Consider the following 57671-nt stretch of genomic DNA (forward strand, 5'->3'; position numbering starts at 1 on the left):
CACCGTCTGCGCGTGCACATCGAAACGACCCGCCATCGAACGCATCGCGTCCGGATCGGTCATAAAGCGTGTTGCCACCGTTGTGTCTCCTTGTCTGAAGTTCGTTGATTCTGGTTGTTGGCCGACTTGGTTGTCTAGGTTGCCGGAGGTAGCTGCCGATTACGTCGGTAGCCGACAGCCGGCCTTGAACATCTGAATGGTTCCCCCTTCCATCAGCTCGCAGCCCATTGCCGACATCTCCGTCACTCCTGCTCCGCGATCCGGTCAGCCGGCCGAGGCCGCGTTGGCGGCCTCGGTGGCGGCGTAGGAGGTGGCACTGCTGTTGAGCGTGGCCACGAACATCTCGTGGATTGCCGCGGCCTGAGCGCTCACCTGCTGGTACATCGTCGCGTGGGCGGCGAACTGCGCCGCGGTCAGCGCCGAGACCTCGTCGGCGGCGGCCGGAACCACGCCGGTGGTCGGGGCCGCAGCAGCGGCGTTCTGGGCGTTCAACGCCGACCCGATCCCGCTCAGATTTCCGGCAGCGGCGGACAGTGCCTCCGGCTGCGCGTTGACGAACGACATTCGAATCTCCTCCTCGGATCGCCTGCAGCAATCTTTCCGACACTGAGCCTAAGGGCTCAAAACCACCGAAACGACCGATGATACTTACTGTTCATCTGTCGGCAGCAACTGTTCACCTGGGGTAACAGAGGGGTAACCCGAGACCGGTCGTGCAGCCCACGAAACGGAGCCGACCTGCCGAAACACAGCCCTGTCATTCGCTGCCGCAGCCGGTGGCCGTCGGCCCCGCCGACGCCGGGGCAACGATGCCCGCCGATAAAATCTGGAAGCGGCGAAATGCCGCCCGCGGCACCGAAAGTGACGCCGTCAGCAACCGCCGTGGCCTGTTACGAGCGCCACAGCGGTGACCGGTGCGACAGCTCAGCGAACCGGAGTGGCTGCCCGTTCGTGCGCCGGCGCCCGCCGCAACTCCGTGGCGGCGACCTGCACGAACACCCCGGTGTCCTCGGCCATGAGCAGACCACGGCCTCGGGGCAGCGGGCCACCCTTCATCTTGCCGCGGATGAAGCCCTCGTCCGGGTCGGCGTCCATCACCAACAGCGGTGCGTTGGCCTGGTGCAGTGCCCGCAGCAGCGGGTCGCTGCCCGCCGACGACCAGCCACCGAAGGTCCGGGTGGCGATCACGTGCAGGCCCACATCAGCAGCGCGGGTGACCCACGGGGCGGCCTTCTGGAACGGCGAGTCGAAGCCGGGGGGGAACTGCTGGATGTCGTCGATGATCAAGAAGATCTCCGGTCCGCTCCACCAGGTGCGCGACAGCAGCTCCTCGGCGGACAGACCGGGCGGTGGCTCACGGTTGGCCAGCGTGGCGGCCAGCTCGTTGACCATGGCGACCGCCCCGTCCATGGTGTAGGCGAACTTCTCCACGTAGTCGGAGCCCAGCGTGGTCAGCAGTTGCCGGCGCGGGTCGATCAGCCACACCTGCGCGGACGGCTTCGTGGTGGGCGGGGCGGTGCTGGCGCCCGGCGCGTACAGTCGCTCGATCTCACTCATGATGGTGGCCAGGGTGGTGGTGCGGCCGCATTCGCGGCGCCCGGTCACCATCAGGTGCCCGTTCTCGGCGAAGTTCAGGTAGACCGGCTGCAGATCGAGTTCGGAGATGGCCCAGGCGATGCCGCCGGCGCCCACTCCTTCGCGCTGGTCGTTGGCCGCGACCGCCCGCACCTCGTCCAGCCCGAACCGCGCCGGCAGGCGCCGCACCGGACGCACCCGGCCCACCGCCACCTGACTGACCGCGGCGGCGACACTGTCGGACTCGAACACCCGCGAATCGGTGTCGCCCAGCGCGGGGCGTGCGATCAGGGTGTGCAGACCGGATTGGGGGTCGCTGTCCAGTCGGACGTAGTTGACCGCGAGCATGCCCCGGCCCGGCTTGACCGGGACGTCCTTGGCGAACCGGGAACGCACCAATTTGGCGTCCTCCACCGCGGCCAGGCGCAGCTCAACCCGGGATCCGAAGCCGCTGCGGACCGGTGGCCGCAGCTCCGATTCGCGGTCGGCGGTGACAACGACGTGCACACCGAATGAGGGCCCCTGGTTGATGATCTGGTTGACCTGCTCGACGAGCACCTCGTTTTCCTCGGACAGCGCGCGGTAGTTGTCGATCACCAGGTAGACGTCACCGAACCCGTCGTTGGGCACCTTCCCCGGGGCTCCTTCGAACTTGCGCCGCCGGAAGACGTCCATCGAAGCCACGTCGTTCTCGAGGAAGCTGCGCTTGCGGGTCCGCACCAGCGCCAGCAGTTCGGCGACCGTGCGGCGCACGCCGTCGGGGTCGGTGGGTCCGCAGACGCTGCCCACGTGCGGCAGTCCGGCCACCGTGGTCAGCGAGGTGCCGCTGTACGCCAGGCAGTAGAACTGGACCTGTTCGGGGGTGTGTGTCAGCGCCGCCGAGCAGATCAGCGTCTGCAGCGCCGTCGTCTTGCCGGCCCCGCCGGCGCCCAGGATCAGCACGTTGGCGCCCGGTCCGGACGTGTCCACCGTCCACGGCGGCTGGTCATGCTTGTAGGGCCGGTCGATCAGCCCGATCGGGAAGACCAGGTCACGCCGGGTGCCGTAGTTCTCCTGCCACGGGTGGCCCAGGTATCGGTTCACCAGCTCGTCGACGGCCGTCGGTACGTCCAGCGGTGGCTGCCACAGCCGGTAAGGCTCGAAATCGATCCGGCGCAGCTGATCGATGATCACCGTGCCGACCTTGGGAATCCGGATCGCGTCCTCTTCCTCGGCGGGTTCCTCGGCCGGGGTGGCGGTGATCGCCGGGGTCTCCTCGGCCGCCTCGAGCTCGGTGACGCTCACCTCCAGCGGGGTGAACGCGGTGGTGAACAGCTGCGGCCGGATGTAGTCGATGGAGTGCACCTGCGGCAACGCCTCGTCGTCGAGCAAGCCGCCTCGTTGATAGTCGCGCCACAGGAACTCGGCCTGGAAGCGGATGACCTCTTCACCGCTCTTGCGGAAGTAGCCCAAGCCCGCCTTGCCCGGTAGGTTCACCGCGTTCGGCACGCCGGCAGCCTGTGCCGCACCGGCCGTCTGCGCCTTGAGCACCAACCGGTAGCCCATGTTCTCCATCAACTTCTCGGCGCGGCTCTCGATGGTCTGCGACGCCATCATCAGGTGCACCCAATAGGCGCGGCCCTGCCTGCCGATCGAGTCCAGCACCTCGACCGCCGTCGGCATGATGCGGAACCACTCGTAGAACTCGTCGATCACCACGACCAGCATCGGCAGCGGCGGCAGGCTGTGGTCGCCGCGCGCCTGCATCCGGGACCGGATCTCGTTGTACTCCTTGGCACCGTCGACGCCCGCGCTGTCACACATCGACTTACGGCGGGCGATCTCGCCCCACATCGCCTCGAGGAATCGCTCCATCAGTGCCTGGTCGTCTTCCAGGTCGGTGATGATCCGCGAGACGTGCGGTACCCCGGCGAACGGCTTGACCGCCGATCCACCCTTGAGGTCGGCGAGCACGAACTGCAGCTCCTCGGGCGAATGCCCCAGCAGCAGCGATTCGATCACCGTGCGCACCAGCGTCGACTTACCCGAGCCGGTGGTTCCCGACATGACGCCGTGTGGGCCGTCGCCGCCCTCGTCGAGCGACTTCATGTCGAGGAACAGCAGCTCACCGTTGTCGGAGCGGTTGCCGAACGGGATTCGCAGCCGCGACCGGCTGCCCTCCTGCTGCCGGCTCGTCCACAGCTGGTTGAAGTCGATCCGCCCGGCATCCTCGATGCCGTAGTAGGAGAGGATGTCGCGGGCTCCGATGTGGTGCGTGACCCGCTGGCCGATCTCCTCGTAGGCCTCGGCCAGCCGCCAGTGCGCCATCCGCTGCGCGAACTGCTCGGCGTCGTTCTGGCTGACCTGGTCGGCCAGCGCGAAGAACCACTCGTTGTCGTCGATGACCATCCAGGTGTCGCGGTCGCGCGGCAGGGCGTTGATGGTGCCTCTGTCGTCGAAGCGCAGCACCCGTTGCGAAACACCGCGCCACTCCGGGGCCCCGGTCAGGTCGAAGAACGTCACGCCGTCGATGCCCTCGGTGGTGTTGACGTACTCCCACTGCGGATCGACACCGTCGACGACGATCAGGTGGTGCGGTGTCGGCGTCTCCGCCGACGAGCTGGCGTGGCGCGGCATGAACGACCCACGCCCCGAGAACAGTTCGGCGTGCTCGGTGGCGAAGTCCCGCACCGAGCTGTACACCATGCGAGCGTTACCCGCGGCGTCCTGACGGCGCGGGTCGCCGAAGTGCGGCAGCCACTTCACCCAATCCCATTGCGCCACATCGGAAGTGACCACGACCATACGCAGATGGTCGGGCCCGTGCGAGAACGCCAACTGGCAGATGATCGCGCGCATCAGCCCGAGTACCTGCTCGCGGTCGCCGACCACTGAATACCACGGCTCGACCAGCAGCGAGACCATCTTCGGCAGGTTGTAGACCACGCTCTGGTAACGCCCGAACTCCTGCAGCGCCTTGCCGGTCACCGGTTCGAGCTCGATGTCGGTCGGCATGTTCTGCGGCTCGCCCCAGGTGACCTCGGGCCGCGTCATCCCCACCCCGACCCGGGCCAGCCCGAAGTTGAGGTCCTTGCCGTTGGGCTGGCGCTCCCACATCCGCGAGGTTCCCACCGAGGCGGCCAGTGTGACCGGCGCCGGGTGGTACCACCGGTAGTTGGCGTCCATGCTGTCCGCGGACTCCGCCGCCGACTCCCGCAGCCGGTCCAGCATGAGCATGAACTGGGCGCGCATCGCGTCGAGCTTGGGCCGGCTCAGCTGCTGGGCTCCACCGCCGAAGCGGCCGCCGAACATCATCATCGCCACGCCGCCGATCATGAAGATCGGGAAGATGGAACCGGCGCCCAAAAACATCCGGGAACCGTTGGCCACCGTCATCGAGACCATGCCGACCAGCAGGCCGAGGACCAGCACCCCGACCACCACCAGCCACCAGGGCTTGCCTTCGGGCGGTGGGACGCTCAGCGGCGTCGGCAATACGATGTTCTCCGGCTTGACCACCGGCGCGCGTTCCGGCGTCGGCCGGGCGAATCCACGTTTCACTTGGGTACCGCCAATTCTGCAGGGCTCATGTCGGTTGGCAGGGTGTCGTGACGTACCAGCGCATCCTGGCGGGACAGCGTCGGCCCGTGCGCCAGCAGCCGCAATGCCACCGACGGTGCCAGCGCGGGCTCACTCACCAGACCCAGCGCCTTGCGCTCGTCGTCACCGGGTACTCCGAATCGCACGCCGGACGCGGACAACCACCACAACGATTCGCGCGTTGAGGCGTCCGGGTCGTTGCCGGTCACCGCGACGAAATTACCGTAGCCCGGGCCGAAGTAGACCCGGTCGGCCTGCGGCATGTTGTTGTTGTTGGTCTTCACCAGCGACACCACTCGGCTCATCTGCTTCTGCGACACCGGGATCGTGGGACCGGACACCACCTGCACCCGGGCCCGGCTGTCACCGTTGGAGCGCTCCCACCACCAGCAGGTGGACGGGTTCTCCTTCATGTCGACGACCTTGAGCGGTCCCTCCGGGTAGGCCGACAGGTCCAGCCCGGTGACCACCGGCATCTTCGCCAGCTCCGGCGGCGCCACCACCACCGGCGCACCGCCCGCGGTAGCCCCGGCGTTCTGCAGAATACGCGCCACCACCGGTGACACCGTCTGCACACCGTTCACCAGGACCACCGAATACTGTTGCGGCCCAGCCAATTGCGGTGTCGTGAAGACCGTTCCCACCGGCCCGGGGGCGTTCGGGAAGGCCGGCGGGCGGCCGGACTCCGGCACGAACGGCACTGCCAACTCCGGCCCGACCGGCAATGCGTCGAACAGCGCCTGGCTCATCGGCCGGGCGTGGTCGACCTGTTCGGGCGTGAGGCCCAGCGGCAACAGCACCGCCCGGTCGGCGGCGTCGATGCGCGAGCGGCGGCCCTGGCGTACGACCCATGATTCGTCGTCGTAGCGCAACACCACCGAATCCGGGCCGTCGAGCACCCGGCGGCGGGAGTTGAGGTCGGGGCTCCCGTCGATCACCGTCACCGTCACCGGCGTCACCGCTCCCACACCCTGGACGTTGGCGACGGTGTCGCAGATCAACCACGACGACGACGAGGGTGTCGTCGGCAGAATCTCCGACGGCGCGCCCGGAATGCCGACGAGCGGACCGTGCGGCTGCTCGGCGATCTGGGTGGCGCGCACTTTGTGCGGATTGTCGGGGCGACCGGCGATCAGTCGGGCCGAGGCCAGATTCAGCGCCGGATATAAGGTGTCGCCGACCCGCACATAGAGGGCACCCGAATCGCGGTCGGCGATGATGGGCGATTCGTTCATCTGGCCCGACGGGCTCAGAAACGACCACAGCAGCGCACCCAGGCAGACGACCGCCGCCGCCGACACCGAGGCGACCACCGCCAGCGACTGTCGCCGGCCCGGCTCCACCTCCATCCGAACCTGCCAGCGGGTCAACGCCATCGCGGTCCGTCGCGCCAGGAATTGGTAACCGGTCATCTGGGTGCGCGTCGACAACCCAAGGCCGTAACCGGGCCCCCGCTGTTCCTCAGCCACGGTGCGTCCCAACTCGCCCCCGTTGAACGGCCCGGCTACGGCGCCGTTCCGATGCCTTATTGGTCGTCATCTGCCCCTGCCTGATCACCAGTTTGTCCACTGCGCATGCTAGCCGTGTTGTGTAGCGACCGCCCGCCGCGCAGATTGCAATCCGGCAGCGATGACGAATTACGGGGTCGCCGTTTCTTCGTTGAATTATGGACGCGTCACGTGAACGGTCAGTTACGCGCGGGAGTCGCCCTAGTGCGATGGTGTGCCGTCCGGCCCTGACCCCTGCTGACGCCCCGAAAAAATCGTGTCGATCAAAAGAGCATCCGACCCGCGCCGGCCGGCAGGCCCGTACCGCAATCGAGGAGGCGAGCCTAGTTCAGATCCCGCATCTGCTAAATCGGAGCTTCCTGCCAGAACCCTGTGCATTTGGTGTCAGAGCAGCTGGGGGGCAGCCTCCCCACTGTACTGTCGCGGCGTGACGACCATCGACGGACAGGGTGCCGAAGGCCAGCTCGACCCTCGGGGTCCTGCCACCTCACCAGCCACGGAAGAGACAACCCACCACGTCAGCTACTCGACCGACGTCATCGACGTCGAGTTGGAGCTGGAACAGGGCTACCGCACCGAGATTCACAAGAATCACGACGACACCGTCGACGTCGAGACCTATGGCGGCGGCTTCGATCTGTCCCGCCGTGCGGTTGCCCCGCATCTGCGCGTCGGGAAAGACAAGTGGTTCAACCTGCTGTGGCTGATCCCGATCGGCTTCGTCGGGTTGATCGCGATGATCGCGATCGGCAAGGGCGTCCGCAACATCCCCGGCATCGAAGACTTCATCGCGCAATACCCGGGCAGCAGCCCGTCCACCGCGGTCGAGAGCGGCCTGCCCGCCTGGGCCGGCTGGACCCACTTCTTCAACCTGTTCATGATGATCTTCATCATCCGGGCCGGAATTCAGATCCTCTGCGACCACCCGCGGCTGTACTTCAGCCGCAACTCCACCCCCGGCAAAGACGAATGGCTGCGGGTCGGGCCGCCGGTTCCCGACGACCCGTACTGGACGGCCAACGCCGACACCGTCGCCCTGCCCCCACAATTCGGGCTGCCGGGCTTCCGTCATTCGATCGGCCTGGCCCGCTGGTGGCACATGGGCCTCGGCGTGCTCTGGCTGCTCAATGGCGCGGTGTTCTACGTGCTGCTGTTCACCACCGGCCAGTGGCGCCGCATCGTGCCGATGAGTTGGGACATCATCCCGCACGCCGCCTCGGTGATGATCCAGTACGCATCGCTGGACTGGCCCGATGACCACACCTGGACCAACTACAACGCGCTGCAGCTGATCTCGTACTTCGTCACGGTGTTCGTCGCCGCCCCGGCAGCGTTGATCACCGCACTCGGCATGTCGCCGGCGCTGTCGCAACGGCTCGGGCTGATCAGTAAGCACATGCGACTGAACCTGCAGATCGCGCGGTCCCTGCACTTCGTGGTGCTCTGCTACTTCCTGATGTTCATTCTGGTGCACGTCACCATGGTTTTCGCGACCGACGCCTTCGACAACCTCAACCACATGTTCGCCGCCCGCGGTTGCGCGGTAGGTGCCGGGCCGGAATGCCACAGCCCGGTCGGCTTCTACGTCTTCTGCGTCGCCGCGGTGGTGTGCATCGTCGGCTGGCTCGCCGCCACCCCGCTCACGCTCAAGTACCCGCGGGTGGTGCAGAAGGTCGGCTACGCCTTGATCGGGCCGTTCCAGCGGGCGCTGGAGAAGCTCAATCCGGAGCCCGGCACGTTCACCGAGGCCGACATCTCGCCGTTCCACTGGCGCAACGGCCGGCTGCCGGAGACCGTCGAGTACAAGGAGTTGGAGGCAAACGACTTCAAGGACTGGCGACTGAAGGTCTACGGCTTGGTCGAGAACCCGATGGAGTTCTCGCTGGAGGACCTCAAAACGCTGCCGTACCACGACCAGATCACCCAGCATATGTGCGTGCAAGCCTGGTCCGGTGTGGCCAAGTGGGGCGGCGTGCAGATGTCGACGATCATGGACATCGTCAAACCGCTTCCGGAGGCCAAGTGGGCCATCTTCTACTCGATGGGCCTGGGCGCCACCGGCGGCATCTTCTACAACGCGCACCCGGTGGACCAGATGTGGCACCACATGTCGATGCTCGCCTACAACATGAACGACCAGCCGCTGCCCTACATGCACGGTCGGCCACTGCGGCTCCGTAACGAACTGCAGCACGGCTACAAGCTGGTCAAGTGGATCAAGGGCATCGAGTTCGTCGCCAGCTACAAGGAGATCGGCAGCGGCCACGGCGGCTACAGCGAAGACCACAAGTTCTTCGGTCGCCACCAGACGATCTGACGCTCGACTCGCTCGTAAATCCCGAAAACGAGGGCCCGGCCGGGCCCTCGTTTTCGTTATCCGGCACGGGCCTGCGGCCGTAGACCGACTCCCGGCGATCCGAACCTCCCCCGCCCCAAAGAATTTGTATCGTGCTGCGATTAATGCGCTAATATAACGCACGTTGATCCGCAATATTCGCTGGTACGAGGAGGCACGCCGGGTTATGTCAGACGTCGCAGGTCAGCAGGCCAACCCGGCCGCCACCGGTCAAGCAGCACTGATAGCTCACCGTGATGAGTTGAAGCCCGCCGGTGACGTGGTGAATTTCGAGACGTGGGCCGGTGGCCTCGATCAGAATCGGCGGGCCATCGCGCCGCAGCTTCGCGTCGGACGGGACCGGTGGTTCAACCTGCTGTGGCTGCTCCCGATCGGCCTGGTGGCACTGGTCGCCGCCGTCGCCGTGACCAAGTACCTCGTCGGCTTTGCCGCGGTGCAGGACTTCATCGGCCGGCACCCGGGCACCGTGATGACCGCCGGCAGCAAGCCGGGTATCCCGGCCTGGGCCAACTGGACACACTTCTTCAACCTGTTCCTGATGACGTTCATCGTCCGGTCCGGAATCCAGATCCTGGCCGATCACCCCCGGCTGTATTTCACCCGCAACGCGACTCCGAACAAGCACGACTGGCTGCGGATCGCCGAGCCGGTTCCCAACGACCCGATGTGGACCGCCAAAGCCGACTCGGTCGGCCTGCCGGACCAGTTCGGGCTGCCCGGTATCCGGCACGCCATCGGCCTGGCCCGCTGGTGGCACCTGGGCACCGATGTGGTGTGGCTGGTCAACGGCGCCGTGTTCTACGTATTGCTGTTCACCAACGGGCACTGGCGCCATCTGGTTCCGACCAGCTGGGACGTCTTCCCCAACGCGGTGTCGGTGGGGCTGCAGTATCTGTCATTGGACTGGCCGACCGACAACGGCTGGGTGGCCTACAACAGCCTGCAATTGTTGGCCTACTTCACCACGGTGTTCATCGCCGCGCCGGCGGCCGTGCTGACCGGCCTGGGGATGGGGCCCGCGGTCTCGATGCGGCTGACGCACATCAGCAAGCGGCTGAACATCCAACTGGCCCGCTCGCTGCACTTCCTGGTGATGGTCTACTTCGTCTTCTTCATCGTGGTGCACGTCACCCTGGTCTTCGCCACCGACGCGGTGCGCAACCTGAACCACATGTTCGCCTCGCGTGACGACACCGGCCTGGTCGGGTTCTGGGTTTTCGCCGCGGCCATGACGCTCACCACCGTGGCCTGGGTGTGGGCCACCCCGTTCACCTACCGGCATCCGCGGGTGGTGCAACGGGTCGGCTATGCCCTGATCGGTCCGCTGCAACATGCGTTCGAGTTCGTCAATCCGGAGCCGGGCGCGTTCACCGAGAAGCACATCTCCCCTTACTTCTGGCAGAACGGCACCTACCCGCAAACCGTCGAATACAAGGAGTTAGAGGCTCACGACTTCGTCGACTGGCGGCTGCATGTCTATGGCCTCGTCGCGCACCCGACGAACTTCAGCCTCGCGGAGTTGAAGGCCCTGCCCTACCACGAGCAGATCACCCAACACTTCTGTATCCAGGGCTGGTCGGGGGTGGCCAAATGGGGCGGGGTGTCGATGAAGACGATCCTCGACATCGTCAAGCCGCTGCCTGAGGCCAAGTGGGTGGTGTTCTACTCGATGGCACCCGGCTCCGACGGCGGCCTCTACTACGATGCCCACGCCATCGGACAGATGGACCACCACCTCACCATGCTGGCCTACGACATGAACGGCGAACCACTGACCTACGGTCACGGTGCGCCGCTGCGGCTGCGCAACGAATTGCAGCACGGGTTCAAGATGGTGAAATGGCTCGCCGGCATCGAATTCGTAAGGCATTTCGACGAAGTCGGCAGCGGCTACGGCGGCTACAACGAGGACCACGAGTACTTCGGATACCGGCAGACGTTGTAACCGACGAGGCGCCCGCATCCGTCGGCCCGTAAGCTGTGCCAGGAGAAACCGACCAACGGGAGAATCCATATGCGGAATCGCGGTATCGGAAGATCAGTCCTGTCGATGATGGTGACTGGGCTGGCCGTCGGCGCGGTGGCGACCGCCTGTGGTGACTGCGAAGGCGATTCCGAGGGGAACGGCTACGGCGACACCACCAACGCCCCGGCCGCCCCTATGGCCCCGATACCGCTAGCCCCCAGCGAAGCAGAAACCGTGCCGGACCTGACCACGGCCCCGGAAGCCCCACTCACCAGCGCCGCCCCCGCCATCGAGCGCCCCGCCCAGGGCGAGGCGAAGCCCGCACCGGCGGCGCCCCGGGTTCCCTCGGCGCCTGCCATCCCCGCCATTCCGGCGATTCCGGCGATCCCGGCCATTCCGGCGATCCCCGCCATCCCCGCGATCCCCTACCCGTAGGCCCCTGGGCCGACCGCTCGGGGCAGACGCTCGACGCCGACCGGTCAGAGCCCCGTCCAGGCGGAGTCCAGGCGGTCGGCCACGTCGATGATCTGAGCCTGCTCGGACTGTGGGCTCTCGATCTCGTCTGCGACATAACTCGCGATGAACCGTCGGATCTCCCCGTCGACACCGGCGAAGATCCGCAGCAGCTCACCGCGGATGGAGGTCGACGACACCTCGACGGTGATGTCGGACGGCCGCGGTTTGGGCACGTCGATGATCAACAGCAACGGCTCGGCGGCCCGGGCGGTGGCCCGCAGCGCGATGTCGCCGGCGACGGTGAACCGCTGCTTGTCCAGGCGTAGGTCGATGAGCAGATCGATCACCAGCGGAATGTGGATCGCGAACGTCAGCAGATCACCCAGACCGCGGGTCACCCGAGGCTGCTCGATGCGCACCTTCGCGCTGACTCGGGCGATCCCGCCCGGCCCCTGACGCATCGAGGGCATTTCGAACTCGTCACCGGCGATCGCGGCGAACGCAGCTGCCACACGCTCTTCGGTGACCGCGATCTCGAAGAACTTCCGCCCGAACTCCTCGTAAGTCAGGTAGCTGTGGTTCTGCATAGCTGAATACCGTCTCATGTCCACATCTGCGACGGCCGCTGATCGGCATGCGCGTCGTCGTCATCTTCTCACTCGGACTCCTCACGACGGGCGAGGCGTCGCGTCACAGTCTCATCTCGTCTGGGCGGCGCCGGCGCAGTCGGCATTCGTCGATGGTCCGCGTGGACCGGTCCGACCTCCTGCCCGCCGGCCGGAATCATCCCTTCGGCCAAACGCAGCTGGCGCGCCGAGCGACCGCTGCCGCTCGACGCGGGCATCAGCGGGGTCGGTTGTTCTTCGTTTGCCATTCATCGAAAAAGATGGAACGCCAACGTGAATCGTTGACGCTGTATACGTGCCGAAACGGCACGCTATGCGCAGCAGTCGTTCTCGCCGACACCGTCGGTACCAGCCACGCAGTTAGCCTATTCATCAGGCGAATTCGGGTGCCAATTCGAATGAGTTTCGTGGCAACCACTCTCAACTGGCGTATGCGGAGTTTTCACCTGCAATTCATCATCGAAATCCGGTCTGCGCGGCAAATTTTCACCCTCCTACCTGCTGTTTTCCGTTGCGGCGTAATGTTTAACAACTTCAACTTCAAACGTGATGCCTGCCACAGATTTTGGCTGGTGCGGAAAGCCATTGTTAATGTGCCTGCTCATGTTTGGTATCGATGCATTGATGGTGCTCATCCAGCAGGTTTCCGGCACCCCGTACATCACCGGTGGGGACAGCCCCGCCGGAACGGACTGCTCGGGCCTGGCCTCGTGGGTGTCCAATGTGGCCAGTGGCCGGCCGGCGTTCGGCAACCGGTTCCACACCGCCAACGAGGAGTCGGCACTGCTGGCTCGCGGCTTCCAGTACGGCACCGCTCCCGGCGCCCTGGTGGTGGGCTGGAACAGCCGCCACACCGCGGTCACGCTGCCGGACGGCACTCCGGTGTCCAGTGGCGAGCCCGGCGGGGTGAGGATCGGCGGCGGCGGCGCCTACCAGCCGCAGTTCACCCACCACATGTTCCTGCCGATGTCGACCGAGGCGCCCGGCGACGAAGCTCCGCCGATGGAAGCCCCGGTGCAGTTCGCCGCCATGGTGGAGCCGGCTCCCGAGCCGCCCGCCGAGCCGATGGGCGTCGAGATGGCGCCACCGTTCGGGGCCCCGGCGCCGTTCGAGCCCCCACCGGCCGAGCTGCCGCCGTTCGAGGCCCCGATTGACGCACCGCCCGGTGAGGCGCCGCCGATGGACGGCCCGCCGCCGGCCGAGCCGGGCCCGGAGTCGCCCGAGCGCGACGCGCCCCCGCCGGCTTAACCCCCCGCCGGCGCGGGGTCGGTCCGGCGTCGCGCCAGCAGCCACGCCAAGCCCTGCCCTTCGCCGTCCGCGATCACCTCAAGACCGGCGAATGCCGTGCGGAGCTCACCGGGCGCGGCCCGGAACCGCCCCGCGGTCCCGCCGTCCTGGCTGAGCACGATGACGGCCAGCAGTCCGCCCGGGGCCAGGCGCTCGATCATCGGTGCATCCAGGCGGCGGTCGCGGAAGCGGGCACAGTAGACGACGTCGGCGAGCGGGCCGCTGGGTAGCCCGTCGTCGAGGTCGACGACGTCGAATCGGCACCGGTCGCCGACACCATTGCGCGCCGCGAGCGCGCGTGCCTGCTCGACCGCGACCGGTGATACGTCGAACCCCCAGGCATGCAGGCCCCGCCGCGCCAGCCAGACCGCACCGGTCCCCTGCCCGCAGGCGACGTCGATAGCGTGGCCCGCGACCGGAAACTCGTCCCGGTAGGCCGCAAAAACCGCCACGGGGCCGACTGCGTCCGGCGACGGCACGCCTCGGTCGGTGTATTTGGCGTCCCAGCGGGCCCGGTCGGCGTCACTCATCCGATGCACGATACTGCGGTGGTGAAACTACGACCCTCGATCGCGCTACTGCTGTTCGTCGTGGGCGCGGCCGCGGGCCTGGTCGGCGACCACTCCCATGTGGTCACCGGAACCACCGAGTACCTGCCGCCGTCGCACGCGGTGCCCTTCGTGTGGAGCAGTCCGATCTGGTTTCCGATCATGGTCGGTGCCGGCACCGCGATCCTGGCCGAGCTGCGACTGCATCTGCCCGAGGTCCGGACCCCGGTGACGGTGCGCCAAGGGGTAGCCGGTATCGCCGCCGTGCTGGGCAGCTACGTCGTGACCGCGATGCTGCACACCGCACCGGAAGTCCCGATCACGACGTTGATCTGCGCGTTCGCCGCGATCACCTACTGTGCACTGGGGGATCGTCCGGCGATTGTCTGCGGGGTTCTGGCGGCGATCTGCGGGCCGGCTATCGAGATCGCGATCGCCGCGGCAGGCCATTTCCGCTACGCACCCGATTCCGACGCACTGTTCGGGGTGGCTCCGTGGCTGGTCCCGCTCTACTTCGCGTTCGGGGTCGTCGCGGCACTGATCGGCGAAATCGCAGCTGCCCTAAGGCGATCGACGTCCTAGGATCTAGAGACTATGGAACCGGTCACGCTCGGCGGATATCACGCCAAGCAGTGCGCCCGCGTCACCCATAACCTGTTCTCGCCCGGCACTGTGGAGCCGGCGACTCCCTCACCGGAGGTGCTGGCACTGCGCGAGGCCGGCGTCGCCTTCGAAGCAGAAGTCTCCGACGAACTCCGGGGCCGATACGGCGATTCGGGCCGGCTTGTGGTGGTCGATCCCGACACCGACCGCAGCGAGCAGCGGCGGCAAACCGTCGAGGCGATGGAAGCCGGTGTCGAAGTTATCGCCGGCGCATTCCTGCCGCAGGTCAACGGCCGCGCCGGGCGACCGGATGTGTTGATCCGGTACGAGAACGGCTATCTGCCCGTCGACATCAAGAACCACCGCACCCTGAGCGGCTCCAAGCGCTCCGAGGTGGCGGTGTCGACGTTGTCGGCGCCCGATCAGCTGCTGACCTGCCCCGGCTACAACGATCACGGGACGCGCTGGCGTGAGGATGCCATGCAGCTGGCGCACTACACCCGGATGCTGCAAGAGCTCGGTTATCACCCCGGCGTGAACCGTGGCGGCATCATCGGCACTTCTGACCTCACCGAACTCGTCGGCGAATCCCACGGCATCACCTGGTATGACCTCGACGCCGAGACCATCACCACTTATTCGGCCAGCGACCCGGAACACCGTAGGAAGCGCTCCGTCCTGCAGCGCTACGACCATGAGTTCGCCTTTCGCGTCGAAGTCGCACATGCCGCGGCGTCCGGACGGGAACTGGTGCGGCCCTATCGAATCAGTGACTGCGACTCCTGTGAGTGGTTCGACTACTGCGCCACGGTGGCCGGCGACGACGACGCATCCTTCGCGGTCCAGACCGGCCATCTCAATGTCCGGGAGTGGCAGTATCTGTACCGGCACTGCGGTGACGGCACCACGTTGAGCGCCGCACAGTTGGCGGAGGTCGACCCGGACGCCCACCTCGAGGCATTCCGCGTCCAATCGGTGCGCACCCAGAAGCCGGCAGACCGGCTGGCGAAAGTCGTCCGGCGTGCCCGAATGAGCTGCGCCGAAGTCGATTACGAGCAACGCGGACCAGACCGCCCCACCGTCCCGGCCGCCGACATCGAGGTCGACTTCGACATCGAGTGGGATACCGAGAACCGGATCTACCAGTGGGGCCTTCGCATCCGCGACGGCCAGGACGACACCACCGCGTACTACGACCCGGTGGTCTCCTTCGAACCGCTCGACGAGGACGGCGAAGCCCAGCTCGCCGATGAATTCGCCTCCCGTATACAACAATTGCGGGGCCAGGCTGCGCGGGAGGGCAAATCCCTACGCGTCTTCCACTGGCACCACCCCGAGACGTCGAGCACCCGCAGGTTCGCCGCCGTCGCTGACGCCCTCGACGGGCTCACCTACGACCTGCGCAAGTGGTTCGACGCGGAGTATTTCGCCCGCACCTCGTCGTCGATCAAATGCGTCGCCGGATACTTCGGCTTCCAGTGGGCGGTCGACGATGCCGGCGGCCTGGTGTCTCAGCTGGCCATCGACGTCGCCCGCGGTCACGGGCCGGAGGCCGACACCGCCAGGCAGTGGTGCCTGCGATACAACGAATGCGATGTCGCGGCGCAGGCCGCGATCCGCGACGGGTTGCGCTGCGGCGGGTGAGCCGGTTCAGCCCTGCGGCTGCACCGGCGGACAGATGTTCGTGCGAGCCGCGTCGACCACCTGACCGGCGGTCGACTTGGGGATCTGAAGGTAGACCGAGACCTGCTCGACGATCAGGCTGGTCGGATGCTTCGGGAACTCCAAACAGGCGGTCCGGCCGGCGGCGAGCCGGCGGGCTTCGCTGCCGGGCGGAAACTGCCCCCGGATGGCGTTGAGGTAAGCCATCTCCCTCGCACTCGGATAGGTCGACTTCTGGCCCGCGCACAGCAGGATATCGGGACTGTTACCGCAGTAATCGGGATCCCGGGGATTGAGCGGGTCGGCGTGAGCCGATGACGCGGCACCGATCAGCCCGGCCAGCGCAGTCGCGGCCAAGGTTGTCGCCAGGACGATCGCTTTCACATCCAGCGCCTTTCTGTTCTCGCCGCTGACGCTAGCAGCTGTCAGGCCACCCACGGGAGATCTTGCCGGCCCGCCATCGCCGGCCGATCATCCGGCACCGCGCGTACCCGCCGTAGCATCGCCACCATGAGTTGGGTCGCCCGGTTCGCCGCACCGCTGGCCGCCGCTTGTGTCTCGGCGGTGGCCCTGGCCGGGGCCTGGGTAATCCCTGCCGCGGCCCACGCCGACGACAGCGGCTTCATGAAATATCTCAATAGTCACGGCTACACCGCCCGCTACGCCGGGGACGAACCGATATCCGAGCCCAGTGTGCGCGCGCTCGGACACATGATCTGCGAGAACCTGCGAGTGGGTAGGAGCGTGGAACTCCAGCAGCCGCACTATCCGGAGTGGCCGCAGTTCGCGTTGATCGCCGAGGCCGCACAGCACGAGTTGTGCCCGGGCGTTTAGACACCCGCCGCCGCTAGGATCGGTTGATGCGCCACGCGATCCACGTGCCCCTGTTCGGCGCGCTGGCCGACCCGCGTGCCATCACCGATATCGCCTGCGCCGCTGAGCAGACCGGCTGGGACGGATTGTTCGTCTGGGATCATGTCCTGAGTCCCGTTGCGGGTGAATGGGATATCGCCGACCCATGGATCACTCTCGCTGCAGCGGCGACGTCGACCGAGCGGATCAAGCTGGGTCCGATGGTGACCCCGCTGCCGCGGCGCCGGGTGATCAACCTGGCCCGCGAGACCGTCACCCTGGACCGGCTCAGCGGTGGCCGGCTGATTCTGGGCCTGGGTACCGGCCGCGATGTCTGGCGGGAGTATTCGGCGTTCGGTGACGACGGCGATCCGCGCCGGCTGGCTCGGGCGCTCGACGAAGGCACCGCGGCCCTGACCGCGTTGTGGGCCGGCGATACGGTCACCCACCGCGGCGAAGTCGTCGTCGATGGTGTCCGCGTCGCCCCCGGCCCGGTCCAACAGCCGCGGATACCCGTCTGGTTCGGCACCAACCGCACCGGCGGCGCCCCGATCGAGCGCGCCGCCCGCTACGACGGCATCTTTCCGCTGGGAATGGATCACGACGGCATCGCCCGCATCGCCGATGCGGTCGCGGCCGCCCGGGGCGGCCTGGCGGGTTTCGACATCGCGGTGGCCGCGCCCGACGACGCCGACCTCGATCGTTTGCGCGCGGCAGGGGCCACCTGGGCGGTGCGGGAGTTCTGGCCGGGCGACTCCCCCGCGAAAGTCCTGCGGGTCGTTGAGCGGGGCGCACCACACCACACAAACAGCTGAGGAGACCGGCGTGCACATCCATCGCGGCAACATCGTTTTCACCCCGACGCCGCAGGACTTCGTCACGCTGCCCAACGGCTACGTCGTCGTCTACGACGACGGCATCATCGCCGAATGCGTCGCGGAGCTACCGGACCGATACGCCGGCGCACCGGTCACCGACCACGGCGACCGTCTGGTGCTGCCCGGTTTCACCGACGCCCACGTGCACGCCTCCCAGCTGCCGATCACCGGATTGCAGGGCAGCACCGAGCTGATCGACTGGCTGCACACGCTGACCTTCCCCCAGGAAGCCGCTCTGCGCGACGCGGCGTACGCCGACGCGGTCTACGGCCAGTTCACCGAATCCCTGCTGCGCAATGGCATCACCGGTTCGATCGTCATGGGCACCATCCACGCCGAGGGCACCGGGATTCTCGTCGACAAGCTGATCGCGGCCGGTCTGAGATCCTGTGTGGCCAAGGTGTCCCGGGATCAGAACGCACCGGCTGACTCCCGGGAGGACACCGCACAGGAGATCACCGACTCCCGGCGCTTCATCGAGCAGACGTTGCCCAAGTCGCCGCTGGTGACTCCGGCCATCGGCCCGAGCGTCAGCATGGTGTGCTCCCGTGAGTTGATGGCCGGGCTGGCGCAGCAGGCCGCTGAGTTCGGCATCCCCTGTCACATGCATCTGGCGGAGAACCGCACCGAGGTCGAGGTGACCCTGCAGCGGTATCCGGACTGCGCCGACTTCGTCGAGACCTACCAGCGTGCGGGGCTGATGCAGACAGCCAACACCGTTGTGGCCCATGCGATCCATCTCAACGACCGTGAGAAACGGGTGATCCGCGACACCGGCATCCTCGTCGCGCACTGCCCCCACTCGAATCTGAACCTACTCAGCGGAGTGATGCCGCTCGCGGAATACCACGACATGGGCATCCGCATCGGTCTCGGCAGTGACATCTCGGCCGGGCACGCGCTCAACATGTTCCAAAACATTGTCGGCGCAATCCAATCCGGTGCAATGAACTACCTGACCGAGCGGGCTTCGCGGCCGGTGCTGGCCGCCGAGGCGTTCTATTGTGCGACCAAGGGCGGTGGCAGCTTCTTCGGCAAGACCGGCAGTTTCGAGCCGGGCTATGCGTTCGATGCGCTCGTCGTCGACGACTCGATGTGGACGCGCTACAAGCAGATGACGTTGCCGCAGCGCGTCGAGAAACTCATCTACTGTGGCGACGACCGCAACATCGAACACGTCTACGTCAACGGCCGGCGGTTGAGATGACAGAGGTGACACGGTGACGCATCAGCAGCGGCGGGGGCAGGATCTGCTCTTTGATCCCCTGACCACCAAGGGCACCGCCTTCAGTGACGACGAGCGCCGGGAGTTCGGCCTGCTCGGCCTGCTGCCGGTGGCGGTCAAGACCATCGCCGAACAGGGCGCGCACACCTACGTCGAGTTCTCTACCCGTCGTGACGAACTGGACAAGCACATCTACCTGCGGGCGCTGCAGGACCGCAACGAGACGTTGTTCTACCGGCTGTTGAGTGCACACATCGAAGAGATGTTGCCGATCGTCTACACGCCGACGGTCGGTGAGGCCTGCCGGCAGTTCAGCGAAATCTACCGGCGGCCGCGCGGGCTGTTCGTGGCCTACCCGGATCGGGAACGGATGTCGGAGGTGTTGGGCAACCGGCGCGAGCAGCAGGTGGACGTCATCGTCGTCACCGACGGTCAGCGCATTCTCGGCTTGGGCGATCAGGGCATCGGCGGCATGGGCATTCCGATCGGGAAACTCTCGCTGTACACCCTGATCGGCGGCATCGACCCGGCCCGCACGCTGCCGATCATCCTCGACGTCGGCACCGACAACGTCGAGCTGCTCGACGATCCGCAGTACCTCGGTTGGCGCCATCGGCGGATCAGCGACGAGGAGTACTACGCCTTCGTCGACGAGTTCGTCGCCGTGGTGCACGGACAACTGCCCGATGTGCTGCTGCAGTGGGAGGATTTCGCCACCGTGCACGCACTGCCGCTGCTGGAGCGATACCGCAACCGGTTATTGACGTTCAACGACGACATCCAGGGCACCGCTGCCGTCGCCCTCGGTGCGTTGCACGGCGCGGTTCGAGCCGCCGGGCGCCCGCTGGCGCAGCAGCAGGTGGTGATGTTCGGCGCCGGTTCGGCGGGCATCGGCGTGCTGGAGATGATCCGACAGGAGATGGTGACGGAAGGACTGACCGATGCGCAAGCCGCCGACCGGATCTGGGCGATCGATGTCGACGGGCTGTTGATCGATGACCGCACCGATCTGTCGGACAGCCAGCGCCGCTTCGCTCAACCCGCTTCCCGCGTGGCCGGCTGGGGCGGACGGGGGCTGGCTGATGTGGTGCACCACGTCGATGTGGGCATCCTGCTGGGGCTGTCGACGGCGGCGGGGGCCTTCACCGAGGAGATCGTTCGCCAATTGGCGGCCAAGACCGAGCACCCGATCATCTTCCCGCTGTCGAACCCGACCAGCCGCGCCGAGGCGCACCCCGCTGAACTCGACGAATGGACCGACGGGCGCGCGCTGATCGCCACCGGTTCACCGTTCGCCCCGGTGCGGCGCGGAGAGCGGACCCGCCACATCGCGCAGTGCAACAACGTCTACATCTTCCCGGCCGTCGGGCTGGCGGTGACCGCCGCACGCGCGACCCGCGTCACCGACACCATGATGCGGGTGGCGGCCACCACCCTGGGCGATGCCTCCCCCGCCCTGGCCGATCCCGACCTGCCGCTGTTGCCCGCCTTCGAGGATCTGCCGGAGATCACCACCCGCATCGCGACCGCGGTGGCCATCCAGGCCGTCCGCGACGGGGTCGCGCCGGAAGCCTCCGAAGACCAGCTGGCGGCCGCGGTCCGGCGATCACGCTGGACCCCGGAGTATGCGACTCGGTAGCCGACCTGGCCACCGTCCTGCGATATCCGAGTTCACTTCACTAAAGTGCTCTGAGTGGACAGAGGGAAGCTCGTCGGACGCTGCGGTCGCGGCCTCGCCATCGTGGCGTCGCTGACGGTCTCCGCCGCCCTCATCCACGCCCAGAGCACCGACGATCCGGCGCCGAAACCCAGGGAAAGCGCCGAGACCGCGCAAGCAGCGCCCCCACCGACTGCACAGCCGCCGCCCACCGGCGGGATCCGCGTCGCCGACCCGGCCGAGGCCGCCGCACTGGCCGCCAACGTGCCGATGCCGACCGGCGGCCAGCAGTTCGTCTTCCCGCTGCCCGCCGGGGTGGCACCGGAGAACGGACTGCAGGTCAGGACCGTCTGGGCGGCCCGCACCATCGGCGTGCTGTTTCAGGAGATCAAGACGATTTACGGATACCGCCAGGATCCGTTGAGATGGCATCCCGACGGGCTGGCCATCGACGTGATGATCCCGGATTATCACAGCGACGCCGGCATCCTGCTCGGCGATCAGATCGCCGGCTACGCCCTGGCGAACGCCAAGCGTTGGGGTGTCAACCATGTGATCTGGCGGCAGAAGATCTACCCCGGAGTCGGCGGCGGGAACTGGACGTCCGATTACGGCAATGAAACCGCCAACCACTACGACCACGTCCACATCGCCACCAACGGCGGCGGCTATCCGACCGGGCACGAGACGTACTTCATCACGTCGATGACGCCGGCGCCGCCGGACTGAGTGCGGGGCGTCCATGACCGAGCCTCAGAGGGGCGTTCCGCTGGGTCGTGCCGGCGTGGCCGGTGCCGTCATCGCCGCGGGTATCGGATTCGGAGCGTTCAACCCCTGGTGGGTCTCGGCGTTCATCGGGGTGCCACTCGTCATCACCGGATTGATGATCGCGCCCCGACCGTCCCGGGTCTCCGAACTCACGGTGTTCGGTTCCGGGGCGACCGACCGTTCCGCGCGGGCCCGCATCGATGCGCTTACCCGCAGCAGTCTGGCCGACGAAGACCGGCAGCCGACGCTGGTGACCGCGACCATCTCTCCGGCCGACGACACCGCCTACCAGGCGCGCTGGATGACGTCGATGTCGCGCAAGGATTTTCAGTCACTGACCACTCATCCTCACACCTCGCTACCAGCCGACCGGCTGCCGCCGCGTGAGGCCGGCCGTATGCCGGAATTCGGCGATCAGCCGGGCAAGTGGGCGGTGATCTATCCCGCGGTCACCATCGCAACGGCACTGGCCGTGCTCTTCGGTGTCGGTGAGGCCTGGCACGTCTCGATCAGCATGCCGTCGTTGCCTGCGGCGCACCGCGCCCTCGACTTCGCGACGCAGAACGCCGACCTCGACGCCCGCCGCGACACCATGATCCGCGCAGTCACCGACAAACTCGGAGCAGGCGCTTCCGACAATCTGCTCGACCTCCGTTTCACCGGCAGCGGATCCGACTACGGCACGGTGCTCAATCCGACCAACGGTGAGTCGACGACGGTCTACATCAGCACCAGCCGCGACGTCTACACCACGCCTACGCCGAGCACGCTGCGCAAAACCAGCACCTTCACCGCGCGTGATGTGGCGTCGATCAAACTGACCGAGATCGCCGGGCGGATGGGGCAGCAATTCCGTTCAGCCGGCAACGACTACAGCCTGGAGACTTTGCAGATCAAACGTTCCGGTCCGGGAAAGCCGATCGTTCTCGCCGGCACCTTCAACGGCCCGAGCACCTTCCCGTTCGGCAAGACCATTTCCGCGCTGCCCGATGGGACCATTGCCGAACTGTTCGACCCGGCCGATTTCGCGGTGTCCCTTCAACGGGCGCGAGAAGCCCTGCAACTGGCCGGTATCGGGCCGTCTGACCGCGTGCTGACGGCTGTTCAGATTCGTGGAACCGCCCGCAACACGCCGAATCTGCACGCCAGCAGTATCCAGAACAGCGGCGGGGTGTTGATCGAGTTCCAGACCGGTGACCGGCGCGGTGACGCCGTGGTCGTGCCGGGCCAGCTCCCCGAAATCACCGAACGTTCATACAGTTCCGGTGTGTCGGGTTTCAGCTTCGACGACATATCCCTACCCGCCTTGGAATCCGTTCGCGCACAAGCGATGCAACGTGGCTCGCTCGAGCCTTACGAAAGCCAGGCCGTGGATATCGAAATAAGCGATGCGCACACCGACAACTTCGGATTGACGATCCGCATTCAGCTCGCCCGCGTTGACGCCGCGGCGGGTACCTACTCACTCACCGGCGAATTCCTCAAACAGGGCACCTACTGAGGGCTACCGGGCTGATTCGATGGCCCGCCGGGTGACGCCTTCCAGTTGTGAGAGCTGAACTTTCGGCGGGTGAATCGCGCCGCGCTCAGCGAGCCTGCCGACGATCTCGCGGGCGCGGCCGTAGTAAGTGGCCTGCTCGGCGGGCGTGGTACTGGCCGAGGCATGGTTGTAGAGCTTGAGGGCGGTGTCGAGTTCATCCTGGTCGGCTTGATCGAGGTAGGTGGTGCCGATCTTCTTCCCGTGCGATTCGCAACCGATCCAGGCGCGACGCAGGGCCACAACCGCCTGTTGGTAGGCGTCGGCCAGCCCCCGGTTGGCCGGGTAACCCTCGGTGCGCAGCGCCTGCGCCTCGTCGAGTGCCACCTGGAACGTCTGGGTCTGTTCGACGGTCACGTCGGTGATCGCCGGGTAGCGCAGCAGCATCGCCGGGTCGAGTTCATATCCGCCATAGGCGCCGAGGATGTCGTTGTGGTGCCGGATTGCGTCCTCCCACAAGCGTTTAGCTGCCTCTTCGGTTCCGGCGTCGACGATCCGCGGGCCCGGTTGCGGGGACTCGACAGGGAATTCGACGGACGGCGGTGCTGAGGTGGTGGCCGACGCGGGCAGCATGGCCTGCAGCCTGCCGAGAAGCTCCGCCGCCGCGGGGTCGGATTCGACGATGGCCACCCACCATTCATCGCTCAGGCCGGTGCCGGTGTCGAATGTCAGCTTCAGGTACTTCTGGCCCCGCACGGTCAGGTGCCGACCGTGGGTCGAGGTGGCGTCGGCCGGACCGCCCCGGCGTGCCGCGGTCAGCGACGCCAGCGGGTAGCTCACGATCTCGCGGTCCTCGGCCCCGAAATAGACGGTCTCGGCATCGGCGGTGACCAGGATCGCGCCGCGGGTGCCCAGCCTCCCGTAGGCCACCACGCCCAGCGACGCGGTGACCAGCGCCGCCACAGTCGTCGCGGTGACCAATCCGGACACCTCGGCGAGGTTGAGTGCCACCAGCGCGATCAGGCCCGCCGCCAGCAGCAGAGCGCCGGCACCTGCAGCCGCGCGGTGCCGGCCGGTCAGGTATTCCGTCCGCGCGGACACCGCGACCGTCGGGGTATGGGCCCTGGAGTTCATCGGCAGGTCGGCTTCCTCGGCGTTGGTGGACGTCGTCCCAGCATAAGGGCGCCTCGCCGCGCGCCCGGCTTGGCCGGGCCGATCATCATGTCGAACGTGTGTTCTACTGTGTGTCCAGGCCGGCCCGCTCGCCGCGGGCGACGATGAGAAGGAGTTCGCCGCAACCATGACTGCATCGACTTTCGCCGTAGCAGCACCGCCCGCCGCCAACCATTCCCCCGGCGTGGGCCCCTTCGCCGAGAGCGCGCCGCCGGTGAGCACGCCGGCCCCCGGCGCTCAAGCCGCTACTCCGGAAGCGAAAGCTCCGGCCAAGAAGACCGCCGGCAAGAAGGCCAAGACTTTCGAGTTGACCCTCACCGTGACGGGTACCGCCGACGGCGAGTGGCACGCCGAGATCAAGCAGGGCAGCAGCTATTTGGTCCGTAACCTTGCGGTCGCGGCCGCCGCGGTCTCCCGCGCCGCCAAGGAACTGCACGAGGAGTTGTTCACACCGATCGAGGCGTTGATGGACGAGGCGCGCTCCCAGCAGGCCGCTCGGGTGGCCACCCTGGAGGCTGAGCTCGAAGCGGCGCGCAAGGCGCTGGCCGATTTGGACTGAGTCAGTTCACCCGGAGCGCGAGCCAACCCAGGAACTCCTCCACGGTGAACACCGACTTCCCGTATTCCTGGGCCTTGCGGGCCTTTCCGGACTGGGTTCCCGCTTCGGCGATGACCAGCACCTCGCACCGTGTCTTGGTCACCGAACGCACCGGCGCCAGCCCGGCCGCGGCGGCCATCTGCTCCATCTCGTCGCGATCCACCATGCGGCCCTGACGGTCGACCGCGGTTCCGGTGAAGCAGATGCGGACGCCGGGAACGAGGACTGCCTCGATGGTGTCGGTCATCGACGGCGTCCGGGCCAGTCCGGCCCCCAGTTCGCCGGCGCCCAGCGCCCCCAACGCGTCGCGCAGCCGCGCCAGCACCTGATCGGGCAGCCGGGTGCGGGCTGCCGCGAGCAGTAGCTGGTCGGCTGCCGACCGGCGGGCCGCATGTTCCCAACTCGTCTCACCCGCCAGCGACACCTCATCGGCCCGGGTCGTGCCCAGCAGGATCGATCCGAGGTGGCGGCTGATCCGCAGCAGCGCGGACAGGGCCGGAAGGTGCTCTGCCGTCGGGGTTGCGACGTCGGGATCGCGGCTGACCAGGATCGCCGAGAGTGCGTCGGTCTCGCCGGGTTCTTCGAACGGCGATGAGCCAGTGGCAAAGTCGACGGCATCGAGGCGCTCGAGTGCGGACCTGGCGCGCTGCAGCGCCGTGTGACCGGCGACTCCTTCGCCCCGCAGTTCAATACCCAGCGGCATGGGAACGACCTGACCCAGTCGTTTGAGTTCGAAGTCGATCAGTCCCAGCGTCTCGTCGACTTTCACACCCACCGGTGTGCACCCGGCCAGCATCGGCGCGATCACCGCCCACGCTTCCCGCAGCGTGGGTGCCAGCAGCACATCCGCCACCCCGATCCGGTAGGCCTGCCGCGCGTCGGCCAGATCCCGCTGCGGATTGATCAGGGTCGACACGGCGGTGCCGTCGTCGAACGCCACCGCCAACTCCACCGGGCGCGGCCGAGACATCCGGCCCTCATCGCCCACGGTGAGCAGACCGATCGCGCAGAAGCGGCGAGACCGGTCGCTGGTGGCCGAGGAGCGCAGAAACCGCGCGATCCGGCGGTCGACCTTCAGATCCTTCGGCAGCACAGGGCGTTTCAGCACCAGACCGGCTAGCGACGTGCACCGGCTCAATGCCACGTACAGCTGGCCGGTAGAGAACATGCCGCCGGACAGATCCACCACCAGCCGCTCCAGGGTCTGGCCTTGGCTCTTGTGAATCGTGATGGCCCAGGCCAGCTTGAACGGCAACTGGGTGAAGGTGCCGACGACGTCCCGGCGCAAGGTGCCGCCCTCGACCACCGGGCGGGTGGCCTCCCAGGTGAACGGGGACACTTCGGCGGTGTCCCCGTCGGGGAACTCGACCTCGACAACCGCGCCGTGCCGGTCGTAGCCCAACCCGACCACGCGTCCGATGGAGCCGTTCACCCAGCGCTCCGCCTGGTCGTTGTTGAGCATCATCACCTGGGCGCCGACCTTGAACCGCAACTGATCGTCGAGCGGTTTGTCGAACAGCGACAGGTCACCGGATTCGGTGGCCCGGTGCACCATTTCCTCGCCGGGTAACCGTTCGAGGTGCTGGCGGTTGCGGGCGGTCACCAGTCTGTTGGTGGGCGCCAACGTCAACCAGAATTCGTCATCCGGGGGCACGAAGTCGGCGTCGACCCGGGCATCCAGGTGCTGCCGGGCATGACCGAGCAGCACGCCTTCACGAATCTCGTTGAGGATCGCAGTCATCCGGTCGTCACCGAGCTGACGGAACACCGTCGTCAGCGAGACGCTCGGGAAGTCCTCACGGCGGAAAGCGTTCGCCGAGAAGAAGTACGGAGTGTCATAGGTGGTTGAAAAATAGCGCTGCTCGCCGTCGGTGACCACGGGCGGTAACTGATAGAGATCGCCCACCAACACGACCTGAACGCCACCGAACGCAAGTCCGGGCTCCGGACCGAACCGCTGCAACGCCCCCGCGATCATGTCGAATACGTCCGCACGCACCATCGACGCCTCGTCGATGATCAGCGTCTGCAGCTTGGCGAGTGTCTTGGTGAAGCGTCCGGGCCGATACTCCCCACCGGCGACATCGGACAGCGTCGTGGTGGGGCGGAAGCCGAACAGGCGGTGGATGGTGTGGCCGTCGACGTTGAGGGCAGCGATCCCGGTCGGGGCAACCACCACGACGTTGCGGTCGGTGTGGGCCATGAAGTGGCGGATGAGCGTCGACTTACCGGTACCGGCCTTACCGGTCAGAAATAGGTTTCGCCCTGCCGCCAGCAGCCCCAGTGCTTCCCGGAACTCCTCGGTCAGCAGCACCGTATTGCTCGTAGCCACCACGGTGGCACACTACTGGCATACGGGGCGCGGCTCCTGCGCATTCGGCTCACACCACGGCGCTGCGGCTTTAGTGTGGTCCCATGGGATCGATCTCGCCGAGAGCGCATCAGCCCGATTCGCTGCACCTCGCCGCGCTGCTCATCTCGCTCGTCGCCGTCGTCATCGTCGCGGCGTTCGGAGGGCTCGCGTCCGCCGACGCCGCAGCGGATTACGGCAAGCTCACCCAGCCCGGCTGGGCGCCACCGAGCTACCTGTTCGGCCCGGTATGGAGTGCGCTGTACCTGCTCATGGCGGTCGCGGCCTGGTTGGTCTGGCGTGCGGATCCGCGGTGGAGAAATCCCGCCATCATCGCCTACGGCGTACAGCTGACGCTGAATCTGATCTGGTCACCGTTGTTCTTCGGAATCGGCTGGCGCGGGCTGGCTCTCGTCGACATCGTGTTGCTGGACGTCGTCGTGGTAGCGACCATCGCCGCGTTCTGGAGGGTTCAGCGCACCGCGGCTTTGATGATGCTGCCGTATCTCGGGTGGATACTGTTCGCGACCGCACTCAACTACTCGGTGTGGTCGCTGAACAGCTGAGCGAGCACTGCCGGTTCAGTCGACTTTCGGGCAGTAGAAGTTCGGGCTGTTGCGGTACTCGACCGGCGGCAGGTTACGCGCCGGAGTCTGCACCAAGGGGGCGTCCACCGGAAGGCGACCCGAGGCCCGGTCCAACGCCGAACGCTTACGCGGATGCATCAGGGCCCGCTTGGGGCCGTACTTGGAGACGAATGTGATGGCCTTGCAGACATAGTCGTGTAGACGTTGCTGGCGCTCCGACCAGGTGTAGCCCATGAGTTCGCGCACCGGCGGGTCATAGAGGGCCACCGTCATGAACGTCAGGAAGCGCTGCATCACCTTCAGGTTCAGCGCCCACATCCAGTCCGGGATCCACTGCATTGACGGGTGTTTGGGCATGGTCGACAGGTCCATCACCTCGCGGGCCGCCCAGTTGTTCTCCAGCACGTTGTCGCACATGTGATCCCAGTACTCCTGGAATGCCTCCCAGGTCTTGGGCACCGGGCGCATGCTAATGCCGTACATGCGGTACCAGGTGATGTGCTCGTCGAACAGTTGTCGCTTGTCGGCCTCGCTGAGTCCGCCACTGAATTTCTCGGCGGCCAGCAGGGTCGACTTGAAGAACGTCGCGTGCGCCCAGTAGAAGACATCCGGGTTCAGCGCGCTGTAGCGGCGCCCCTGGTCATCGACACCGTTGAGGCCGATGTGATAGTCGCGGACCTCCGCGCCGGTCTGCGGGGCACGGTAGCCGTCGAACACCACCCCACCGATCGGGTAGATCGACCGCATCAGCCGCGGGATGCGTTCCATGAAGAAGATCGAGTGATCTTTCACCGCGGCGCCCAGTTGCGGGTGCATGTTCTGCATCGAGCCCGCCCAAGTCCCCTGGAACAGGCCCGTCCACTGACCGAAGTACTTCCAGGTCAGCGAGTCGGGGCCGAGCGGAGCCGGTGCCGCGTCATAGCCACCGGTGCTCACCGGACAGCCCGAGGCCATCACCGCATCGCCGGCCTCCGGGCAGGTCTCCGACATTTCTTGAGTCACGAACGCGCCCTCCCAGTCACTGCTAACCGTTTTGGACAACATGCGTTGTCAGTATGGGACAGCTTAGGAGCACTCGGGGTTCCGGTCAACGACGGGGAGAAGGGAAGCAGCCCTCTCCGGCGCACCACCCGGCTCGGGATCGACGGATGCAGAAAGTCAGCACCAATCGGATACAGTTGACCTGCCGGTAATCTTGCCGGCCCTCAGGGCAGATCACTTGCTGAACGTTGGGCTCACCGCCCCGCCATGATCCCGTCACTTCCTCTGAGACTTCTCAGAGGATTTTATGCCTTCGCTTACGAGCAGTACCCCTTCTCGCGACGCATCCGAACTCAGCGAGTGGATCCTTCCGGCAGATCCGTTCGTGCTGCCTACCGGTTCCACCGCGATCGTCTACTGCGAGGGCCAGTTCGGCGAGCAGGACGGTAAGACTGCCAACGGCCTGGTCCGGCACTCGGAGAAGTACGAGATCCTCAGTGTCATCGACAGCCTCCGGGCCGGAGCCGATGCCGGAAAGTTGCTGGACGGCACCGCGAACGGCATCCCGGTGCTGGCGTCGCTCGCGGAGTCCATCTCTCACGCCGGTCATGTACCTGACTACCTGATCTGCGGGCTGGCACCTGCCGACGGCCTGCTGTCGGACGAGCAGCGGGTCGTGCTGCTCGACGGCATCGCCCGCGGGATGCACATCATCAACGGCCTACACGAGTTCCTCAACGACGACGCCGAGTTCGTGGCGGCAGCCGTGACCGCCGGCGTCACCATCACCGATGTACGACGCCCGAAGGCCAAGCGCGATCTGCACCTGTTCTCCGGCCGGATCTTCGACGTCACATGTCCCAGGATCGCCATCCTGGGCACGGACGGGGCGATCGGGAAGCGCACCACCGCCACCTTGCTGGTCCAGGCCCTGAACGCGCGCGGTATCAAGGCGGTCCTGGTCGGCACCGGTCAGACCACCTTGATCCAGGGCGGGAAGTACGGCGTTGCGCTGGATGCGCTGGTCCCCCAGTTCTGCTCGGGCGAGGTCGAGCATCAGGTCGTCGCCGCGTTCGAAGGTGAAGACCCTGACGTGATCGTGGTCGAGGGCCAGGGCGCACTCAGCCACCCCGCGTACCTGACCTCGGCTCACATCCTGCGTGGCAGCCGCCCGGCCGGCGTGATCGTGCAGCACGCGCCGAAGCGCAGAATGCTCGGCGACTTCCCGATGATGCCGATGCCGACCGCCGCCAGCGAGATCGCCTTGATCGAGGCGTTCGCCGACACCCGCGTCATCGGGGTCACGATCAACCACGAGGAGATGACCGACGCTGAGCTGAGCGAGGCCATCTCCGAGCATCATCGGCGGCTCGGCCTCCCGGTCACCGACCCGCTGACGCGCCCCGCGTCGGATCTGGTCGACATGGTGCTGACGGCCCTCCCCGCGCTCGCGGTGGTGGCCGACACGACCACTTCCGTGTGACGCTTCGGATCGAGACCGATCTCGACAAGGTCGAGCAGAACACCCGGATTCTGGTTGACCGGCTTGCCTTGACGGGCATCCAGGTTACCGGGATCACCAAGGCCGTGTTGGGCTCGCCGGGAGTTGGCGCGGCGATGCTGCGCGGCGGCGCCCGCGGCCTCGGTGATTCCCGAGTGTCGAATCTCGCTCGGCTGACCGGGCTCGACCGATCACGGTTACGCACGCTGATCCGCTCACCGATGCTCAGCGAAGTGGCACGCGTCGTTGACGTCGCCGACGTCAGTCTCAACACCGAGGCCGTCGTGCTGACGGCGCTCGATCAGGCCGCGTCCCAACAGAAGCGGATGCACGCCGTCGTGCTCATGGTCGAGTTGGGTGACCTACGCGAGGGCATCGCGCTCGACGACGCCCCCGAAGCCGTGCGGGCCGTCCTTGGTCACTCATCGCTTCGGCTCGTCGGGCTCGGCGCCAACCTGGCTTGCCAGAACGGTGTCGTGCCCGACGACCGGAACATGGGCATCCTCACCGGGCTCGTGAACGAGATCGAGGCACTGCACGGGATCTCGTTCGACGTCGTCTCGGGCGGTAACTCGGCGAACCTGAACTGGGCTCTGCATACCCACGAGGCCGGCCGGATCGACGAGCTCCGACTCGGCGAAGCCATCCTCATCGGCGTCGATCCGCTGTACCGGACACCGATCCCCGGCCTGCACACCGACATCTTCACCTTGACCGCCGAGGTCATCGAAGTCGCCATGAAACCGGCTCAGCCCTGGGGAGATCGTGCTCAGGCGGCCTTCGGCGAGGCGCCGGTCCGCACCGGCAGCGGGACCGTGCACCAAGCAATCCTGGCCCTCGGTCGCCAGGACGTGGACCCGGACGGTCTGCAGCCACCCGCGGGCATCACGATCCTTGGTATGAGCAGCGACCACCTGGTGGTCGACCTCGGTGATCACCTCGTCGCGGTCGGCGACGAGATCGAGTTCGGTGTCGGCTACGGCGCACTCGTGCGGGCGATGACATCGCCCTACGTCACCAAGATCGAGCACCTCGGCCGTCCCGTCGCAGCCGAGGCGACCCAGCTGCCAACACCGATCCACACCGCTTGGCCCACAGAGCGATGACGGTTTCTTACCGGTGTCATCGCCCGCGGATCTAGCTCGCGACGTAGACCGTATTGGTCGAGTACCCGCCGGTCAGCGGGTTGGGGAACCGGACGATGGATGCCTCGGACCGGTCGAAGACGTCGGCGAGGACGGCCTCGAAGTCGGGATCGGGCGGATCATCGGACCACAGCGCGAAGACCCCGCCCGGGTGCAGGTGCCCGGCGAGCTTTGCCAGTCCCGCCGGCGTGTAGAACGCGGCGTGGCTCGGATGCAAGAGGTGTCGCGGCGTGTGATCGATATCGAGCAGGACGGCGTGGAAGCGCCGGCCCGGGGACTCCGGATCAAAGCCGACGGCGGTGTCCGCCATGGCGAAGAAGTCGCCCTGCTGCAGACGCACCCGCGGATCCGATGCCAGCTCGGCGGTGTCGGGAAGCAACGCACGTTGATGCCAGCCGATGACCTCACCGAGCGCTTCGACCACGACGAGCGAACGAATGCGGGGATCGACGAGCACCGTCTGCGCGGTGTAACCGAGCCCCAATCCCCCGACGATGACATCGAGGTCGGCATCGACCGCCTGAGCCAGGCCGAGGCGCGCCAGTTCCACCTCGGCCGCAGTGAACAGGCTCGACATCAGGAACTCGTCGCCGAGCTTGACCTCATACACATCGACGTTCAGCGACGGCTCGATTCGGCGCCGCAGGCTGATGATCCCCATGGGGGTCTCGGACCAGTCGAGTACCTCGAAACGTGCCCCCACGACGCACCACCGACCCGTCTGCAATCTCGCTCGCCGAGAGCAGCTCGGCGGGTGAATCCTATAGGCAGTGATGCCGGCAAGTGACGGTTGCACCCAGAGGTAGCGACACTTATCTGCTAAGTGGCGCTATCATTTATTCATGGCGACACTTGCCCCGTTGACGTATGAGACTCTGCGTTGGCAGCCAAGTCTTGATCTCGGGCACTCCCGAAGCTCTCGCCGCGCAGGTCCGTACTCCGCCGCGGTCCCTGCTGCCATCGCCGACCTGGATATTTCGCTGCCCCCGTCCGTTCACTCGGAGATGGAGGACGCCAGCCACGAGATCGCCCGTTTCGACGCCGAGATCGGCAGTGACGTCGCACCGTTCGCCTCGGTGCTGTTGCGCTCGGAGTCGGCGGCCAGTTCCCGCATCGAAAACCTCACCGCCTCGGCCCGATCCATCGCCGAAGCCGAGTTGCCGAACGGAAAGGGCAAGCCCAACGCTGAGCTCATCGTGGCCAACACCGCCGCGATGCAGGCCGCTATCGCCCTGTCGGACACCATCACAGCCGAGGCGATCCTGGCCATGCACGCAGCGTTGCTGGAGGGTCAGACGCGGCACACGCCCGGACGGTGGCGCACCGAGCCGGTGTGGATCGGGAGCGGGAACAGTCCGCTCGCAGCCGAGTTCGTCCCTCCTGACCATGCCCGTGTTCCGGCAGCGATCGATGATCTGATCGCTTACGCGCAGCGCGACGACGCTCCGCTGCTGGCGCACATTGCCGTGACTCATGCCCAGTTCGAGACCATCCACCCGTTCACCGACGGCAACGGACGCACCGGCCGCGCCCTGGTCCAGGCCATGTTGCGCAACAGCGGCTTGACCCGGCAGGTCACCACTCCGGTTTCGGCCGGGTTGTTAGCTGACACCGCGGGGTACATCGACGCGCTCACCGTTTACCGCCAGGGCGACGCGGTACCGATTGTCGAGAAGTTTGCCCAGGCCAGCATCCGGGCCATCGTCAACGGACGACAACTGGTCACCGAACTGCGCGAGATACGCTCCGGTTGGAATGAGCGACTCACCGCAAGATCGGACTCGGCGGCGTGGAAGGTCGCTGATCTTCTGATTCGCCGCCCGGTCGTCAACAGTGTGCTGCTGCGAGATGAACTCGGTTTGCGCACCGACCATTCACGGCGATACCTCGATCCGCTGACCGACGCTGGGATTGTCGTGGAATCTACGGGGCGCACACGCGACCGGATCTGGCGTGCACCGGAAATCCTCAACGCACTCGACGCATTCGCTGAGCGGGCAGGACGACGCGGCTGACCCGCATCGGGTTCCTCAGCCATCAGATGCGACGCATGAAGGATTCGTTCCTCGTTCTCCCGGTCATCGCAGCGACCCTTGTCCGGCGACCCGTGCTTGTAAGTGCCGGCGGGACATGCCAGACCAGCAACGATGGCGCTGGCCGCGTCGGTGAGGTTGATCGAAGACATGTAAGTGTTCCTGCGACCGGCCTGGAATGCGATGTGGTGACGCGCCATGTTCATGATCTACTCGCTGTGGGCCGCCCCCACACCGTAGAACAGCCCGAATCGCAGAATCACTGCATCGCCGCCGGTGGCCAGCCGCGATCAAGGCGGGCACCGTGTAGCTACCGATCGCACCGGTGCCACCCGTGATAAAGACGCGCATCGCTCGCTACCTCCGTTGGTATCGCGCGGATTCGGCCGCTCCAGAGTGACCCGACCCGTGGTGGTCTTGACTGTGGTCTTCTTCAGACTTCCTGGACTACGCACCGCGGCCCAAGCCGGCCACCAGAACCAGCGACCCAGCAGCATGATCAGTGGAGGTATCACGAAGGTCCGCACGATCAGGGTGTCCAGCAGCAACCCGACGCAGACCGTCACACCGATCTGGGCGATGCTGTCCACCGTGCTCCCGGCCAGCGCGAACATCGTCGTCCCGAACACGATGCCGGCGGTAGTCACCACGCCGCCGGTTCCGGCGAAAGCACGGATCAACCCGGTGCCGATTCCGGCGACTGCTTCCTCCCGGATCCGCAGCGCCAGCAGCAGGTTGTAGTCGGTGCCAACGGCCACCAACGCGATGAACGCGATGGGCGCCACCGCCCAATGCAGCGGCCGGCCCAGCAGATGTTGCCAGAACAGCACGCTGACCCCCAGCGCCGAGGCGTAGGAGACGATGACGGTGCCGACCACCGCCAGCGCCGCCACCGGACTGCGCAGCATCACCGCGACGATCGCGAAGATCAACGCCAGCGTCGCCACTACCAGTAGTACCGTGTCGCCACGTACCAGCACCTGCAGGTCCCGAGTGGCCGGTCCGACCCCGGCCAGATGTACCGACACCCCGGTCACAGTGCCCTCTTTGGTCGCCTCCCGTACTGCAACCGCGATCTGTTCGGCCCTCCGGGCGCCGTCGGTCCCCCATTCCTGGCCCTCGCCGTACACCAGTAGTAGGGTCGCGCTACCGTCCGGCGACACCAGGGTGCGCAGGACTTCGCCGTAACGCGGGTCCGACAGTGCGCGGGCCGGCAGGTAGAAGCCGCCCGCCGCACTGCCGCGGAAATCGCCGGCGATCTCCCGCAGGTAGCCGGTGAGTTCGTCCAGCTGCGGTGCGAAGGTGTCCGCCGCGCCGCGCAACTCGTCGGTGGCGCTGCGGGCGCGGCTCACCACCTCGCGCATCGACTGCACCGCGGCCGGCAGCCCGGCCAGCGCTGCCGTCGCGGCACCCGATCCGGTCGTCAACCTGGTTGCGCCATCGGACAGTTGCGACGAGCTGCGGACGACGTCGTCGACCGGCTCGACGATCCGGGTCAGTACCGAACAGATCGGGTTGGCCGGGCAGTCCGGGGTGTTGTCGACCAAGCCGCGTAACGGGTCGAGATATCCCGATACCGCATCGAGGTTGTGCCGCAAGCCATCCATGCCACTGCGCATATCAGCTGCGGCCGCGTCGATTTGGCGCAGACCGGAGGTACCACCGGCCAGTCCGCTCTCCAGTGAATCCAGCGTTGCCGATACCTGCGACAGCACGGCGTCGATGTCGATCACCCGGGACAGCCGCTCGGTCAGCGAGCCGATCCCGTCGCCGAGTTGTTCGCCTACCAACCCCGACTGATGGGTCAGCGTGGCCTCGTCGGGCGCCTTCCCGGCCGGACGGCTCGCCGATTGCACACTTCGTACCCCCGGAATTGCCATGAGCCCTTTGCTGATCCGTTCGATGGCGATCAACCCGGCCGGATTGCGCAGATCATGATCCGCTTCGACGGTGACCATGTCGGGCAGCAACCGGTTGACGTCGAAGTGCCGGTCCATCGCGGCGTAGCCACGGTTGGATCCGGTGTCGGCCGGGGTCGCCGACGGCTCGTTCCACCCGGTATGCATCCCGACCAACGGCAGCATCAAGACGAGGATCAGCCCCGCGCTCACGGCCATGATCGGTCCAGGCCAGCGAGCGACCATCACCCCGAGCCGCCGCCACCGACGGGCGATGACCGACCGGCGTGGCTCCAGCAGGCCGCGACTGCCGGCCAGCGCGATCAAAGCGGGAGTCAGCGTCAATGCCGCCACCATTCCGACCAGAACGCCTATCGCACAGGGTATTCCGGCGCTACGGAACATGCTGATACTGGCAAGGTTCAAACACGCCAGCGCGACCGCGATGGTCAGCCCCGAGCCGACGATGACGGGGGCGACACCGCGGTAGGCGGCGGCCAGCGCGTCGCCTGGGCCGGCCCCCCGGCGACGGCCCTCGTGGTAACGGCCGATCAGAAAGATCGCGTAGTCGGTACCCGCGCCCAAGATCATCGCCGAGATCAGCGCCACGGTGAACAGCGACACCTCGACGAGTCCGCGGTCACCGAGTGCCGCGACCACCGGCCGGGCCACCGCCAAGGCCAGGCCCACCGAGATCAGCGGGATCGCCGCGGCCACCGGCGACCGGTAGACGGCCAGCAGCAACAGCAGTATCACCACGACGGTGGCGACGGTGATGGCCAGCATCTGATGGTCGATCGCGGCGAACTCGTCGACCAGGGTGGCGCCCGGCCCAGTGACCAGGACATGCAGGCCGGTGGGCGGTCCGAGCCGATCGACCGCATGACGGACCGCGGCGACGGACTCGGCGGCGGCCGAGGTGCCCAACGCCCCGGACAGCCGCACCATCAAGTCGACCGCCCGACCGTCATGGCTCTGGGCGGCCGCCGCCGTCAGCGGCGACGTCCACAGATCGGTGACCGCGTCGACATGGCGGGTGTCGGAACGTAACGCGGACACTAGCGCCTCGTAGTAGCTCCGGTCCGCGGGTTGCAGGGGATCATCTCGCTCCAGCACGATGTAATTGAGGTTGTTGCTGGGTGCGTCGCCGAAGAGCTCCGCGGAGCGGACGGCGGCGAGGTTGTTGGCCGTGTCGGCGGGCATGAACGAGCCGGAGTGCGACACGACGACCCGTTCGAGCTGCGGCACGAACGCATTGGCGAGTCCGGCCACCGCGATCCACGCCACGATCACCACGAGGGCCCGGCGCTGCAGCTGCCGTGCGAAACGGGTCAGCGGGTCAGGCAATGTACTGCTGCCCGAAGGGCGAGCCGTCGAACAGCACGGCGACCTGCGGTTCCCGGTGCTGCAGTCCCCGTACCTGCGTCGACCGCGCCGCGGCGGCGTCCAGTAGGGCACGCAGACCGGGCTGTTGGGCGGCCAGTTCGGCAATGGCCACCTCGGCGGGCACACCCTCGTAGTGGGCCTGGTCGAGCCTTGCCGTCAAGGCGGTCATCCAGCGCTGCTGCAACGCCAGCAGCAGTCCTTCCTCGCTGCCGAACATCCGCTCGACTTCGGACAAATTTCCGTTGAAATGCAGTGCTGAATCCGGGGATTCGGCGGCGCGGTCGATCAGGTCGGCCATGAAGGCCATCCGCTCGTGCAGTTGGTTCCAGGTCATGTCAGCAACGCTAGGAATCAATCGCCGGTTCGACATCGTGCCGCGGTTCGGTTTTCGATCTCCTACCGGGGTCTCAGTGAAATCCACCCACAGCAGGATGTGCACGGCTGGCGGCCCTTCTACGATGAGCCGATGCTGCGTGTGGCAACCGCGTTCGTGCGCGATCGGCTCCGGCAGCGCAGCGCGCTCATCCCGCCCGGCTACTCCTGGTCGTTCATCTTGCTGGTCGACTCGGCCATGGCGGCCGGTTTGGCGGCGTCGATACTGCAGCGTCCCCGCGCCGATCTGCCCGCCAGCATCGGGGCGGCTGCGCTGACGCTGGCACCGTTGGCGTTGTTCTTCCTGGCCGGGGTCAAGTTCCTGCCCGCCCTGGTGCTGGCCACCTCCGGCGCGGCCACCGCCATTCTGCTCTTCGCCACTTCGACACCGATCGCGGGCGATTTCGCCCCGGTGCTGCTGGTCGTGGCGCTTGGGTCGTTCGGGGCGTTGGCCCGGTTGCTGTCCGGGGCGGTGGCGCTCGGGCTGGTCTCCGCGCTATTGGCAGCCGCAGCCGGCGCACACCGCCTGGATTCGCCGGCGCTGTATCTGGGCATGGCTGCGATGGGCTGGCTGGTCGGGATTCTGACCCGGATCCAAGCGGGTCTGCTGGTGCAACAGCAGGAGCTGCAGGCAGGTCTGGCCCGACACGCCGCCGCCGACGAACGCCGCCGGATCGCCCGCGAGGTGCACGACGTGATCGCGCATTCCCTGAGCATCACACTGCTGCACGTCACCGGGGCGCGCCGCGCCTTGCAACAGGACCGCGACGTCGACGACGCGGTGGAGGCACTGACCGATGCCGAGCGACTGGGTCGCCAGGCGATGGCCGATATCCGACGCACGGTCGGGCTGCTGGACGACGGCCTGACCGTCACCGCACCCGAGCCCGGAATCACCGACATCCCAGCGCTGATCACCGATTACGGACAGGCCGGAGTCGATGTCACACTGCGCACCGACGGTCCCCTGGAGACTGTGTCGGCCGCGGTGGGTCTGGCGCTCTACCGTATCGCCCAGGAGTCGCTGGCCAATGTCGCCAAACACGCTCCCGACTCGAAAGCCGTGGTAGGGCTCATGGTTTCGCCGTCAACAGCGTTACTGTCGATTCTCAACCAGCAGCCCGTCACGGTGACCTCGGCGTCGGCGGATGGCCGAGGCGTAGCCGGGATGCGCCAACGGGTCGAGTTGCTCGGCGGCGTCATCGACGTCGGGCCGTGCGCGCAGGGCTGGTCGGTGCGCGCCGAGATTCCGTTGACCGAGCCGGCCCCGCGGTCATGGAGATGTCATGGCTGACATGACCGGCCCCGAGATCTCCGTGCTGCTGGTCGACGATCAGGATCTGGTGCGCTCCGGGCTGCGCCGGATCCTGCGTCGCAAGGACGGGTTCGTCGTCGTCGCTGAATGTGCCGACGGCGACGAGGTTCCCGGTGCGGTCACCGAACACCGGCCGGATGTGGTGGTGATGGACCTGCGAATGAAGAGGGTCGACGGGATCGAAGCCACCCGCGGACTTGCCGCTGTGCCCGGCTCGCCACCGGTGCTGGCATTGACCACGTTCAACGAGGAAGAGCTGCTGTCCGGGGCGTTGCGGGCCGGGGCGTCGGGATTCGTGCTCAAGGACTCCTCGGCCGAAGAGCTGATCCGCGCGGTGCGAGCAGTCGCCGGTGGCGACGGCTACCTCGACCAGGTCGTCACCGCCCGCGTGCTCGACACCTACCGGGCCGTGGCCGTCGAACGCCGCGCCGACGTCGTGGCGGAACTGACCGCGCGCGAGCGCGATGTCCTCGGGTTGATCGGGCAAGGGCGGTCCAACGGCGAAATCGCCGACGAGCTCTACATCTCGGAGGTGACGGTGAAAAGTCACGTCGGCCGCATCTTCGCCAAACTCGACCTGCGCGACCGTGCCGCGGCCATCGTCTACGCCTACGACCACGGCATCGTCACACCGCGACACGGCGGCTGATGCAGCCAGGCAGAGCCTAACTCCGCTCGTCTCGAAGCGGTGGTTGCGATAGTTGGTGTCGCTGTTAACCACCTGGAACGACGGGGCTGATCATGGCCGAGGAGCCACAGCCCCGGCCGTAAACGATCTGTGGGCCGGCAAGGGGTTATGCCCTTGCCGGCCCACAGATTACGTAAAGATCAGACCGCGGTCACTCCGGTGGCCTGGGGGCCCTTGGCACCCTGTCCTACCTCGAACTGAACCCGCTGGTTCTCCTCCAGTGAGCGGTAGCCACCGCCCTGGATCTCGGAGTAGTGGACGAAGACGTCCGCACTGCCGTCATCGGGAGCGATGAAGCCGAAGCCCTTTTCGCCGTTGAACCACTTCACGGTTCCTTGCGTCATATTTCCTGTACTTCTTCCGTTTATCTTCACGAATGCAGAACACATTCGCCTGACATCGTAATCCACAATCGGGAATCTTGGAATCCGTCTTCGACGGTAGGTCGAGCAGACGATCTCAATTACCCTCTGACCTGCCACTACTCTGTCGGGCTGACAGGATTTGAACCTGCGACCACTTGACCCCCAGTCAAGTGCGCTACCAAACTGCGCCACAGCCCGCCACCACCGCAACAACCCCGGCAGCAGGTCGAAAGCCTACCGCAAGCGAACGGGCTCCCCGAACCCACGTGAGGGCACCGGCGGGCCGGATCCAGACGCGTTAGGCTCGCCCACGCGAGACTGCCCCCTCGGCATGCGCCACTACCCCAGGAACGCGACTGATGCAGATCCCCTTCGTCGAAGCAATGCTCGGCATGGTCGATCGTCGCCCGGAGCCGATGCACATCCCCGGGACCACCGAAGACGCCGTCACCGACGACGTCGTCGATACCGTCGACACCGGCGACACCGTGCTGCTGCTGCAGAAGATGGAGAACCGGCTGGTCCGCCACTCCCTGCGCCACCCCGATGTGCTGTCCGCCGAGCAGCTGCGCCGGCTGCGGTATCTGCTCAATTTCGCCCGGCTGGGTGACTTCGAGCCCGGCGCCGCCGGCCCGGGCGGCACCCGGGGACGCGGCGACGTCTCCGTCGGCCCGGAGCTGGCCCCGTGGCGGGCCAGGGTGTCCGACGCTCTGTACGCTCCGCTGCGCGACGAGCGCGACCCGGTGATCGCGCTGACCGCCGCCCGCGACGCACTGGGTGGCCTGGCCGCCGATCAGGACGAGCAGCGCCAAGTGCTGCTCGATCGCCACGGCGACGACTTCTCCCGCTGCGAACTCGACGCCGAGGTGGGCCACAAGAAGCTGGTCACCGTCCTGGGCGGCGGGGGCGGCGCGGGCTTCGTCTACATCGGCGGCATGAATGCGTTGTTGGAGGCCGGATCCGTCCCCGACTACCTGATCGGCTCGTCGTTCGGTTCGATCCTGGGAGCGGTGGTCAGCCGGGCGCTGCCGGTTCCCATCGAGGAGTACGTCGCGTGGGCGAAGACGGTGTCGTTCCGCGCCATCCTGGGGCCGGAGCGGCTACGCCGCCGCCACGGTCTGACCGGCGTGTTCTCGTTGAACTTCAATCAGTTCGCCGACGCCATGTTCCGCCGTGAGGACGGCGAGCCGATGCGGATGTCGGATCTGGCCATTCCGTTCGACGCAGTGGTGGCCGGGGTGCGCCGGCAGCCGTTCGCCGCCCTCCCCTCGCGGTACCGCAATCAGAGCCTCGCGGCCCTGCAGCTCCGGTCTTTCCCCTATCTTCCGATCGGGCTCGGCCCGCAGGTGGCGGCGCGGCTCTGGCAGACCGCCGCCTTCATCGACCCGCGGGTGGTCACCCCGCTCGTCATCGGGGGCGACGATCCGGCCCGCGATGTCAATGTCGTCGACGCCGCGTCGTTCTCCTCGGCGATCCCCGGGGTGCTGCACCACGAGACCAACGATCCGGCGATGACGCCGCTGTTCGACGCGCTGCTGGCCGACAACGACGTCGGGGCCCTGGTGGACGGTGGCGCGGCCAGCAATGTTCCCGTCGAGCTGGCCTGGAAGCGGGTCCGCGACGGCCGGCTGGGAACCCGCAACGCCTGCTACCTCGCATTCGACTGCTTCCATCCGCAGTGGGATCCGCGGCACCTGTGGCTGGTGCCGATCACCCAGGCGATCCAGCTGCAGATGGTGCGCAACGCCCCCTACGCCGACCACCTGGTCCGGTTCTCCCCGACGCTGTCGCCGGTGAACCTGGCGCCGTCGGCGGCCACCATCGAGCGGGCCTGCCAATGGGGACGCAGCAGTGTCGAGCGCGCGATTCCGGTGGTCTCGGCGCTGCTGGAACCCATTTGGTGGGAAGGCGAGAAGCCGGCGGTGGTGGACTCCGAGGCAGCGCGACCGGTGCACCAGCAGGCCGCTCCGATGAGCACGGTGATGTCGGCGCTGCGTGCGCCGCGGAGCCGCTGGGAGCGGTGGCGCAACCGCGACGCGATCTGACGCGCTCAGACCGCCATCAGCCGGTACAGCCCGATCAGGCCGACCACGAGGATCACCGCGCGTAGCGCGTTCGGTGAGAGCCGGCGCCCGTAGTGACCGCCCAGGTATCCGCCGATCAGTGAGCCGACCGCGATCAATCCCGCTGCGGTCCAACTGATCCGGTCGAACGCCGTGAGGATGTACGCCAGCGCGGCGACCACGTTGACCAACAGCGTCAACAGCACCTTCGCCGCGTTCATCCGCTGCATCGACTCCGGCAGCAGCACACCCATCACGCCGATCAGCAAAATGCCCTGCGCCGCAGAGAAATAGCCCCCGTAGACGGCGACCCCGAACGTCCCGAGCGTCAGCGCCACCATCCGGCCACGGCTGAGGTGGTCAACGGATCGGCCGGACTCCTCGGCCCGCCGCTGGGCGATCGCCTGGATCTTCGGGCCGACCACCACCAGCGCCAGGGCGCCGACCAACAGCGCCGGAACTACCCGGTTGAACACGCTTTCCGGCAGGTGCAGCAACAGATAGGCGCCGCACATCGCACCGATCACCGACCCCGGGATCTGCCAGCGCAGCCGGTCCCACTGCCCGCGCAGTTCGCGGCGGTACGCCCAGGTGCCCGAAACCCCGCCGGCCACCAGGCCGATCGAGTTGGAGATGGTCGCGGTCAGCGGCGGGAATCCCAGCGTCACCAGTGTCGGGAAGGTGATCAGCGTCCCGGAGCCGACCAGGGAGTTGACCGCCCCGGCGCCCACTCCGGCCAGGATGATCAACACCATCTGCGAAACGGGCACCGACTCCCCCTTCTCCGAGGCCTCAGCGCGTGCGCTTGGCGCCCCGCTTCTCTCGCACCCGTACGTTGACCCGGATCGGACTGCCCTCGAATCCGAACGTCTCGCGCAGCCGTCGCTCCAGGAACCGGCGGTAGCCGGCCTCCAAGAATCCGGAACTGAACAACACGAACGTCGGCGGACGGGCTGTGGCCTGGGTGGCGAACAGGATGCGCGGCGCCCGCCCGCCCCGCGCCGGGGGCGGTGTCGCAGCGACGACTTCTTTGAGCCAGGAGTTGAGCTGCCCGGTCGGTATCCGCCTGTCCCACGATGCCAGCGCGCTCTCCAGCGCGGGCACCAACTTCTGCACGGCGCGACCGGTTTTCGCGGAGATGTTGACCCGCTGCGCCCAAGCCACCCGGGCCAGGTCACGGTCGATCTCCTTATCGAGCAGGTAGCGCCGGTCTTCGTCGACCAGATCCCACTTGTTGAATGCCAGCACCATCGCCCGGCCCGCCTCGATCACCATGGCCAACACCCGCTGATCCTGTTCGGTCAGCGGCTGGGACGCATCCACCAACACGATCACCACTTCGGCGGTATCGATGGCGCCGTGAGTGCGTACCGAGGCGTAGAACTCATGTCCGCTGGCCTGCGCCACCTTGCGGCGCAGGCCGGCGGTGTCGACGAAACGCCAGATCTTGCCGTCCATCTCGATCAGCGAGTCGACGGGGTCGACCGTCGTTCCGGCGACGTCGTGCACCACCGACCGTTCGTCGCCGGCCAGGCGATTCAGCAGTGAACTCTTGCCGACGTTGGGCTTGCCGACCAACGCCACTCGTCGTGGGCCACCGGTGCCCGCCGCCACCTCGGCGACCTCGGGCAGCTTGGCGACCACGTCGTCGAGCAGGTCGGCCACCCCGCGTCCGTGCAGGGCGCTGACCGCGTGCGGTTGGCCCAGCCCCAGCGACCACAGCGCCGTCGCGTCGGACTCACCGCGTTCACCGTCAACCTTGTTGGCGGCCAAAAACACCGGCTTGCCCGAGCGACGCAGGATCTTCGCGGCGGCCTCGTCGCCGGCGGTGGCGCCGACTACCGCGTCCACCACCAGGATCACCGCGTCGGCGGTGCGCATCGCCACCGACGCCTGTTCGGCCACCAACTGCTGCAAGCCCTTGGCGTCGGGTTCCCAGCCGCCGGTGTCCTGCACCACGAACCGGCGCCCGGTCCACAACGCGTCATAGGAGACCCGGTCGCGGGTCACTCCGGGCAGGTCCTGCACCACCGCCTCGCGCCGGCCCAGGATGCGGTTGACCAGAGTCGACTTGCCGACGTTCGGCCGGCCCACCACCGCCACCACGGGCGGGGGGCCGGCGTCCTCGGCGAGCTCGTCGAATCCAGCGTCTTCGCCTAGCTCCCAGTCACTTTCGTCGACCCAGGTGCCGTCGGATTCAGAAGAAGTCATCGGATCGCCCCGCAACGTTGCTCGACCAGCTCTCGCAGGTGGTCGACCACCTGCTCCTGGGTCATCTCTCCGGTGTCCACGATCACCGCGTCGTCGGCGGGCCGCAGCGGCGACACCGCCCGCGTCGAATCCAGCTCGTCGCGCCGAAGCACATCGGCCAGCACAGCGGCGTAGTCATCGCCCAACCCGGCCGCCACGTTCTGGTCGTTGCGCCGCCGGGCGCGTGTCTCGGCCGAGGCGGTGAGGAAGATCTTCACGTCGGCGTCGGGCAGCACCACGGTGCCGATGTCACGGCCTTCCACCACCACACCGTCGGTTTGGCCGGCCAGCTGCCGCTGTAGGGCGACCAGCCGGGTGCGCACCTCGGGAATCGCCGACACTCCGGACACCGCCCGGGTTACCTCGTCGCCGCGGATCTCGCCCGAAACATCTTCTCCGCCAAGGTAAGCGCGGTCACCGTCGGGGTGGGAGTCCACCGCGACCTCGACACCGTCGGCAATGCGGGCGATGCCCGCGGCGTCATCGAGGGCGACATCGGACCGCAGTACCGCCAGGGTGACGACCCGGTACATCGCACCGGTGTCCAGATAGCCTTCCCCCAGCGCTCGGGCCAATCCCCGGGCCACCGTGGATTTACCGGTTCCGGCCGGCCCGTCGATGGCGACGACGACGCCGCTGCCGGGGCTCACAACCCGACCGCCTTGTACAGTTCGCCGATCTCCTTGCGGCCCAATACCCGAATGGTGCCGGGCCGCTGCTCCCCCAGTGCAACCGCGCCGATGTCGGTGCGCACCAGCTCCTGAACCGGAAACCCGACCGCCGCCAGCATCCGGCGCACGATGCGCTTGCGGCCCTCGTGCAGGGTCACCCGCACCAGGGACTTGCCGGGCACGGCGTCGACCACCGCGAAGTCATCGACCTTCGCCGGGCCGTCGTCGAGTTCGACGCCCTCGCGCAGCTTCTTGCCCAGCCCGCGCGGGATCGACCCGAGCACGGTGGCCACATAGGTTTTGGGGATCTGATAGGACGGGTGCATCAGCCGGTGCGCCAGCTCGCCGTCATTGGTCAGAATCATCAGTCCCTCGGTGTCAGCGTCGAGCCTTCCGACGTGAAACAGCTTGGCATCTCCGCGAATCCGATGCTCGACGTAGTCGCCGATGCACGGCCTGCCGCGATCGTCCGACATCGTCGAATGCACACCGCGCGGTTTGTTCAGGGCCAGATAGACCCGGGTGTCATCGACGCTCACCCGCGCCCCGTCGACCCGGATCACCACAGCGCCGGGATCCACCCGGGTGCCCAGCTCGGTGACCACCTGTCCGTCGACCTCGACCCGGCCATCCAGAATCATTCGCTCGGCGACGCGGCGCGACGCGACACCGGCCTGCGACAACACCTTCTGCAGGCGTACGCCATCGGAATCCGGGTTGGAATCGGAGAACGCCATCAGAGGTGGTCCACATCGAAGGTCAGCGGCTGATCGGCGGCCCGCGTACCGCCGAGTTTCATGAAACGCGGTTCGCTGTCCAGGGATTCACTCAGGTCGTCGATCGTGTCGACATCGGGCAACAACGGTGCGATGTCAGGCAGGTCTGCCAGCGACGACAGGCCCAGCCGCTCCAAGAACAACTCGGTGGTCGCGAACGTCACCGCGCCGGTGTCTTCGTCGGCGCCCGCTTCGGTGATCAAGCCGCGCGCCAGCAGCGTGCGCATCACCGCGTCCACGTTGACACCGCGCACCGCGCTGACCCGGGCCCGCGTCACCGGTTGGCGATAGGCGACCACCGCCAGCGTCTCCAAGGCGGCGCGGGTCAGTTTGGATCGTGCGCCGTCGAGCAGCAGGCGCTCGACATACGGGGCGAACCGCGCGCGGGTGTAGAGCCGCCAGCCGCCGCCGGCTTCGCGCAGGTCGATGCCGCTGTCACGTTCGGTGAGTTCGTCGGCCATCGCCCGCAGTTTGGCGGTGATCCGGTACACCGGTTGGTCGGTGGCGGCCGCCAGCGACTCCTCGGTCACCGGGGTGTCCACCACCAGCAGCAGGGCCTCGATCACCGCACCCAGCTCGGCATCCTCCAGTTCGGGGGTCACGGCGACGTCGATGCCGAGGTCGGAACCGGCGGGCCCGGCGAACTCGGCAGCCCCGGACAGCTCGGACGGCTCGGACAGCCCGGAAGACCCGGACGGCTCCGACACCTCGGGCTCGGACATGTGGTCAGTCATCAATTCGTCTCGCACTACTCGGCCGATTCTGCTTTCACCAGTTCTAAGTCGCCAGCGGTCGGACGTTCACCGGTCCACGACACCTGGAGCACACCAAGTGGTTCTGACTGGTCGAATGCTACCGCCCGGGCTCGATACAGTTCGAGCAGCGCCAAGAAGCGGCCGACGATCTCGATCGGCGCCTGGCAGTCCGCGACCAATTCGGAGAACGAGGCCCACGCACCGCTGCCACGCGACTCCAGCAATGTCAGCAGCACGCCGGCCTGCTCGGGCACCGACACCATCATCTGATGCAGGTGCTCGGTGCCCACGATCGGAACCGGGCGCGGCGTGAACGCAGCCGCCGCGATCTGGGCGAACGACTCGGCATCGACGCCGAGCAGCACCTCGGGCAGCAGGTTGGCGAAGCCGTCTTCCAGCGACACCGCGCGCGGATAGCTGCGCAGCGCGGCCGCCTCCAATTCGGCGAACATCTGCGCGACATGCTTGAACGCCCGGTACTGCAGTAGCCGGGCGAACAGCAGGTCACGGACCTCCAGTAGCGCCAGATCTTCTTCGTCGTCGACCCGTCCGGCGGGCAGCAGCCGGGCCGCCTTGAGATCGAGCAGCGTGGCGGCGATGACCAGAAACGCTGTCGTCTCCTCCAAGCCCAGCTGCGGCCCGACGTCGCGGGTGTAGGCGATGAAATCATCGGTGACCTGGTGCAACGCCACCTCGGTGACGTCGAGGCGGTGCGCGAAGATCAACTGCAGCAGCAGATCGAACGGACCCTCGAAGTTGGTCAGTCGAACCTGGAAACCGGTGGTCGCCGTTTCGATCTCGGTGTCGGGGTTCACGCGCCGAATCGGTCGATGACTTCGCGGGCGAGCGCGCGGTAGGCCTGCGCACCGCCGGACTTCGGGGCCCAGGTGGTGATGGGCTCGCCCGCCACGGTGGTCTCCGGGAAACGGACCGTGCGGGTGATCACCGTGTCGAACACCAGGTCACCGAAGCGCTCCACCACCCGCGACATCACCTCCCGGGAGTTGACCGTGCGCGGGTCGTAACGAGTCAGCAGGATCCCGCTGATCTCCAGCTTCGGGTTCAGCCGGTCGCGGACCTTCTCGACGGTGTCGGTCAGCAGCGCCAGACCGCGCAGCGAGAAGTACTCGCACTCGGTCGGGATCAGCACCCCGTCGGCGCAGGCGAGCCCGTTGACGGTGAGCAGCCCCAGCGACGGCTGGCAGTCCACCAGCAGATAGTCGTAGCGGTCCAGCACCGGTCGCAGTGCGCGCGTCAGCGAATGCTCCCGCCCCACCTCGTTGACGAGCTGGATCTCCGCGGCCGACAAGTCGATGTTGGAGGGCACCAGGTCCAGGTTCTCGATCCGGGTCTGCATCAGCACGTCGTCGATTGCGACCCGCGGCTCCACCAGCAGGTTGTGGATGGTGTGCGCCAGTTCGTAGTGCGGCACCCCGAGGCCCGCCGACAGCGCACCCTGCGGGTCCAGATCCACCAGCAGGACTTTGCGGCCGTATTCGGCCAGCGCCGCGCCGAGGTTGATGGTGGAGGTGGTCTTGCCGACGCCGCCCTTCTGGTTGCACATCGCGATGACCTTGGCCGGGCCGTGTGTCGAGCGGGGCTGTGGCTCGGGGATGTTCCGCGGTGGACGCCCGGTCAAGCCGACGCCGGAGCTGTCGTCGTCGCTCATGGCCGGGTCGGCGAGGTGGTGGCGGACATCCGAAGAAGTCTAACGGGTGACCGCCGCCCATACCTGCTACATGAAGCAGTCGCCGGGGATGCCGAGCGCCATAAGATCGCAGCTATGAGTCTCAAACGACGCATGCCCTTCCTGCGGTGGTCGTTCCTGCGGATGGCTACCGGCGCCCGCAACATCACCACGACCGGCCAGATCGGCGACGGCCGCGAAGCCGCCGCCGTCGACTACGTACTGGCCAACGCCCGGGCCGGCGACATCGACGACGTGTTGGCCCGCATCGACGAGTTCGCCTACGAGAAGTCGCTGCTGATCAACATCGGCGACGAGAAGGGCGCGCTGCTCGACGCCGCGGTGCAACGGGTCAACCCGGCGCTGGCCCTGGAACTGGGCACCTACTGCGGTTACAGCGCGCTGCGCATCGCCCGCGCCGCTCCGGCAGCCCGGATCTATTCGATCGAGCTCGCCGAGGCCAACGCCATCAACGCCCGGCAGATCTGGGCGCACGCCGGGGTGGCCGACCGGGTCACCTGCGTGGTGGGCACCATCGGTGACGGCGGGCGCACGCTGGACGCGCTCACGGCCCGGCACGGCTTCGCCGCCGGCGCGCTGGACTTCTTGTTCCTCGACCACGACAAGGACGCGTACCTGCCCGACCTGCACAGCATCCTGGACCGGGGCTGGCTGCACCCGGGATCGGTCGTGGTCGCCGACAACGTCAAAGTGCCCGGCGCGCCGCGTTACCGCGAGCACATGCGGGCTCTGCAGGGATCGCAGTGGGACACCATCGAGCACAAGACGCATGTGGAGTATCAGAGCCTGCTCCACGACCTGGCGCTGGAGTCGACGTACCTGGGCGGTTGACGCTCGCCGCAAAGGACAGGGTCAGCGGGCGCGGGGGTGGGCGCCGGCCCACACCTCGCGCAGCGCGTTCACCGTGACCAGCGTGTAGATCTGGGTGGTGCTCACCGAGGCGTGGCCGAGCAGCTCCTGCACCACCCGCACGTCGGCGCCGCCGTCGAGCAGGTGGGTCGCGAACGAATGTCGCAGCGTGTGCGGGGACACCTTTGCGGTGATTCCGGCCCGTTCGGCGGCATCGTGCAGCACCTGCCAGGCGCTCTGCCGCGACAACCGCCCCCCGCGGGCGTTGAGGAATACCGCCGCGGTGCCACGGCCGCGGATCGCCAGGCCCGGGCGGCCCCGCACCAGATAGGCGTCCAGCGCCGCCACCGCGGGCCGGCCCACCGGCACCAGCCGCTGCTTGCCGCCCTTGCCGCGCAACAGCACCGACCGGTCACGCACATCGATGTCGTCGAGATCCAGTCCGACGGCTTCGGAGATCCGGGATCCGGTGGAGTACAGCAATTCCAGCAGCGCCCGGTTGCGCAGCATCAACGGACCGTCCGAGGCGCTTTCGCCGCCGGCGCCGGCCAGCAGCGCCGACACCTCGTCGATGGTCAGACTCTTGGGCAGTCGCCGTCCCGGCGTAGGCGGCTTGACGCCGCGCGCCGCGTCCACCGGCGCCATTCCCTCGGCGGCGGCGAACCGGTGCAGGCCCCGCACCGCGATCAGAGCGCGCCCGGCCGAGACCGCCGACAGCGCCGGCACGCCGCTTTCGGGGTCGCCGCGCCGCAGTGCCACCAGGAATTCGGTGACGTCGCTCTCCTGGACACCGGCCAGGTCGTCGACGCCGCGGGCCAGCAGGTGCTCGCTGTAGCGCCGCAGGTCCCGCCGATAGGAGCTCAACGTATTGGCCGCCACCCCGCGCTCGATCGTCAGATGATCCAGGTAGCCCTGCAGTTGCCCGTTGAGCGGACACACCGGCTTGGCCGCCGCGGTCATGACCGGCTCTTCCTGGCGGCGAACGCGGTCGGCCTGTCGACCCAGTCGGCGTCCACCGGACGCGGCGCCCCGAATCCCTGACTGTGCAGATACGCCGCCAGAATCCCGGCCACCGCAATGGCATTGACGATCTCACCGCGAAAGACCATCCTGGCCGCCTCGGCGATCGGGTACCAGGCCAGCGTCAGGTCCGCTTCCTCGTCGTGGGCCTGCGGGCGTTCGACCTCCGAAAGGCCGGTGGCCAGATACACCCGCACCGACTCGTCGGAAAACCCCGGCGTGGAGTCCAGGTCGACCAGCACCTGCCAGGTACTGGCCGTCAAACCCGCCTCCTCGACAAGTTCGCGGCCGGCGGTCAGGTGCGCGGCCTCGCCACCGACGTCGAGCAGTCCGGCGGGCAGCTCCCACAACCGCCGTCCGAACGCGTGGCGGTATTGGTAGATCAGCGGGATCTTGCCGTCCGGGCTCACCGAGTCCATCGCGACGACCCCGACGGCGCCGTAGTGTTCCACCACGTCGCGGGTGGCCGTCTTGCCGCCCGGCATCCGCACCTCGTCGCGGCGCAGCGCGAAGATCTTGCCGCTGTGCAGCAGCTCCGACGAGGTGGTCTCGAAGACGTGTTCAGCCACGGGTGACGTGTTCCGGCCGGGTTTCTTGCCGCGGGTCGGTCAACGGCTGGGCGCTGCCGCCGCGTCCATCTGCTCCGTTCTGGGCGTCATCGTTCTGAGCGCCGACGGGCTCGTAGTGCTCGTGATGGTGCTCGGGGATCTCCACCGGCAGCCGCTCGGCGGCCTTGTAGTCCATTGCCGCACCGACGAACGCCGCGAACAGCGGGTGCGCCCGGGTGGGCCTGCTCTTCAGCTCCGGGTGCGCCTGGGTGCCCACCAGGAACGGGTGCATCTCGCGCGGGTACTCGACGAACTCGACCAGCTTGCCGTCCGGGGACGTGCCGGAGAAACGCAGCCCGCTCTCGGCGATCCGGTCCCGGTAGGCGTTGTTGACCTCGAAGCGATGCCGGTGCCGTTCGGAGACCTCGGTCGCCTGATATGCCTCGGCCACAATCGAATCCGCTTCCAGCACCGCGGGATAGGCGCCCAGGCGCATGGTGCCGCCGAGGTCCGCGGTGCCGGCAACGGCCTCCTGCTGGTCGGCCATGGTCGCGATGACGGGGTCGGGCGTGTCCGGGTCGAACTCCGCCGAGCTGGCTTCGGTGATCCCGGCGGTGCGGGCCGCGTCGATCACGATGCACTGCAGCCCCAGGCACAACCCCAGCACCGGCAGTGCGTGAGTGCGGGCGTACGCGATGGCGCCGATCTTGCCCTCGATGCCCCGGATCCCGAATCCGCCCGGGATCAGCACACCGTGCATCTCCCCCAGCGCGGCGGCCGCCCCGGCGGGGGTGGCGCACTGATCGGAGGTGACCCAGTTGATCTCGACCTTCGCGTAGTGGGTGAACCCGCCGGCCCGCAGCGCCTCGGTCACCGACAGGTAGGCGTCGGACAGGTCGATGTACTTGCCCACCAGCGCAATTCGCACGGTCTCGTGGGGCTCGTGGACCCGGCGCAGCAGCTCATCCCACTCGGTCCAGTCGACGTCCTTGAACGGCAGGTTGAGCCGGCGCACCACGTAGGCGTCGAGTTCTTCGCGGTGCAGCACCTTGGGGATGTCATAGATCGACGCCGCGTCCGGGGTGGAGATCACCCCGTCGACGTCGACGTCGCACATCAGCGCGATCTTGTTCTTCAGCGCTTCGGGCACATCGCGATCGCAGCGCAGGATCAGCGCATCCGGGGTGATACCGATGCTGCGCAGCGCCGCCACCGAGTGCTGGGTCGGCTTGGTCTTGAGCTCACCCGAGGGGGCCAGGTAGGGCACCAGCGACACGTGCAGGAAGAACACGTTGTCCCGGCCGACATCGTGGCGGACCTGGCGGGCGGCTTCCAGGAACGGCTGCGACTCGATGTCGCCGACGGTGCCGCCGATCTCGGTGATGACGACGTCGGGGCGCCGGCCGTCGGTGTCCGGTTCGGACATCGCCAGGATGCGCCGCTTGATCTCGTCGGTGATGTGCGGGATCACCTGCACGGTGTCGCCGAGGTACTCGCCGCGGCGTTCCTTGGCGATGACCGTCGAATACACCTGCCCCGTGGTCACATTCGCCGACCCGGACAGGTCGCGGTCCAGGAACCGCTCGTAGTGGCCGACGTCGAGATCGGTCTCGGCGCCGTCCTCGGTGACGAAGACCTCACCGTGCTGAAACGGATTCATCGTGCCGGGGTCGACGTTGAGGTAAGGGTCCAGCTTCTGCATGGTGACCTGCAGTCCGCGGGCGATCAGCAACTGGCCCAGGCTGCTTGCGGTCAAACCTTTACCCAGTGAGGACGCAACTCCACCGGTGACGAAGAGGTGCTTCGGCTCGGTTTGCGGATGCTTTCGCAGTGGTGGCAAAACCAACCTCCGTGACGACGGCGCAGGAATGAGGGCCTGCCGACCCACGGAAACTCACCCTAACATCGACGGCGCCTCCCGGCCCGGGACACGCCGTCCGGCCGCGGTCACCCTATTGCGCGAGGGTGACCGACCCGGCGCCGTGGCCGATGCCGTACTGGCCCGGGTGCCCGCCCTGGATCAGGCTGCTCACCGCCATGATCGTGGTGATCCGGCCCGACTCGATGTCGACGTCGTCGACCGTGCTGACCGCCGCGGCCACCGCCGCATCGGTGCGGGCCATCGCGACGGCCGCGGTACCCGACGCGCTGCCGTCCCGGCCGGCCAGTACCGCCGCGGAGCCGTGCGGGGCCAGTGCCGCCGCGAACCGCGCGACGCTCAACCCAGCACTGCCGGCATCCTCGGCCAGTGCGCCTCCGGTGATCACCACGGCCGCGTTGGCCGACCCGATTCGCTGTTCGCCGTAGGTGATGAAGCCGGTGTCGCGCAGCGCGGCCAGCACGGTGTCACGCTGGGCGTCGTCAACGGGCGGAACGGCAGGGCTGCGGTTGATCAACAGCGCGATGCCGAGCAGATCGCCGGCCTGGGCGCCCTGATCGATCAGGTTGGTGCTCAGCTGGGCGCCGGCCGGCACGATCCCGGACTCCAGCACGGCGCGCAGCTTCTCTTCGGCGTTGCCCTCGACGAACTGCGGCGTCAACGTCACAGTTCCGGTGACGGTTCCGCCCGCCTGTCCGATGATCCGCGCCACCGCATCGACGTCGTCGTCGGCGGCGTCGGGGGTCCGGAAGATCACCGTGGACTTGCCGTTCAGCGCGTCGCGCACGATCCGGGGCGACATCGCCGCGTCGAAATCGTTTGCGTTGCCGAGTCGTTCGTTCAGCGCGTTCTGCTGGTCGTGCAGCGTGTCGATCTGGGCGCGCAACTCCTGTTTGTCGGACTGCAGGCCGCCCATGAGGGGGCCCGACAGCAGCCCGGACCCGAGAACGACGCCGAACACCAGTGCCAGCAGCACCGCGGTCAGCGACATCGCGTGGTAGCGAGGGGTGATCATCGCGGTGCCCCGATTCTTTTAAGTCACCCAGTGCCGCAGCCACTGCGACAGGTGGTGCCAGTAGTTGCCGAGCCACTCGAGCACCACGCCGTCGGTCTGCGAGACCCACAGCGCGACGATGACCGCCATCAGCATCGTCAGCACCAGCAGTGCGATCGCGCCGGCGGAGATCCGGTTGCGGTACAGCGTCGCGACCGCGCGGGCGTCCACGAGTTTCTCGCCGACCTTGAGCCGGGTCAGGAACATCGACGGATTCGTCAGCTGGCGGGTCCGGTCGAAGAACGTCTCGATGTTGGCCGTGTGCCCGGCCGTCACCAGCAGCGCCGCACCGTGGTGGTCAGCGAGCAGCAACGCCAGGTCCATCGCGGAACCGGCAGCCGGGAACGTCATGGCACCCACGCCGAGGTCCTGGATGCGCTCCAGTCCCGGCGCGTGACCGTCGGCGTCGGCGGGCAGCACCACCTGCGATCCACACCGCAGCACCTCGGCGCTCATCTGGTCGGGGTCGCCGATGATCAGCTGCGGGCGGTATCCGGCTTTGCGCAGCACATCGGCTCCGGCGCCGATACCGATCAGGACGGGCTGGTACTCCTTGATGAACGGCTTGAGGCGCTTCACGTCGTCGGCGGCGTCGGGTTCGTCACCGACCAGCACCACGTGCCGGCGCCGCAGGTCGACGTCGATCTCGGGGATCCCGATCCCGTCGATCAGCAGCGGGCTCTCGCTGCGGATGAACTCGATGGTGTTGCCGGCGAAGGACTCCAGGTGGGCCACCAGCCCGCTCTTGGCCTCGAGCATCAGTTCGGCGATCTCGACGTCGTTGCGTTCGACGCCCCGCGCCAGTCGCCGGTCACCGGCGTAGACGCTGCCGTTGTGCAACCGGACTTTGGCGCCGTCGCGGATCTTCTTGAACACGGTGGCGCCGGCTTCGTCGATCAGCGTGACGCCGTTGGCGACCAGCACCTCGGGCCCGAGGTTGGGGTAGCGGCCGGAGATGGACGCCGAGGCATTGACGACGCCGGCGATCTCGGCTTCCACCAGTGCGTCGGCAGTGATCCGGTCCAGATCGAGAATGTCGAGGACCACGATGTCGCCGGGACCCACCCGCCGCAGCAAACGGTCGATGTCGTGATCGACTCGGGCCGTGCCGACCACACCCGGCCGGGAGGTGTTACGAGACAGCAACGCAGACATCTTCATGGGCGCGATTCTGTCCGGGAAATCCGGGAAACCCGGGAGGCGCGCCGTATCAGCAGCCCCAGAAGTTCATTTACGCCCCATCTGTCACAGGCGCCGGCGGCTCAGCCGTCGGGGTCTGCGCCGCGGTCATCCTGGGCGGCATCGAGCAGTTCCCGCGCGTGTGCTCGGGCGGTGTCGGTCTCGCCGAGCCCGGCCAGCATCCGGGCCAATTCGGCCACCCGGCCGTCGTCGTCGAGACGCCGCACCCCACTGGCGCCTCCGCCTCCGGCGTCGACGGCCAGGTGCGCATCGGCGTAGGCGGCGACCTGTGGCAGGTGCGTCACCACGATGACCTGGTGGGTGCGGGCCAGCCGCGCCAGCCGACGCCCGATCTGCACTGCCGCGCGGCCGCCCACCCCGGCGTCGACCTCGTCGAACACCATCGTGGTGCCGGCCGAGTGCCGCGACGCCGCCGACAGCGACGACGTCGCCAGGACCACCTCCAGGGCCAGCATTACCCGGGACAGCTCACCCCCAGACGCGCTCTTGGCCAGCGGCAGCACGGTCATGCCCCGATGCGCGGCCAGCCCGAACTCGACATCGTCGATGCCGTCGGCTCCGGCGTGCACGGTCGTTCCCGACGGCAACCGCAACGCGGCCGGGTCATCCTCGGCGGCCGGGCTGTGGCTCACGCGCACGGTGAATTCGGCGTTGGCCATCGCCAGCCCGGACAGCTCGGCGCTGACCGCTTTGGCCAGGCCCCGAGCCGCTTTGCCGCGCGCGCCGCTGAGGTCGGTGGCGGTCTTGACCACCTGCTCGGCGAGTTCGTCGACACGATCGGACAGCGCCGCCATGGTTTCTTCGGACACGTCGAGTTGGGCCAGCCGGTCACGGGACTCGGCCGCCCAGGCCAGCACCCCGTCGATGTCGGCAGCGTATTTGCGGGTCAGGGAACGCAATTCGGCCTGCCGCGCCAGCTTGGCGTCCAGCGCGTCGGCCCCGGTGGGCAGCTCATCGAGGTAGCCGCCGAGTTCGCGGGCCACGTCGCCCACCACCGTGAGCGCCTCGCCGAGTTGTTCAGCCAGCGCCTGCAGGGCGGTGTCGTCGGTGGTGGCCAACGCCGTCTTCGCCTGTCCGAGCCGGTCGGTGGCCGAGGTCGGTCCATCGACCGCGGCGAGTGCTGCGGCCTCGTCCTCGAAGCCGCCGGCCAGGGCCGACCGCGCCCCGGAGGCCGCGGCGCGCAGCGCGTCGAGCTCGGAGAGCCGCCGGATCTCGACGGTCAGCGCGTCGTCCTCCCCGGGACGTGGGTCGACCGCATCGACCTCCCGCAGTGCGAAAGTCAGTCGGTCGGCTTCCTGTGCCAGTTCGCGGGCGCTGTTGCGGCGGTCGATGAGTTCACGCCGCGCCGACAGCCAGGCCTCGCGTGCGCTGCGGTAGCGCTCCAGCCGCGCGCCGACCGCGGCGAACCGGTCCAGTGCGCCGCGTTGTTCGTCCGGGCGCATCAACCGCAGTTGGTCGTTCTGGCCGTGCAGGGTCAGCAGCCCACCGGTGAAGCCGCTCAGCGACTTGGCGGGCACCCCGCGACCGCCCAGGTAGGCCCGCGACGGCCCGTCGCGACTGACCGAGCGGGCCGCGATCACGCTGCCGTCCTCGTCGCGCTCGGCGCCGGAGGCCTCCAGGATCTCGTCGATCTGCGCGGCCGAGGCCTGCGCCAGATCTGCTGTGCAGAACCGGCCCTCCACCACTGCGCGGGCTGCGCCGGAGCGCACCCGGGTGGCGTCGGCGCGGGCGCCGCCGAGCAGGTGCAGTCCGGTGACGACCATGGTCTTGCCGGTGCCGGTCTCCCCGGTCAGCACGGTCAGGCCGCGGTCGAATTCGGCGGTTGCCGCGTGAATCGCCCCCAGCGACTCAATGCGGATCTCAGTCAGCACTCGAACGCACCCTGTGGCACCGGCCGCACCGTTATTGTCCGCGCCAGCCGGTAACCGGCAGCCGGAATTTGCGCACCAGCCGGTCGGTGAACGGGGATCGGCCCAGCCGCGCCCACTTGACCGGGGCGACGCCGCGTTGCACCTCGAGCCGGCCGCCGGCCGGCACCAGCATCTTGCGGCGGCCGTCGCAGAACACCAGCGCATTGTGTCCATCGCCCTCGACTTCGATCGCGATGGTCGAGTCGGGGCTGGTCACCATCGGCCGAGCGAACAGGGCGTGGGCGTTGTTGGGCACCACCAGGATGGCGTCCAGGTCGGGCCAGAGCACCGGCCCGCCCGCGGAGAACGCGTAGGCGGTGGATCCAGTCGGAGTCGACACCAGCACCCCGTCGCAGCCGAACGTCGACACCGGCCTGCCGTCCACCTCGACGACGACACCCAGCACGCCCAGCCGCGGGCCCTTCTCCATGCTGGCCTCGTTGAGCGCCCACCCGCGATCGATGATCTCCCCGTCGGCGCGCACCGCGACGTCCAGCGTCATCCGGTCCTCCACCCGGTAGTCGCGGGCGATGATGTGATCCAGCACCCGGTCGATGTGGTCGGCCTCGGCCTCGGCCAGAAAGCCGATCCGCCCGAGGTTGACCCCCAGCACCGGGATGTCGGCGCTGCGGGCCAGTTCGGCGGCCCGCAGGAAGGTGCCGTCGCCGCCGAGCACCAGCACCAGTTCGCAGTCCTCGGCGGCGCGGTTGTCCGGGTCCACCACGTCGATCTCGACGCCGAGTTCGCGGATGTCGTCGGGCGCCAGGTGCAGCGAACCCTTGTCGACGGCTTCGGCGGTCAACACCCGCAGCGTGATGCCGTGGTCGCCCAACACCTTCTCCACGCGGCGGGCGGTGTCGGTGGCCTCTTCACGCCCGGTGTGCACCACCAGCAGAACGGTGCGCTCGCCGTTCCCGATATTCATTGGGGCCCCTTCGCGACGGCATCTTGGACGGCGGCGTGCAGCGCGTCACCGGTCGGCGGTGCGGCGGCGGCGCGCAGATGCAGAAAGTATTCGACGTTGCCGGACGGCCCCGGCAACGGGCTGGCGGTGACTGCGACGGTGCCCCACCCGAGTTCTGCCGCGCGATGCGCCACCGACAGCACCGCATCGGCGCGTAGACCCGGGTCGGACACCACCCCGCCGGCGCCCACCTGTGCTCGTCCCACCTCGAACTGCGGCTTCACCATCGGAACGATATCGGCGTCGGGTGACGCACAGCCAGCCAGCGCGGGCAACACGGTGCCCAGCGAGATGAACGACAGGTCGGCCACGATCACCGCGGCCGGCCCACCGACCGTGTCGGGGGTCAGCCCGCGGACGTTGGTGCGTTCGACGACGACGACGCGCGGGTCGGTGCGCAGCGACCACGCCAACTGCCCGTAGCCGACGTCGACGGCGACCACCCGGGCCGCGCCGCGGTCGAGCAGCACCTCGGTGAATCCACCGGTCGAGGCGCCCGCGTCCAGGCACTGCCGGTCGGCGACGGTGATCCCGAAGGTGTCCAGCGCGCCGATGAGCTTGTGCGCCCCTCGTGACACCCAGGTGCGTTCGCCGTCATCGACGACGGCC

Annotated in this window: 49 protein-coding genes, 1 tRNA gene and 1 pseudogene (1 of these 51 running past the window's edge); 21 read left to right on the plus strand and 30 right to left on the minus strand. The window is 67.5% G+C overall.

Annotated elements, in window-relative coordinates; all coding sequences use genetic code 11:
- The 4 genes and pseudogenes from ACZYY4_RS21820 to eccB all read right to left on the minus strand — a co-directional run.
- A pseudogene (locus ACZYY4_RS21820) lies at window positions 1-78 on the minus strand (WXG100 family type VII secretion target); the annotation flags it as partial.
- Between the two features lie 186 nt (window positions 79-264).
- On the minus strand, window positions 265-564 hold the full coding sequence (locus tag ACZYY4_RS21825) for a PE family protein (protein ID WP_463812146.1): 300 nt from the start codon (window positions 562-564) through the stop codon (window positions 265-267).
- 360 nt (window positions 565-924) lie between these two features.
- On the minus strand, window positions 925-5115 hold the full coding sequence (gene eccCa / locus ACZYY4_RS21830; RefSeq protein ID WP_463812147.1) for a type VII secretion protein EccCa: 4191 nt from the start codon (window positions 5113-5115) through the stop codon (window positions 925-927).
- Window positions 5112-6623 (minus strand): type VII secretion protein EccB, encoded by a 1512-nt coding sequence (eccB, locus tag ACZYY4_RS21835; RefSeq protein WP_463812148.1) that lies wholly within the window; start codon window positions 6621-6623, stop codon window positions 5112-5114. The genes eccCa and eccB overlap by 4 nt, the downstream gene beginning before the upstream one ends.
- A gap of 589 nt (window positions 6624-7212) precedes the next feature.
- On the opposite strand from eccB, the gene ACZYY4_RS21840 reads away from it, so the two are divergent.
- From ACZYY4_RS21840 to ACZYY4_RS21850, 3 genes are all read left to right on the plus strand, one after another.
- Window positions 7213-8979 (plus strand): molybdopterin-dependent oxidoreductase, encoded by a 1767-nt coding sequence (locus ACZYY4_RS21840; RefSeq protein WP_463812191.1) that lies wholly within the window; start codon window positions 7213-7215, stop codon window positions 8977-8979.
- Between the two features lie 205 nt (window positions 8980-9184).
- Window positions 9185-10963, plus strand: coding sequence for a molybdopterin-dependent oxidoreductase (locus ACZYY4_RS21845; RefSeq protein WP_463812149.1), 1779 nt, complete (start codon window positions 9185-9187; stop codon window positions 10961-10963).
- A gap of 105 nt (window positions 10964-11068) precedes the next feature.
- On the plus strand, window positions 11069-11419 hold the full coding sequence (locus ACZYY4_RS21850) for a hypothetical protein (RefSeq protein ID WP_463812150.1): 351 nt from the start codon (window positions 11069-11071) through the stop codon (window positions 11417-11419).
- 44 nt (window positions 11420-11463) lie between these two features.
- Here the strand turns inward: ACZYY4_RS21850 and ACZYY4_RS21855 are convergent, their stop codons facing one another.
- Window positions 11464-12027, minus strand: a complete 564-nt coding sequence (locus ACZYY4_RS21855) for a hypothetical protein (RefSeq protein ID WP_463812151.1) — start codon at window positions 12025-12027, stop codon at window positions 11464-11466.
- Between the two features lie 642 nt (window positions 12028-12669).
- Here ACZYY4_RS21855 and ACZYY4_RS21860 point away from each other — a divergent pair.
- Entirely contained in the window at window positions 12670-13314 is a 645-nt protein-coding gene (locus ACZYY4_RS21860; RefSeq protein WP_463812152.1) for a peptidoglycan endopeptidase, read from the plus strand.
- On the opposite strand, the gene ACZYY4_RS21865 is transcribed toward ACZYY4_RS21860, so the two are convergent.
- Window positions 13311-13883, minus strand: coding sequence for a class I SAM-dependent methyltransferase (locus tag ACZYY4_RS21865; protein WP_463812153.1), 573 nt, complete (start codon window positions 13881-13883; stop codon window positions 13311-13313). The two genes, ACZYY4_RS21860 and ACZYY4_RS21865, sit on opposite strands and share 4 nt — an antisense overlap.
- A gap of 21 nt (window positions 13884-13904) precedes the next feature.
- Between ACZYY4_RS21865 and ACZYY4_RS21870 the strand changes: the two genes are divergently transcribed.
- The gene (locus ACZYY4_RS21870) at window positions 13905-14483 is read left to right on the plus strand and encodes a diacylglycerol-binding protein (RefSeq protein ID WP_463812154.1); all 579 of its coding nucleotides are present in this window, start codon (window positions 13905-13907) and stop codon (window positions 14481-14483) included.
- Window positions 14484-14495: 12 nt separating this feature from the next.
- Entirely contained in the window at window positions 14496-16148 is a 1653-nt protein-coding gene (locus ACZYY4_RS21875) for a ribonuclease H-like domain-containing protein (RefSeq protein WP_463812155.1), read from the plus strand.
- Window positions 16149-16154: 6 nt separating this feature from the next.
- Here the strand turns inward: ACZYY4_RS21875 and ACZYY4_RS21880 are convergent, their stop codons facing one another.
- Window positions 16155-16550 (minus strand): hypothetical protein, encoded by a 396-nt coding sequence (locus tag ACZYY4_RS21880; protein WP_463812156.1) that lies wholly within the window; start codon window positions 16548-16550, stop codon window positions 16155-16157.
- A 126-nt stretch (window positions 16551-16676) separates the two neighbouring features.
- Here ACZYY4_RS21880 and ACZYY4_RS21885 point away from each other — a divergent pair, with 126 nt between their 5' ends.
- Genes ACZYY4_RS21885 through ACZYY4_RS21910 form a run of 6 tightly spaced genes read left to right on the plus strand, consistent with a single transcriptional unit; the run spans window position 16677 to window position 23047 of the window.
- Window positions 16677-17000, plus strand: a complete 324-nt coding sequence (locus tag ACZYY4_RS21885; RefSeq protein ID WP_463812157.1) for a DUF732 domain-containing protein — start codon at window positions 16677-16679, stop codon at window positions 16998-17000.
- Window positions 17001-17026: 26 nt separating this feature from the next.
- A complete protein-coding gene (locus ACZYY4_RS21890) occupies window positions 17027-17833 on the plus strand; it encodes an LLM class flavin-dependent oxidoreductase (RefSeq protein ID WP_463812158.1) in 807 nt (268 codons plus the stop codon).
- A 10-nt stretch (window positions 17834-17843) separates the two neighbouring features.
- A complete protein-coding gene (locus ACZYY4_RS21895; RefSeq protein ID WP_463812159.1) occupies window positions 17844-19103 on the plus strand; it encodes an amidohydrolase family protein in 1260 nt (419 codons plus the stop codon).
- A 13-nt stretch (window positions 19104-19116) separates the two neighbouring features.
- Window positions 19117-20760, plus strand: coding sequence for an NAD-dependent malic enzyme (locus tag ACZYY4_RS21900; RefSeq protein WP_463812160.1), 1644 nt, complete (start codon window positions 19117-19119; stop codon window positions 20758-20760).
- 54 nt (window positions 20761-20814) lie between these two features.
- A complete protein-coding gene (locus ACZYY4_RS21905; protein WP_463812161.1) occupies window positions 20815-21507 on the plus strand; it encodes a glycoside hydrolase in 693 nt (230 codons plus the stop codon).
- 13 nt (window positions 21508-21520) lie between these two features.
- Window positions 21521-23047, plus strand: a complete 1527-nt coding sequence (locus tag ACZYY4_RS21910; RefSeq protein WP_463812162.1) for a hypothetical protein — start codon at window positions 21521-21523, stop codon at window positions 23045-23047.
- Between the two features lie 3 nt (window positions 23048-23050).
- Here ACZYY4_RS21910 and ACZYY4_RS21915 read toward each other — a convergent pair whose 3' ends face one another.
- Window positions 23051-24157: a hypothetical protein gene (locus ACZYY4_RS21915; protein WP_463812163.1), complete on the minus strand. Its 1107-nt coding sequence runs from the start codon at window positions 24155-24157 to the stop codon at window positions 23051-23053.
- Window positions 24158-24323: 166 nt separating this feature from the next.
- Between ACZYY4_RS21915 and ACZYY4_RS21920 the strand changes: the two genes are divergently transcribed.
- Entirely contained in the window at window positions 24324-24755 is a 432-nt protein-coding gene (locus tag ACZYY4_RS21920) for a DUF6319 family protein (protein ID WP_463812164.1), read from the plus strand.
- Between the two features lies 1 nt (window position 24756).
- Here the strand turns inward: ACZYY4_RS21920 and ACZYY4_RS21925 are convergent, their stop codons facing one another.
- Window positions 24757-27129, minus strand: a complete 2373-nt coding sequence (locus tag ACZYY4_RS21925) for an AAA family ATPase (RefSeq protein WP_463812165.1) — start codon at window positions 27127-27129, stop codon at window positions 24757-24759.
- Window positions 27130-27209: 80 nt separating this feature from the next.
- Here ACZYY4_RS21925 and ACZYY4_RS21930 point away from each other — a divergent pair, with 80 nt between their 5' ends.
- On the plus strand, window positions 27210-27710 hold the full coding sequence (locus ACZYY4_RS21930) for a TspO/MBR family protein (RefSeq protein ID WP_463812166.1): 501 nt from the start codon (window positions 27210-27212) through the stop codon (window positions 27708-27710).
- A gap of 15 nt (window positions 27711-27725) precedes the next feature.
- Here ACZYY4_RS21930 and ACZYY4_RS21935 read toward each other — a convergent pair whose 3' ends face one another.
- On the minus strand, window positions 27726-28721 hold the full coding sequence (locus ACZYY4_RS21935; protein WP_463812192.1) for an oxygenase MpaB family protein: 996 nt from the start codon (window positions 28719-28721) through the stop codon (window positions 27726-27728).
- A gap of 298 nt (window positions 28722-29019) precedes the next feature.
- On the opposite strand from ACZYY4_RS21935, the gene ACZYY4_RS21940 reads away from it, so the two are divergent.
- Window positions 29020-30195 (plus strand): DUF1611 domain-containing protein, encoded by a 1176-nt coding sequence (locus ACZYY4_RS21940; RefSeq protein ID WP_463812167.1) that lies wholly within the window; start codon window positions 29020-29022, stop codon window positions 30193-30195.
- On the plus strand, window positions 30192-31319 hold the full coding sequence (locus tag ACZYY4_RS21945; protein WP_463812168.1) for an alanine/ornithine racemase family PLP-dependent enzyme: 1128 nt from the start codon (window positions 30192-30194) through the stop codon (window positions 31317-31319). Before ACZYY4_RS21940 ends, ACZYY4_RS21945 begins: the two co-directional genes overlap by 4 nt.
- A 31-nt stretch (window positions 31320-31350) precedes the next feature.
- Here the strand turns inward: ACZYY4_RS21945 and ACZYY4_RS21950 are convergent, their stop codons facing one another.
- A complete protein-coding gene (locus ACZYY4_RS21950; RefSeq protein WP_463812169.1) occupies window positions 31351-32061 on the minus strand; it encodes a polyamine aminopropyltransferase in 711 nt (236 codons plus the stop codon).
- A gap of 139 nt (window positions 32062-32200) precedes the next feature.
- On the opposite strand from ACZYY4_RS21950, the gene ACZYY4_RS21955 reads away from it, so the two are divergent.
- Entirely contained in the window at window positions 32201-33373 is a 1173-nt protein-coding gene (locus ACZYY4_RS21955; RefSeq protein ID WP_463812170.1) for a Fic family protein, read from the plus strand.
- 308 nt (window positions 33374-33681) lie between these two features.
- Here ACZYY4_RS21955 and ACZYY4_RS21960 read toward each other — a convergent pair whose 3' ends face one another.
- Together ACZYY4_RS21960 and ACZYY4_RS21965 are read right to left on the minus strand one after the other, a co-directional pair.
- Window positions 33682-36636 (minus strand): MMPL/RND family transporter, encoded by a 2955-nt coding sequence (locus ACZYY4_RS21960; protein WP_463812171.1) that lies wholly within the window; start codon window positions 36634-36636, stop codon window positions 33682-33684.
- Window positions 36629-37009: a hypothetical protein gene (locus tag ACZYY4_RS21965; protein WP_463812172.1), complete on the minus strand. Its 381-nt coding sequence runs from the start codon at window positions 37007-37009 to the stop codon at window positions 36629-36631. The genes ACZYY4_RS21960 and ACZYY4_RS21965 overlap by 8 nt, the downstream gene beginning before the upstream one ends.
- 132 nt (window positions 37010-37141) lie before the next feature.
- Here ACZYY4_RS21965 and ACZYY4_RS21970 point away from each other — a divergent pair, with 132 nt between their 5' ends.
- Both ACZYY4_RS21970 and ACZYY4_RS21975 read left to right on the plus strand, forming a co-directional pair.
- Window positions 37142-38341, plus strand: a complete 1200-nt coding sequence (locus tag ACZYY4_RS21970; RefSeq protein WP_463812173.1) for a sensor histidine kinase — start codon at window positions 37142-37144, stop codon at window positions 38339-38341.
- A 1-nt stretch (window position 38342) separates the two neighbouring features.
- A complete protein-coding gene (locus tag ACZYY4_RS21975; protein WP_463812193.1) occupies window positions 38343-39011 on the plus strand; it encodes a response regulator transcription factor in 669 nt (222 codons plus the stop codon).
- A gap of 179 nt (window positions 39012-39190) precedes the next feature.
- Here ACZYY4_RS21975 and ACZYY4_RS21980 read toward each other — a convergent pair whose 3' ends face one another.
- Window positions 39191-39394: a cold-shock protein gene (locus ACZYY4_RS21980; RefSeq protein WP_009952110.1), complete on the minus strand. Its 204-nt coding sequence runs from the start codon at window positions 39392-39394 to the stop codon at window positions 39191-39193.
- A 145-nt stretch (window positions 39395-39539) separates the two neighbouring features.
- Window positions 39540-39613, minus strand: a tRNA-Pro gene (locus ACZYY4_RS21985).
- Window positions 39614-39774: 161 nt separating this feature from the next.
- Between ACZYY4_RS21985 and ACZYY4_RS21990 the strand changes: the two genes are divergently transcribed.
- Complete coding sequence (locus ACZYY4_RS21990; protein ID WP_463812174.1) at window positions 39775-41460, plus strand: patatin-like phospholipase family protein; 1686 nt, start codon at window positions 39775-39777, stop codon at window positions 41458-41460.
- A gap of 5 nt (window positions 41461-41465) precedes the next feature.
- Here the strand turns inward: ACZYY4_RS21990 and ACZYY4_RS21995 are convergent, their stop codons facing one another.
- From ACZYY4_RS21995 to ACZYY4_RS22025, 7 genes are read right to left on the minus strand one after another with little or no spacing between them, the layout of a single operon-like run.
- Window positions 41466-42233, minus strand: a complete 768-nt coding sequence (locus ACZYY4_RS21995; RefSeq protein ID WP_463812194.1) for a sulfite exporter TauE/SafE family protein — start codon at window positions 42231-42233, stop codon at window positions 41466-41468.
- 37 nt (window positions 42234-42270) lie between these two features.
- Window positions 42271-43689: a ribosome biogenesis GTPase Der gene (gene der, locus ACZYY4_RS22000; RefSeq protein WP_463812175.1), complete on the minus strand. Its 1419-nt coding sequence runs from the start codon at window positions 43687-43689 to the stop codon at window positions 42271-42273.
- Window positions 43686-44378 (minus strand): (d)CMP kinase, encoded by a 693-nt coding sequence (cmk, locus tag ACZYY4_RS22005; protein WP_463812176.1) that lies wholly within the window; start codon window positions 44376-44378, stop codon window positions 43686-43688. The genes der and cmk overlap by 4 nt, the downstream gene beginning before the upstream one ends.
- Window positions 44375-45136 (minus strand): pseudouridine synthase, encoded by a 762-nt coding sequence (locus tag ACZYY4_RS22010; protein ID WP_463812177.1) that lies wholly within the window; start codon window positions 45134-45136, stop codon window positions 44375-44377. The genes cmk and ACZYY4_RS22010 overlap by 4 nt, the downstream gene beginning before the upstream one ends.
- Window positions 45136-45909, minus strand: a complete 774-nt coding sequence (scpB, locus tag ACZYY4_RS22015; RefSeq protein ID WP_463812178.1) for an SMC-Scp complex subunit ScpB — start codon at window positions 45907-45909, stop codon at window positions 45136-45138. The genes ACZYY4_RS22010 and scpB overlap by 1 nt, the downstream gene beginning before the upstream one ends.
- A 14-nt stretch (window positions 45910-45923) precedes the next feature.
- Window positions 45924-46754, minus strand: a complete 831-nt coding sequence (locus ACZYY4_RS22020; RefSeq protein ID WP_463812195.1) for a segregation/condensation protein A — start codon at window positions 46752-46754, stop codon at window positions 45924-45926.
- Window positions 46742-47599: a ParA family protein gene (locus ACZYY4_RS22025; protein WP_463812179.1), complete on the minus strand. Its 858-nt coding sequence runs from the start codon at window positions 47597-47599 to the stop codon at window positions 46742-46744. The genes ACZYY4_RS22020 and ACZYY4_RS22025 overlap by 13 nt, the downstream gene beginning before the upstream one ends.
- A gap of 114 nt (window positions 47600-47713) precedes the next feature.
- Here ACZYY4_RS22025 and ACZYY4_RS22030 point away from each other — a divergent pair, with 114 nt between their 5' ends.
- Window positions 47714-48469 (plus strand): O-methyltransferase, encoded by a 756-nt coding sequence (locus ACZYY4_RS22030; protein ID WP_463812180.1) that lies wholly within the window; start codon window positions 47714-47716, stop codon window positions 48467-48469.
- A gap of 21 nt (window positions 48470-48490) precedes the next feature.
- Here the strand turns inward: ACZYY4_RS22030 and xerD are convergent, their stop codons facing one another.
- From xerD to ACZYY4_RS22070, 8 genes are all read right to left on the minus strand, one after another.
- Window positions 48491-49447, minus strand: coding sequence for a site-specific tyrosine recombinase XerD (gene xerD / locus ACZYY4_RS22035; RefSeq protein ID WP_463812181.1), 957 nt, complete (start codon window positions 49445-49447; stop codon window positions 48491-48493).
- Entirely contained in the window at window positions 49444-50076 is a 633-nt protein-coding gene (locus ACZYY4_RS22040; protein WP_463812182.1) for an NUDIX domain-containing protein, read from the minus strand. The genes xerD and ACZYY4_RS22040 overlap by 4 nt, the downstream gene beginning before the upstream one ends.
- Entirely contained in the window at window positions 50069-51886 is a 1818-nt protein-coding gene (locus ACZYY4_RS22045) for a CTP synthase (RefSeq protein ID WP_463812196.1), read from the minus strand. Before ACZYY4_RS22045 ends, ACZYY4_RS22040 begins: the two co-directional genes overlap by 8 nt.
- A gap of 121 nt (window positions 51887-52007) precedes the next feature.
- Window positions 52008-52949, minus strand: a complete 942-nt coding sequence (locus tag ACZYY4_RS22050; RefSeq protein ID WP_463812183.1) for a copper transporter — start codon at window positions 52947-52949, stop codon at window positions 52008-52010.
- Between the two features lie 18 nt (window positions 52950-52967).
- Entirely contained in the window at window positions 52968-54149 is a 1182-nt protein-coding gene (gene steA / locus ACZYY4_RS22055; RefSeq protein WP_463812184.1) for a putative cytokinetic ring protein SteA, read from the minus strand.
- Between the two features lie 101 nt (window positions 54150-54250).
- Window positions 54251-56059, minus strand: coding sequence for a DNA repair protein RecN (recN, locus tag ACZYY4_RS22060; RefSeq protein WP_463812185.1), 1809 nt, complete (start codon window positions 56057-56059; stop codon window positions 54251-54253).
- Between the two features lie 31 nt (window positions 56060-56090).
- On the minus strand, window positions 56091-57023 hold the full coding sequence (locus tag ACZYY4_RS22065) for an NAD kinase (RefSeq protein WP_463812186.1): 933 nt from the start codon (window positions 57021-57023) through the stop codon (window positions 56091-56093).
- Window positions 57020-57671, minus strand: partial view of a TlyA family RNA methyltransferase gene (locus tag ACZYY4_RS22070; RefSeq protein ID WP_463812187.1) — the 3' portion only. It continues 155 nt past the right edge of the window; only the last 652 of its 807 coding nucleotides appear in the window; its start codon lies off the right edge, out of view; the stop codon is at window positions 57020-57022. The genes ACZYY4_RS22065 and ACZYY4_RS22070 overlap by 4 nt, the downstream gene beginning before the upstream one ends.

The organism is Mycobacterium sp. IDUB_21, from assembly GCF_055419425.1.

Excerpts from the sequence above, each read along its gene's own strand:
- ACZYY4_RS21965 (WP_463812172.1), bottom strand. The coding sequence starts at position 37,009 with ATGACCTGGAACCAACTGCACGAGCGGATGGCCTTCATGGCCGACCTG.
- ACZYY4_RS21845 (WP_463812149.1), top strand. The coding sequence starts at position 9,185 with ATGTCAGACGTCGCAGGTCAGCAGGCCAACCCGGCCGCCACCGGTCAA.
- ACZYY4_RS21975 (WP_463812193.1), top strand. The coding sequence starts at position 38,343 with ATGACCGGCCCCGAGATCTCCGTGCTGCTGGTCGACGATCAGGATCTG.
- ACZYY4_RS21920 (WP_463812164.1), top strand. The coding sequence starts at position 24,324 with ATGACTGCATCGACTTTCGCCGTAGCAGCACCGCCCGCCGCCAACCAT.
- der (WP_463812175.1), bottom strand. The coding sequence starts at position 43,689 with ATGACTTCTTCTGAATCCGACGGCACCTGGGTCGACGAAAGTGACTGG.
- ACZYY4_RS21875 (WP_463812155.1), top strand. The coding sequence starts at position 14,496 with ATGGAACCGGTCACGCTCGGCGGATATCACGCCAAGCAGTGCGCCCGC.
- ACZYY4_RS22030 (WP_463812180.1), top strand. The coding sequence starts at position 47,714 with ATGAGTCTCAAACGACGCATGCCCTTCCTGCGGTGGTCGTTCCTGCGG.
- scpB (WP_463812178.1), bottom strand. The coding sequence starts at position 45,909 with ATGACTGACCACATGTCCGAGCCCGAGGTGTCGGAGCCGTCCGGGTCT.
- ACZYY4_RS21850 (WP_463812150.1), top strand. The coding sequence starts at position 11,069 with ATGATGGTGACTGGGCTGGCCGTCGGCGCGGTGGCGACCGCCTGTGGT.
- ACZYY4_RS21955 (WP_463812170.1), top strand. The coding sequence starts at position 32,201 with ATGGCGACACTTGCCCCGTTGACGTATGAGACTCTGCGTTGGCAGCCA.
- ACZYY4_RS21915 (WP_463812163.1), bottom strand. The coding sequence starts at position 24,157 with ATGAACTCCAGGGCCCATACCCCGACGGTCGCGGTGTCCGCGCGGACG.
- ACZYY4_RS21970 (WP_463812173.1), top strand. The coding sequence starts at position 37,142 with ATGCTGCGTGTGGCAACCGCGTTCGTGCGCGATCGGCTCCGGCAGCGC.
- ACZYY4_RS22065 (WP_463812186.1), bottom strand. The coding sequence starts at position 57,023 with ATGAATATCGGGAACGGCGAGCGCACCGTTCTGCTGGTGGTGCACACC.
- xerD (WP_463812181.1), bottom strand. The coding sequence starts at position 49,447 with ATGACCGCGGCGGCCAAGCCGGTGTGTCCGCTCAACGGGCAACTGCAG.
- ACZYY4_RS21855 (WP_463812151.1), bottom strand. The coding sequence starts at position 12,027 with ATGCAGAACCACAGCTACCTGACTTACGAGGAGTTCGGGCGGAAGTTC.
- ACZYY4_RS21865 (WP_463812153.1), bottom strand. The coding sequence starts at position 13,883 with ATGAGTGACGCCGACCGGGCCCGCTGGGACGCCAAATACACCGACCGA.
- ACZYY4_RS21980 (WP_009952110.1), bottom strand. The coding sequence starts at position 39,394 with ATGACGCAAGGAACCGTGAAGTGGTTCAACGGCGAAAAGGGCTTCGGC.
- steA (WP_463812184.1), bottom strand. The coding sequence starts at position 54,149 with ATGAAGATGTCTGCGTTGCTGTCTCGTAACACCTCCCGGCCGGGTGTG.
- ACZYY4_RS22050 (WP_463812183.1), bottom strand. The coding sequence starts at position 52,949 with ATGATCACCCCTCGCTACCACGCGATGTCGCTGACCGCGGTGCTGCTG.
- ACZYY4_RS21825 (WP_463812146.1), bottom strand. The coding sequence starts at position 564 with ATGTCGTTCGTCAACGCGCAGCCGGAGGCACTGTCCGCCGCTGCCGGA.
- ACZYY4_RS21935 (WP_463812192.1), bottom strand. The coding sequence starts at position 28,721 with ATGTCGGAGACCTGCCCGGAGGCCGGCGATGCGGTGATGGCCTCGGGC.
- ACZYY4_RS21860 (WP_463812152.1), top strand. The coding sequence starts at position 12,670 with ATGTTTGGTATCGATGCATTGATGGTGCTCATCCAGCAGGTTTCCGGC.
- ACZYY4_RS21910 (WP_463812162.1), top strand. The coding sequence starts at position 21,521 with ATGACCGAGCCTCAGAGGGGCGTTCCGCTGGGTCGTGCCGGCGTGGCC.
- ACZYY4_RS22025 (WP_463812179.1), bottom strand. The coding sequence starts at position 47,599 with ATGAGCGACGACGACAGCTCCGGCGTCGGCTTGACCGGGCGTCCACCG.
- ACZYY4_RS22010 (WP_463812177.1), bottom strand. The coding sequence starts at position 45,136 with ATGGCGTTCTCCGATTCCAACCCGGATTCCGATGGCGTACGCCTGCAG.
- ACZYY4_RS21890 (WP_463812158.1), top strand. The coding sequence starts at position 17,027 with ATGCGCCACGCGATCCACGTGCCCCTGTTCGGCGCGCTGGCCGACCCG.
- ACZYY4_RS21930 (WP_463812166.1), top strand. The coding sequence starts at position 27,210 with ATGGGATCGATCTCGCCGAGAGCGCATCAGCCCGATTCGCTGCACCTC.
- ACZYY4_RS21990 (WP_463812174.1), top strand. The coding sequence starts at position 39,775 with ATGCAGATCCCCTTCGTCGAAGCAATGCTCGGCATGGTCGATCGTCGC.
- ACZYY4_RS21995 (WP_463812194.1), bottom strand. The coding sequence starts at position 42,233 with ATGGTGTTGATCATCCTGGCCGGAGTGGGCGCCGGGGCGGTCAACTCC.
- ACZYY4_RS21940 (WP_463812167.1), top strand. The coding sequence starts at position 29,020 with ATGCCTTCGCTTACGAGCAGTACCCCTTCTCGCGACGCATCCGAACTC.
- ACZYY4_RS21885 (WP_463812157.1), top strand. The coding sequence starts at position 16,677 with ATGAGTTGGGTCGCCCGGTTCGCCGCACCGCTGGCCGCCGCTTGTGTC.